Genomic DNA, 57,671 nt, shown 5'->3' on the forward strand with positions numbered 1-57,671 from the left:
GATCTGTCGTAATCTATTCATCTTGATCGGTTTATTGGACATGTATTCGCTGGTTTTGTTTATCTAAAAAGCTAAACAAAAACCTTGTCCACAGAAACCTATCAATACATTACTTTAATCTCTTTTGAGGGGTCACTTTCGTCTGGCGAAGAGGGGTCACTTTGCTTTGGCGAACGTGGTCACTTTCAACTGGCAAAGGGGACCTTTTTGATCTGGCCGGATAGGGTCATTTTGGTGTGTTTTATCCAGTGATGGCTACGATTTTACGTTTTAGGCAACTTGCCTAAAATAAAAACGCAGGTAAGATGGTGCTTTCCCTTTGTTCAAAATATACTTCACCTAAATATTAGGCTACTGGTCTAAGAGTTCCTTGAGCGTTAGACAAATTGCGGGCAGTTAAATAGTGCGATCAGGATTAGTAATCAGATTGCCGCCATCCTTGAAATAGAAAAGAATACGATGAACAACCACCGTAAAAACATGCTGCACAAACGATCTCAAAAAAACATGGTTCAGGTTGTCATTAAAGCGTACAAAAACGGAATGGTAAATTTTAAAAATCTAAACCATGAAAATAAAAAAAGACGAGAAAGCTTCAAGTTACTCAGCGCATTTATTGCTATGTGGATTGATCTTTGCCAGTAGCAGGTATGGATTATAGTTATCACCTTCTGTCAACATGCGGCATTGACATCATCATCATTCCCGAACTTGATTGCCGAATTAATATTATCGACCCCAAAAAAAATGATATAGAAATTCAAAAAGGCGAGCAAATTGTCTTCGCAACGGTTTTAAGCAAAGAATTAGCGTTTCAAGTCGTAGGTAAGACACTTAATGACCCAGAACATATCATCAATGCAATCCGCTGGTATGGTTTCCAAAAGACTTTTGTAAAGCAAGTTGCATAGCGTATGGTTGAAACAAACAGGAGAATTGAACCGTAGAAGTGTAGAAATGCTTGCCCTCAATGCGGATAAAGATGTCCAATACCTATTACTCCTTTATACAATTGTTCAAAAAAACAGCTTCTGATTGTAATAATTAGAGCTGTTTTTAGCTCACCTTCAAACTTATCGGTTAAATAAATCACTCAAAATCTTAACGACAACGATGCGCTCATATCTGCGAAAACTAAGCGGATGGGACATTTTGAAGGTGAGGATAAATAAAACAGCCACACGCACTTTACGACGTGTGGCCTGGATTTTTGTTATTTAATACCCCTATTAAAATAACAGAAATAAATTTAAAGCAGAATAATTAAATTTAAAAGTAACAAATCAATTACAATTAAGGCCCGCTTTCGCAGGCCAAAAATTTATTAAACGGGGGTACTAAAAGCAAATTTGGGGTTATTTCAACGTCTACAAAAATAACGAAAGCATTATAAGAAAATTGCCTTTTTTATGAGCAAATGTCTAAAAATAACTAACTTACACATCAACGGGGTTGCTTCCCGAGTTATAAGTTAATTAAAAATAGAAATGCCGGATTGTTCCGGCATTTCTGTTTTTAAGTCTACGAATGATCTGGCGCATGTCGCCAGTTAAGCGTACTGAGACCTCAGGATTGAATTTAAAATGGGTATGTTTGCCCATTCAAGCAGGCACCTGCCTGCATTGTGATAAGGTTTAGGTACCAAGGTAGGGCGCAAGGCACCGCCTTGGTTAATTGCATTCTGGCAGCGTTTCCTCTAAAGTATCTTCCCTATGTCGCTCGATTTCTAAGTTTTGATCGCCGTATTAGAATATCAATTTTCCCCATCAGCAGATAAGATTACTTCAGATAAGATTTATTAAGTTCCCGAAGCGGTTTCACGTTATTGTTTAATATGTCTTGATCGGATAGTTCAATGGCCAGAAAAATCGATTCAAGTAATACAGGCTTGATAAAGCTGCCGGAAATTTGCTCCAATTGTTTAGTAATGATGCTCCTATGCGCCAATAAGTGAGTAGTTTCAGTGATTTGGATCAGAAAGGTAAGGTTATGTTGTGGATCGGCAAATAGTTCGACATCAAACTGAAAACTCTCATCGTTGAGGGTTCCGTTTAAAAACATGTTATGGGATTTTCCACAAGTTACACATTTAATCGAAATCAGAATAGGCTAATTTAGGGTGAGGAAATTTTTCCGCTTTTGAATAAGAAATGCACGTCAAATACTCCTAACCGGTGCCCTTAAAGCGCAGATTGCTCCGGTATAAGAATTGCAACAGTAATCACATACCCGCTGATCCCTTTGTAGGGGTTGTTGTTAGGGTAATGTGAACAGATGGACAACACTATAACTCAAAAGACAAAATCGATTACATCGAATATCAGAAGCATCAGAGAACATAAAGCCTACCCACAGGATTACCTGGCTGCAAGAATGCAGATCTCACAAAACGCGTATAGTAAAATAGAATTGGGGCATACTCAGCTTACGGTCGAGCGATTGCTTCATATAGCACATATATTTGAGATGCACGCCATGGATATTATTAATTACGAAGCGCATAAGCCAATCGGCAAAGAGACAGAAAAAGGGATTCAATCGTTCGGATGAAGCTAATTATACCTCGAATTGTCAATGTCTTTGAAAGCAAATTCAAATTCTCTTTTTCGGGACGTTAATGAAATAAAAATCTCGTCGTTATGAATAAGGTGAAACATTTCAACCGTCATCGATGTGCGGATTTCGTACCGTATGTATTCGCATTCAGAATATGGATAATTTACGCTTATCAGTTCCGCCTTTGCCTGCATTCTTTTTCTAACATCATAAAGATTGACAATACAGGTATCGTCAGTTGACAGAATCAGCTTTTTGCAGTATATCTGCAATTCAAGAACTAATGGGTTTAAAGGCATTTTAAAGTTAAACTCGATGATTTTCATTTCTGTCAGCGGTTAGAAAAACTACCTAACTAAGTGCAATATAGGCAATTTGGGAAGATCAAGTAAAAAGAGTGACTTAATATCAATTTGGAAAATCAGAGCGATTTCCACGGTGTTTTGTAGCGTTAATGCAATGCTACCATTTTCTATGCCAGTGTAAGTACGTCGCGGGATATTCATGATATCCGCCATATATTCTTCGCTGTATCCTTTTGAGCGGCGGACGGCAGATATGTTTGCGAGTACCCCAGAGACTTTCTGTCGTATTAAAGAGAATTGCATACAATAATTATGTGGGCGAGTATGAACATGTTTCAACATAGGCACTAAACTTGGATTTATTTCAACCCCATCACTTCTTATCGATGAGTTGAAATGAATCATTGTTATCGATATCTTTTTTTTGATCTGTTCAATTTTTGTTTGAGGATGTGGTTTGGAAATGAGGTGCAAAAGCTTTTTGAAGATACTTTTTAAGTGAGATAATTAATTTTGAGTACGTATCCATAAAGGAACTGATAATCATGATAACAGGGTTAACCATTATACGACACTTCTGCGAAGTTAGTTATACGAGATTTAGCTATATTAATACGCGGTTCAATCTCAGTTGTGATAGTTACTTCGTCTTAAGCGTGCGCAAACAATTGTTTAATTTAGTATACTTTTAAACATCTCTACAAAAAATGACTGGTTCTACATTCCTCGAATTGATACAGGGCTATTTATCCGAAGAACTTCCCCCTCCGTACAACAGTTTTATTTCCATCGAAAACACGGATATCGTCATCAGCTTGCCGAGCGACATTAAAGACGTATTCGTAACTTTTGATTACCTACATAGAATTATTAGCGATGGCCTGAGTATCTTCCCAAACCTGAATGTAGCCGTCAACATTATCTTGAAAACACAAAGTGAGAGCCGAAGTTTTCGATTAGGTATATGTTGATAGACGATCAGTCATACCATAGCCGTTTGCGCGAGATTGTCGAATAAAATTATACCTGAAATAAAAATCTCCTCCTCGAGTGTTTAACGATCTTTAGAAGAGAATACTATTAAATTTTGTCGCCTATTTTTATCTTTAACCATGATTTCCGAGATACAATTTGCTTTTCTCCAAGCCCGAACGTTACTGCCGCCGCCATTACAATCAACAAACGATGTGATGGTGATCGCGGCTGGTAATCAACCCGGGTATTGGACTTCCCACCATATTTTCGCACCAGGAAAAACTCATTATTTTATTTTCATTCGGGAACCGCTAAGGAACTGCTGGGTTTGCGCCGATAAGATCTTGCAAGACTGGCTTGATGTTAGCAACGTATTAGCTTTAAGACTGTTAGAAGAAGTCTATTAACGCTATTCTCGCAAAAAAGTCTGTTAAATCACATAGCAATTTAACTAAAAAAAAAACAACACCCAAGAAACTGATCAAACTGTCCTTGTGCGTTGCAAAATGCGCTATAACTTTCAAAGTCGCTATTTTGCCAGCACATCTTTAGTAAATTGTGATGGCGAAAACTTCGCCCGTAATGAGCCATAAAATCGAAGAAATCGCTTAGTGGTAATCTAATTTTAATAGCATTGTATAGGTGATAATACTTTTTAAAAACAGTTCAGATGGGCGAACTTACAAGCACTTGATAACCAACAGATCCTTAGCATGGCAATGTCGCCTTTGGTTCTCTCAATATGCTGAAAGTTGAAAAGGTTACGCCGGAGATTCCGCAAGTTTAGTTGGGTCGTGTTTTTTTCATTGCAGGCAATGTTTTTTTGCGATCCGGCAAAAGCTAATAAGTTCAGAGTCGCCTTTTGTTTTCATGGATTGAAATTTAATTTTACCGCCCTCAAAAAAAAGATATAAAAGAACATAGCAACAATTATAAGTGAGAAACTTGTATAAATATTAACGAAAATGGCTGCAATAGCCAATAAATAACAAGCCGGACCAAACAATGCTATTCTCTTTAAGGATGGTTTTAAAATACTGATTAAATGAGCGTGTTCTTGAGTCTGCAAATTTAGAGCAGTGTATAGAAGACTTATATGAAACGTTGCTGTAAGCAGCAGAAAAGAGTTAAAAGCCACGAGAGTTAATTTTGCAAATGGATCACTTGATAATGAAACAGCGGTAATGGAAACCAATACTAAGCAAACAAAATAAGCCCTGTATTGCCAAGTAATCTGCACATTTATCTCTTTCATTAAAAACATTATCCGGCTCTGTGCAACCCAAAAAGCGGATATGGTAACGAAGCTCACAGCAAATGTCCCCAAATGAGGTGCCAGTTTGGTTAAGTTAATATTTGGATCATAATTGAAGCTGGTAAATTTTGGAATGCTGAAAGTAAAGATTAGGGTAATATAACATAGGGCAATCGCCCTGTCTGAAAAGTTACTTAAAACTTCTTTCTTTTTGATTGATGGATGCATGTAAACTAATTAATGTTTATGAATTAAGTTTTAGACCTTGGAAAATCATGAATAACAGCTGCTAAGCAGTAATAAGGATTGCTATTACATCGTCTACAAAATTCGATAGCCGTTTTCTGGCAATTGCGACAATCAGCAACAAATACCTTAAAGGCTACTTAAACTATTCCATATTAGTAGTTGTTGTCTTTTATCGTCGAGATCGTAGAATTCGAGTTGCCATGCCCCTTCATCAAAACACCAACTTTCAATTGTGTATTAATATTCTGATTTATATTGTTCGCTTTATGCATAAAAGAGTAAACCCATTTATATGCCAGATTGCTATGTTTTCAGAAAAAGCGATTTTAGAGCTCATTAAGGCCGTTTTTATTGAATTTTCTACATAAAGACAATTCCGCATGTCAATCATTATGACATAACATATTTCCAAAATGATAGGGCATGATTGCTCCCTTTTTTGGCATTTCCAAAAAAAATTTTAGGCTACTTGCCCATAGGGTCATAAATTGATAATCATATTGGACCTAATAAAAAAGTAGGATATGCAAATCATTTATTCCAATAAACGTAATGTTACGCCCGCTAAAGCTGTCGAAATTTTGGCCGAACATGGCACAAAAGTTACGCTTGAAGAAGCCAAAATAATTTTGGATTGCATGTATAAATTTGGTAAATTGGCAATAGAAACAGAACTTAATGATCTGGAAATCAAGTTTAAACAAAAATCAAAAACACATTAATGGCTTTTTGAATATTCAAATAAAACTATGAGAATAGCTGATTTATATATTAGGGTAAGCACGGACGAACAGGCAGATAAAGGCTACTCACAACGGCTTCAGGAAGATGTGCTTTTAAAGTATTGTGAGATCAATGCTATTAAGGTAAGGAAAATCATTTTTGAAGATCATTCCGCGAAAACATTTGAACGGCCAGAATGGATAAAGCTACTGGCTGAATTAAAGAAGTATAAAGGCAAATCCGATTTGGTACTTTTTACCAAATGGGATAGGTTTAGCCGTAATGCAAGCGATGCCTACCAAATGATCAGCACACTGCGAAAAGTCGGCGTAGAACCGCAGGCCATCGAGCAGCCGCTGGATATGAATATTCCAGAAAATAAGATGATGCTTGCCGTTTACCTCACCACACCGGAAATAGAAAACGACCGTAGGGCATTGAATGTAAAAACAGGTATGCGCCAGGCTCGAAAGGAAGGCAGGTGGTTAGGTGTTGCGCCTCCCGGCTATATCAATAAGACCAGGGAGAACGGTGCGAAGTATGTTGCCATAGACGAGCCGGAAGCAACACACATGCGATGGTCGTTTGAACAAATAGCAGAGGGCGTGTTTACCACACAGGAGATTTGGAAAATGGCTAAACACCGAGGTTTAAAATGTAGTGCAACAAGCTTCAGGACGGCTTTAAGAAACGTTGGCTATTGCGGCAAGGTTTTAGTACCTGCCTATAAAAATGAAGAAAAGCAGATTGTACAGGGATTGCATGAACCACTTATATCAGAAGTCTTGTTTTATAAGGCACAAGAGATGATGGATGGGAGGGTAAGAGATATTGGTATCCACAGTTCCCATGGCATCTTGGTAGTTGTACCTGACAAGTTACCTTTAAGAGGATTTCTTAAATGCTCTCGCTGCAGCCGTTTACTAACTGGTAGTGCATCTAAAGGTAGAAACGATTATTACCATTACTATCATTGTCAACCATCTTGTGGTTGTCGTTATAAAGCCGAGCATGTTAATATGGCTTTTGTGAGAAAGCTTCGTGAGTTTATTCCTAAACCAGGTATGGCTGAATTATACAAGGAGGTTATACTTGATTTATATAATGGTGGGAGCGATTATTTCCGTACTGAAAGAAAAAACTACATAACCCAGATTACGGAAAATAATAACCGTATAACCAAAGCAAGGGAATTGCTGCTATCCGATGATATTAGCGGCAGTGATTATAAAGCAATCAAAGCAGAGGCCGAAGAAAAAATCATGATATTGGAAGCACGGCTAAATGATTTTATAGCCAATACCGCGGTAACTGTAGATATTGATAATTTAGTTTACAAAGCGGTCGAAAATCTCAAAAAGCTTGACCTGTTGTATTTAAACGCAGATATCGGGCATCAGCGGGATATTATTGGTTCGATCTTTCTCGAAAAATGGAGTTTTGATGGTTTAATACATCGAACCGGAAAGCTGAATACAGCAGTAGAACTTATCTATCTGATTAACAGTACCTCACCAAAAAAACAAAGCCGTGTCAGAACTAAAATTCGTCCTAATCACGGCTTTGTACCCAGAGCCGGAGTCGAACCGGCACGGTTTCCCACAGGTGTTTGAGACCAGCGCGTCTACCAATTCCGCCATCTGGGCATTTTGTAAGTGTATTCCCTTACAAGCGGGCTGCAAATGTAGATAAACTCTCCTTAATTCGCAACAAATATTTTTGTTTGTAGTAAATATTTGCAATTTCTATCCGGCGGCTTTCTTTGGCTGTATCGTCCAGTTCTTCATAGTCGTTAGTGAGGCTTGTCAGCTCTTCATTCATATCCCCTTCAATAGCAAGTGTTTCTGAAGTTATAGAGGCTAATTCCGTTGCGTCATCAACGTCCATCAGGCGTTCGTTAATGTCCATCATCTCCATTAAAAAATCTGCAGGTAATTGTGGTTTTGCCCCTTCAGATACCAGATCATGCAGCTTTAAAATGTATTCCAAACGTTTGTCGGGATCGCCAAGTGCATGGTAAGCCTTGTTATTTATAGTAGATAGCTCCAATATTTCCTGTTGTTTCGCTTCGTCCTCGTTGGCGTAAAAATCGGGGTGGTAAAGCTTGCTCAGTTCGTAAAACTTTTTCTTCAGCAAAGCCTGATCAACCTTAAAAGATTCAGGGATGCCATAAAATTCAAAATAGTTCATAGGGCAAAGATAACTATTAGCAGGTTATCCATGCCGCTATGAACTTCATGCTTAAGTAAGTTATCTGCTATTCGTCCGGTTTTTCCTGGTCGGTTTCGGCTTTTTCTGTGATTTCTGTTTTGGGGTGCTTATCGGCAAACAGTTTCCTGTCTTTAGTTAAAGTGGGCGCCACACCTAATATACCTATCCCGGCAACAGCCAATATCATAAACAATACAAGCCCGAAAAGCCTCATGAGCTTTTTAATTTTTTTCATTTTGTTTCATTAAATAAAACGACAGGCACAGCCCTTACAGGGACTGATATCCGAATAATTAAAATGGGGTAATTACCTTTTTATAATCAAAAAGGAAGGATTATACTACAGATAGGGAACTGTCATCGGTTGAATCTGTACCGAAATCCCTGATGAAAAAAAGATATTTGATCTGTTTGTTTGGCATGAACAGTCTTGCTGTTTGCTTAGCCATAACCTGAGCGTGACGGCTGTGTGAGCAACTTAAAGCCAGCAAACTGCAAGTGCCGGAAATTAAAGCTGAAAGGGTATTTCGGTTGAGTCCCTTTAAAGTAGCACTGTATGAAATTGATTTGGAGATCCTGTTGACATAACCGGCAACTAATGTTGTACGCGGCTTATCGACATTGTTTGGTGTTTGGATAGTAAGCCCCGAAAAGGTAAAAAAGCTAAGCAGCACGATAGCTGTTATTAGCCATTTAGATAATACGCTTTTCCCCGGGATCAATTTCATTAATTAAAGATAACAATATTGATGCACAAAAAAGGCCCCTGCGAAAAATCACAGGAGCCAGCCCATCTATCTGAAAAAAATCTTATTTCATGTAATCTTTATCTAAAAACAGGTATCGTGCACGGTTAACCTCCGGCTTCTCCTCGCTTTTAACGTCAATATTCATAAACTTAACACTATTGTTATCCGTAATGGCCGACCATTTAGGCAGGCCTGCACCATTTGGATTAGCCTTTTTTATAAAATTAGCAAAGTAGTTTTCCATCGTTTCTGATACTTTGAAATCATCGGGTGTCCAGGCGTAGGTTTTGTTGCCTGCAAGGTTGCCCATGGCATATTCAATTTCTGAAGCGTGTGCAGCGCCCACAGCTGGCGGCATTTTAGGAGCTGGTTTTGCAGCATCGCCTTTAACCACACCTCCGGCAAGTCCAGGAGTGGCGTTCCCCATGGAGGCAACCATTGCCGGCCGTACCCGCGAGAATAGGTAACGATAAACCGGCTTTCCTCCTGTTTGTACTTGCAAGTCGGCCCATTTCCAGGTGCTATATACTATAAAACGATCGCTTGACAGGTCGGTTGCTACTTTGATTACTTCATCGTCATTGGCAGCCGGGTATAGTTTCAGTGCTTCCTCTGCGCTGTCGCCATATAACTGTTTGAGTGTTTTGGTGTAATTTTCCAGTGTTGGTGCATCACCCCTCATCATGAACTGAAAAGGTACTTCGGCCGAGTTCCATCCTACCAGCAAAGGCACTTTGGCCTGCTCGCCCGCCATAAATATTTCGGGCAGCGATTTTGGCAACAAGTAATTATCAATAGTGGCCGACATTGGTGGCGTACCAGGTTTAAAGGCATCGTTTAATAATTGCTCGGCAGGTATAGCCCTCAAATCCGCTAAGGTATTGGCTTTCTCGTTAGCGGCGAACTTAACGCCGTTTTGCTCAGCATCAGCCAGTGGTATAGGGAAAAGCGTTGGTTTAATACCTGCACCGCTTTCACCGATAGCACCTGCTATCAGGTCTTTTGATAAAGGCGAGGCCATTTGTACGGACACAGAAATAGATCCAGCCGATTCACCGGCGATGGTAACCCGGTTAGGATCACCCCCGAATGCCGCTATATTTTTTTGCACCCAAAGTAAAGCGAGGTGCTGATCAAGGTATCCGTAGTTACCTGATGAATGATTAGGTGATTCTTTGGTTAATTCAGGGTGAGAAAAGAAGCCGAACACACCAAGTCTGTAATTAACCGTTAATGCCACAATACCTTTTTTGGCCATACTTTCGCCGTCATATCTCGATTCAGATCCATCACCCGCCATTAAGCCACCACCATAAAAATAAACCAGTACGGGGAGTTTTTCTTTGGATGATTTTGCCGGTGTCCATATATTAAGGTACAAACAGTCTTCGCTCATGCCCGATGAGCGGAAACCCATATCGCCAAAAACGGGCTTTTGCATCGGGTTGTGGCCAAAATGATTGGCCTTTAAAGTGCCATCCCAGTTTTTGGCCGGCTGTGGCTCCTTCCAGCGCAAATCGCCAACAGGTGGCTGAGCAAATGGGATGCCTTTAAAGCTTAATACGTTTGATGCTTCGCGTGTGCCTTCAAGTGCACCATTCTCAACAGCGGTTTTGTTTGCAGATAGCTGCGCCATCACTCTTACAGAGGCAATTTGCGCAAGCAGCAGCATTACTAAAATTGGTTTCTTCATTATTGGTTATTTGGTTTGTAGCGTTTGGAATAAAAGAAATAAGGATAGTAGACCTTATTGTAACATAATGATACAATAATAAATTATTTAATCTCACATATCAAATTTTTTTGTTACTTGTGCAATCATTTTTTTTCGAGGATCCATGAATAAGGAGTTTGAGCAACAGGAAAATAATATAAGCGGCGAAGGTTTTTTACCCGGTTTGGCCATTGATACCGTTATTTTCGGCTTTCATGACAATCAGTTAAAGGTATTATTGCTGGCGTACAAAAACTCATCATTATACGCGTTGCCCGGCGGCTTTATTCATGATAATGAAGATGTGAACCAGGCAGCCCGCCGGGTATTGGGAAGCCGCACTGCTTTGACCGATATTTACCTGGAACAGTTTTATGTTTTTGGCGACTACAGCCGTTATGACCCTGCTCCTCTTAAAACAATTATGTTGGCCAGGGGCTACACTCCTCCAAATAACCATTGGCTGTTGAAACGCTTTGTTTCTATCGGCTATTATGCGCTGGTCGATTTTACCAAAGCAGTACCGGCTCCTGATGAGATTTCCGATAGCTGCGATTGGTACGGTCTTGATGAGTTGCCCGATTTAATGCAAGACCATCGGCAGATCATTGACAAAGCCCTTCAAACGCTGCAAAACAACCTCGATCAAAAACTTATTGGCTTCAATCTGCTAACAGATGAGTTTACTATGGGCGATCTGCAATCCCTTTATGAAACCGTCCTGAATAAAAAGCTGCTCAGGGCAGCCTTTCAAAGAAAAATGCTGGGGCTGGGAATTTTAGAGCGAATAGCCAAAAAGTGGACGGGAGGCGCACATAAAGCACCATATCTTTATAAGTTTATATCAAACAAGGCACCGGTAAATAGTATTTAATACCTCTGCGATCTTTTAAGTATTCGCGGCAAATTTACGATGTCGCAATTAACCCCTTAACATGTCTTAATAACACCCTCCCGCGTTGCGTTACAAAAACTAACTTTACTTCATAAAACATAATCAATTATAAATCAAAAACAATCAAGCAACATGTTAGTCGTAAATCCTTATTTAAACTTTAACGGTAATACCGAAGAAGCATTCAACTTTTACAAGTCGGTTTTTGGAGGCGAGTTTGCCGTAGTTATGCGTTTTAAAGATGGCCCTGAAGCATCAAAGCTTGCTGAGAAAGACCTTGACAAACTTATGCACATTGCGCTGCCACTTGGCCCGGGCAATATACTTATGGGCACCGACGCTTTGGGCGCTGAAGAAGGAGGAATGGGCTTGGTGACTATGGGGACTAACTTTTCGCTAACTATCAGTTGCGAATCGAAAGAAGAGGCCGATAAGATCCATGCGGGGTTATCTGAAGGAAAATTAAGTGGTGGCCCAATGCGTGAAGAATTCTGGGGCGACTACTTTGGATGGATCAAAGACAAATTTGGTATCAGCTGGATGATTTCTTTCAATCCTAACCGTCCATAATAATTTAAACATTAACAGGGATGGCAAGAATATGTTATCCCTGTTAAACTATTGTTTTCTCATCTCCATTAAAAGTAACATATCAATTAAACTTATGGTGGTAGAAGTATTCAAAACCAATGTAAATAAACGCAGGCAAGCCAACAGGCTTTTAGATGCCATTCATAATGCATTCGGAAACCATAAAGCCAATTTTGATCTGGATGATTGCGACAGGATTCTACGCGTGCAATGCGACAACGGCACCTTATGCGCAAAATCCCTGATCGGTTTTTTAAATGAATTGGGTTGTCGGGCCGAAGTTTTGACTGACTAAGTTCATTTTTCTCAAAACAAATTATTAAAAAGTAAGGTAATACCATTACTATAAACCAACGGTTATGTTAAAAGACAGCAAAGCGTTCAGCGGATTTTCGGTAGATGATACAGCTAAAGCGAAGGCGTTTTATGCCGATATACTTGGTTTAGATGTAAGTGAAGTGCCCGAAATGCAAGGCCTGCTTAATCTCAATATTACAGGCAGCACCCCTATTTTGATATATACTAAACCCAACCATGCTCCGGCCACCTTTACCATCCTGAATTTTCCTGTGGATGATGTTGAAAAAACGGTTGATGAACTCAGCGCCCGCGGGGTTAAATTTGAAATTTATGATCAGGAAAATTTTAAGACAAACGAAAAAGGAGTATTTCTGAGTGGCGGCCCTAAAATAGCCTGGTTTAAGGACCCTGCCGGCAATTTTTTATCAGTAATAGAAAAGTAGGAGTATAATACCTATAGCCGGGTTTCAACAATCCCGTTTTGGGGAATAACAGCAACCTGCCGTGGGAATAAATTCCTCGGCGAACTATTAACTTTCCGTTAATTTCTAAGTTTTTTTCACAACTATTTTATCAATTCGGCGTATAAAAGCCCATCAAGCCTTTGATTGTGGCTATTTTTCATTTCAGGAATGTTTTTTGTATATAATTACAATGTTAAACAGAAAGCATTAATGATTAGGCTATTTATTTTATACTTAGCTGTTAGTTAAAATGACTCATAAAATCATTTCCTTATCATTAATAATATTTATTAGGTTTATATTTTTCAATATAGTAGATTTTAAGGCAAATAATAACACAAGCAATACATTGATTTATAAATATTTAGTTCTATCTTATAAATAACCCCAATTAATTAAGCATGAAAAGAACACTACTTATAGTTGATGATGACTTGAGCATATTGAAACTGCTCAACTTCATTCTTTCAAAAGAATATGATATCGTAGTTAAAAACAACGGAATTGAAGCATTTAGCTGGCTTGAAGACGGCAACATGCCTGAACTCATCATATCCGACCTTCAAATGCCATATTTTGACGGACAATCATTTGTGAAAAATGTAAAGATCAGCGGCTTTTACCGTGACATACCGGTTATCCTGCTTTCTGCGGCTCATGATCTTGATGCCCAGGTAAGCGCCATGCCTTTTAAAGTTGATGCTTACATACACAAACCCTTTAATCCAACCGCATTAAAAACAGCCATTAATCAAGTTTTACAAGTTTATGAATCATCAAACATCTGATTGGAACGAAAGCTCGGGTTCTAATATCAGGATAGCTTACGCCGGTAGTGAGTTTAAGGAAAAGATTTCTAATGGATTAAATGAGGGCTTCAAAATTGCGTATAGCAACTCTATTGATCAGTTGAATGATTATTTAGGTGAGCAATCTATTTTATCTGTACCTGATATTATTTTGGTTGAAGTTGATGCCGAAGGTAAATGGATCAAAATGGTTGAAGAGGTTAAGAAAAGCTTTCTGCTAAACGGTTTGATCATTGTACTACTTTCATCACACAATGATAAAACGTTAAAGCAAAAAGCCATTAAGCTAAAAGTGCATGACTTTTATGGTGAGCCCTTTTCTATAAGCGACCTACGCGAGAGGCTTAACTTTTTAGTGCGCTTTAAGCTGATAAAACCAAAACTGCTTGAGCTATCAAAAGTAGTTGACACGGCCTATAAGATGCCAGCGGGTAAACGCCTTATCGACCTCGTAATTTCGGGCGGTATGATGCTGGTATTATCACCTGTTATGCTGGTTGTCGCTATTTTAATTAAGCTCGATTCAAAAGGCCCGGTATTTTATAAAAGCAAACGTGTAGGTACAGGTTATAAAGTGTTTGATTTTTATAAATTCAGGTCGATGCGTACTGATGCAGATCAGTTGCTTGCCAAGTTATCGGCTGAAAACAATCAATATGCTTCAGAGGGCACTGATAATAAAGTTGCCTTTGTTAAGATCAAGAACGACCCTCGAATTACTAAGCTGGGTAATTTTCTGCGCAATTCAAGTCTTGATGAGTTACCGCAATTATTCAATATCCTTCGTGGCGATATGTCGGTAGTGGGAAACAGGCCATTGCCGTTGTATGAAGCAGAGATGCTTACTTCAAATGAATGGTCGATGCGTTTCCTTGGCCCTGCGGGTTTAACCGGTTTATGGCAGATCAGCAAACGTGGAAAGGAAGACATGTCTGAACGCGAAAGGAAAAAATTAGATAATTTTTATGCTCAGAAATATTCTGTTTGGTTAGATTTAAAAATTATTGCCGGTACTGTACCAGCTTTATTCCAAAAAGAAAAAGTATAACAACTCCATGCCCGTGAAACTAAAACTCACTTATCTTTTTTTAATTACCCTTTTATTTACCAGCCGCGTACAAGCGCAGCAAAGCTCATTTATAAATGACATTAACTATCCGTATCTTGAAAAACTGATAGCTACTGCAAAAAAGAACTACCCTGAAGTTAAAGCGCGCCAAAGCCAGGTTAACGCAGCTAAAGGCCTTTACAATTCAACTGTATTTTCATGGCTCGATGGTTTAACGGCATCTTACATTTATAGCCCGCAAACATCCATCAATATTTCGCAACCAACTATATTTAAAGGCTACCAATTAGCCCTTTCATTAAATATAGGTCAATTGTTTTCGAGGCCGGGCGCTATTCGCCAGGCAAAAGAAACCTATAAAGTAGCTGAATATCAACAGGCCGAATACATGCTGAGCCTTGAAGCCCAGGTTAAACGTTTTTACTTCGCATATCTTGAGGCCCAAGCCGAATTAAGGCTGAGGGCAAACGCTGTGATAGATGCTGAAAGCGCCGTTAAGCAATTAAAATACGCATTCCAAAAAGGTGAAACAACTTTTCAGATTTATAACGAGCAACTTAACAGTTTATACAACCAAAACTCCTTTAAAGTACAAGCCGAATTATCGACATTTACAGCCAGGACCAATCTTGAAGAATTATTGGGTACTAAATTAGAAGATGTTAAGTAAAAGATGGAGATAGGCAATTTTTTTAATCTACTAAAGAAACACAGAAATACGCTGATCATAATACCGCTTGTAGCGGTTATAGCATCATTTTTTCTTGTGAAAAATTTACCGGATGATTACCAGTCGCATGCAGAAATAGCAACCGGTATCATTGATGCCTCCAGGCACCTTCTTGACAAGGATGCTACTGCCAACGTACAGGAGCAGCAGGTTGACCGCGAGTTCAGCAACCTTATTGCTATCATGAAGCTAAAGAAACTTGTTGACCAGGTTGCTTATTCGCTTATGATCCACGACCTTAGCGAAGGAACCCCCTTTCGCAAGCCAAGTAAGGATTTACTTGAAATGCACCCCTATGAAAAGGACAATGCGTTAGCAGTTTTCAAAAAGAAATTCGCTGCGCTCCAGCCTTTATCTGTTTATGACAAAACCGAGAATTCAATGATAGAGCTGCTTAGATCGATGAAATACGATGAGCGCAACATTATGAAAGAATTGGTAATTACCCGCGATGAAGGCAGTGATTTCATTGCGGTAAGCTTTGATTCCGAAAACCCTCAGCTCTCAGCTTTTGTAGTTAATACCTTGTCTAAACAGTTTATTGACTATTACACCCAGAGTGTAAAGCAAAACGAATCAAACGCGGTAACGTTTTTATCAAACCTTTTGGATGCCAAGCGTAAAGCATTGAGCGAAAAAACAGGCGAGTTACAACAGTATAAAATAGAAAATGGCGTATTGAACCTTGATGAACAGTCGAAAGCAATTTTCGGCCAGATCATGGTTTACAATGATAAAAAATTACAGGCTGATAAGGACGTAATTTCGTACCAGGGCGCAATTGATGCCATAAACCAAAAGTTCTCGCCTGATGAGAGGAAATATGTTGAGGCGGTAACCAACAAGTATAATCAAGCCATTATTTCCACACAGGAACAGCTGCATATTCTCGAAGATCAATATGTACGCAGCGGGTTTAATAATAGATATAAAGAATCGCTTGATTCTTTACAAAGCCAGCTTGCCAATCAGATCAACTTAACATCCGATAAATACATAACTAATCCGCTTATAGCCAAAGATGACCAGATCAAACAAAAGCTCACCCTTGAGGTTTCACGAGACCTGGCTAAGTATAGTGTTAAATCAATCAATGGCGAACTGGCAAATCTCAATTCAAAATTCTCTCGCCTGGTTCCGTTTGACGCTAAGGTAAAAACTTACGACTTTGATATTGATATTGCCGGTAAAGAATATCTTGATGTATTGAACAAATACAACGAAACCAATCTGCGTTCAAATTTCTCCATAAAACTTATCCAGGTTGAAATGGCCCAGCCTGATGTGGCCCAGCCGTCCAAAAAAATGCTGCTTATAATTTTGAGTGGGATAGGCAGTTTGTTTGCCTGTATTTTTTGGCTATTTGTTTTATTCTACATTGATGATACCATTAAAAGCCCTACCGAGCTGGTTAGCAAAACCCAGTTACCGTTATTGGGCTATTTAAATAAGATCAGCGGTGAAAACCTGGACCTGCGTAAACTTTGGGATGTTGAGCACCGGGATAAAATGAAAACCTTCAAAGAGCTGTTACGCTCAATAAGGTTTGAAATTGACCAGGAATTAAGAGGAGAAAAAGTGTTAGCGATAACGAGTATTGAACCTGTTGAGGGTAAAACATTATTGGCCATAAGCCTCGCCTACTCCTACTCTATGATTAATAAAAGGGTGCTGTTAATTGATGGTAACTTCAATAACGCTACCATCAGTAATACAGCCCAACCGCAAGTTTACCTGGAAGATTATTTTAAAAACAGTCAGTTTGGCCAACCGGAACTCAGCAGCTCAAACACCACTGTTTTAGGCAACCGTGGTGGCGATGTAACCTTGCTTGAAATTGGCAGTGAAGCTTTTGTAAAGAGCAAATTTGATGATCTGCGTTCCAAATATGACGTAGTTATCATTGATACAGCCCCGCTTACAGCGCTTAATAAATCAAAAGAGTGGTTATTATTTGCCAATAAAACCATAGCTGTATTTGAAGCTAACAAAAAGATAACCAACATTCAAAAGCAGCATATAAGCTATTTAAAAGGGCTCGAAAACAGGTTTGCCGGTTGGGTTCTCAATAAAACTGATTACAATCAGAAAAAAGAGAAAAACGCTTAATTGAACGGCGCGCAAAGTACCATCTTGATATAAATATCTAATACTACTTAAAATGAGAATTGACCCTCCAAAACCAGAAAAGGATCCGTTTGAAGATTTAAGTCCGCTTCAAAAAAAAACACGTAAAGCGGCTATAGTATTTGCATTCATAGGTGTGTTTGTGTGGGCTGTGAAGATCCTGTTTCTGTAAATTTTATAAAAAGCATTACACTACCTTATGCGAAATGAGAAAACAGGCAATACTGAAATTAAGCAAAGCTTTTGGAAAACCCTTGTGGTTCAAAAGTTTTCGCATCCTTTTGCCCTGCTTTTCCTTTTAATTACTTCACTTGTTATAAGTTTTTTAACCTATAAGCTTGAATTTATAGGCGTGGGTGCTGTGTTGGCTATTACAATAGGTTTGCCCATTGTATTTGCCATTACCGTATATCCCGAATTTGGGATCTGTGCACTGATCATAGCCGCCTTTTTCATTAGTTACGTTTCTGAATTTTTGCCCGACTCAGTACCCATTGGTACGTTAATGGACGTGACCACTTACCTGCTCATTCTTGGCTTTTTCATTAAACAGCGTACCGAACAAAACTGGACATATTTTAAGAATCCCATCAGCTACATGATTTTGGTGTGGCTGGCTTATAATATGCTTGAGTTCGTAAACCCTTCGGCCGAATCAAGGCTGGCCTGGATTTACACCGTACGTACTGTGGGTTTTATTATGCTCATGTACTTTGTTTTTGTTTACCAGATCCGTACGGTAAAGTTTATAAAAACACTGTTAAAGCTTTGGATATTTCTGGATATATTAGCCGGACTTTCTGCCTTTCAGCAAGAAAATATAGGTTTTTTCCCATTTGAGCATAGGTATCTATACGCGGACCCGCTGCGTGTAAGCTTGTTATTCATCAACGGGCACATGCGTAAGTTTGGGATCTTTTCAGACCCGGTTACCTTTTCGTACAACATGGTTATTGGCGCGTTGCTTTGTGTTGTCCTTCTCATGGGCGATATTCCTGTCAAGCGTAAAGTACTGCTGGGTTGTATTGCAGGTTTCTTTTTGTTTGTAATGCTTTACTCGGGAACAAGGGCGGCTTATGTATTGGTACCGGGAGCACTTTCTATGCTGGCTGTTTTAAATTTTAACAGGCGGGTTTTAACTTTTACACTTGTTGCCGGCGCATTGTTAGGTATTTTGATAGTAATGCCAACTTCAAACCCTTTAATTAAGCGGTTCCAAACGGCGTTCAACCCTTCCGACGACCCATCCTATAACGTTCGCGCCGAAAATCAAAAAAAGATAAAACCATTTATCCTTTCCCACCCTATCGGCGGTGGTTTGGGTTCTGTAGGTGTTTGGGGCCGAAAGTTCTCGCCAAATTCCATGCTGGCTAAATTCCCCCCGGATAGCGGTTATGTGCGCGTATCTGTTGAAATGGGGTGGGTTGGTCTGCTCCTTTTTTGCACGCTGTTTTTTGTGGTACTTAAAACAGGTATCAACTTTTATTTCAGTATCAAAGACCCCGAGCTTAAAAATTATTGCCTGGCTATGTTACTGATCCTTTTTGCGTTTAATATAGGCAACTTTCCGCAACAGGCCCTCGTTCAATACCCATCAAATATCCTTTTTTACCTTGCAATATCCATACTTGTGGTATGCAAGCGATTAGATGATCAGGAGCAATTAAAAAAGAATAAAAACACCGGGGCAATACTAATTTAATTAAGCAGATGTCATTTATATCATCCATAAAATCAAACCCTAAATTAAAAAAGTTAGTTCACTGGATGCTGATCCCGCCCGGTCAGTCGAGGCCACGGCTTTGGGTAAGGCTGATACTTAACCGTTTCTTTCATCAACGGGGCAAAGGCAGTGTTGTACGGCATAACGCCCGTATGGATCTTTTTCCGTTCAACAAATTCTCACTCGGTGCAAAAAGTATTGTAGAGGATTTCGCGGTGATCAATAATGGTGTTGGTGATGTTTTTATAGGCGAAGGATCTGGCGTAGGCATTAGCACAGTAATAATTGGCCCTGTTAAAATAGGTAATTTCAGCATGACGGCGCAGCACGTTGTAATATCCGGTCTTAATCACGGTTACCAGGATGTAACTATTCCACCACGCCATCAAAAGGTTACTACCAAACAGATCACTATTGATGATAACGTTTGGATAGGTGCCAACTGTGTAGTGACTGCCGGTGTAACCATAGGCAAACATTCGGTTATAGGTGCAGGCAGTGTGGTGACAAGGGACATCCCTCCTTATTCGGTAGCTGTAGGCAACCCGGCCAAAGTAATAAAACAGTATAATTTCACAACACAAGCGTGGGAGAAAGCGTAAAACAGCATACATGAGTTTATTCAAAAAATTAATTAATAAACACACGCTTTCACTGGCAACTAACGCGGTTTTGCCGGTTTTAGGGATGGTGATATTATCATTACTGGCCCGCCGGTTAAGCAAACCCGATTTTGGCAATTATGTATTCTTCCTGATTGTATTTACGCTGGCAGATACTTTCCGTACGGGTTTCCTTCAAACCTCACTTATTAAATTTTACTCTGGCTCTACGCCCGAGAGAAAAAGAAATATCTCGGGGGCAACCTGGTACCTGGGCTTTATCATCACCGCTGCATTTGCGGTTATAAACCTGCTCATCTATCTTATTTATAGAAATCCGGATGTTGATATCGCCATTACGCTTAAATGGTTCAGCCTCATTTATTTCTGTACGCTACCATCAGCAGTTAGCCTCTGGATCCTCCAAGCCGAAGAGCGCTTTGATAAAATGTTCATTCTTCAATTAATGAATCAGGGAGGTTTCCTGGTATTGGTAGTTGGCTTGGCCATTGCGGGCAAATCGGACTTTGAAACAACTATTTACTCTTACTTTGCGGCCAACCTTTTAAGCAGTATCATTTGCATTATTATAGGCTGGGCAAAATTAAAAACTATCGCCTACAAAAGCTGGGGCACTATAAAAGAAATGGCCCATTTTGGTAAATACAGCGTAGGTACCTCAATAAGCTCTTATCTGCTCAGGAGTTCTGATACATTGATCGTAAAGCCCATGTTCAGCCCCGATTTGCTGGCTGTATACTATATTCCGCAAAGGCTTATGGAGATCTTTGAGATTCCGCTAAGAGCTTTTATCTCAACTGCCCTACCCGCCATGTCGGCAGCGGTACAACGGGGGGATAAAAAGCACGTAACCTATATCATGAAAAAATATGCGGGCATGCTTACCATGGCGCTCACCCCTATTGCCATAATTTGCTTTGCCGCTGCAGATCTTATCATCGGTTTGATATTCGGCGCCAAATACCAGCACTCGGATGCCGGCAATATCTTCAGGATATTCATGTGTTATGTAATGCTGTTACCTATCGACAGATTTTTCGGGATCACGCTCGATATTATTAATAAGCCGCATCTTAACATGATCAAAGTGTTCCTGATGTTAACGGTTAACATAATTGGCGATTTTACCGGTATTTTCATATTCCACAGCCTTTATGCTGTAGCTGTCGCATCTATCTTCACATTTTTTACCGGTGCCATATTTGGTTACTGGGCATTAAAGAAAAACCTGCAATTTAAAATATCCGACATCTTTGTTTTGGGCTACATCGAACTAAAAGAGCTCATAGGTGTTGTGATCAGCAAAATCAAAGGAAAACAATTAACTGAATAAGCAAGCTATATGGAGCTTAAAAACCGGCATATCGTTATATTCTCGCAAATGCAGTTTGATAGCCGCCTCGAATCAACTAACTATACTATGGCCAAACATTTGGCTAAAGATAATTATGTATACTACGTTGACAGGCCCTATACCTGGAAGGATTATATCCAGTTTAAAAACACGCCCGGCTATGATGCCCGCAAGCCGCATTTTTTTTCGCCAACGGATAGCTTTATACAAACGGAGATCCCTAATTTAAAGATCATAATTACGCCTCCTGTACCGTCAATAAATTCGTTACCCGAGGGGCGTGCTTATCGGCTGGCACTTAAAGTAAACGAACGGATAGTAGCAGGCAGGCTTAACAGGGTTATTAAAAACCTCGGAATAACCGACTATATTTTCATCAACTCATACGCATTCTATTATCCAACAATGCACCGGTTGCTGAAATTGAAGCCATTGCTTAAGGTTTATCATTGTGTTGACCCGCTGATTGAAGAATATCAAACCCGCCACGGCCTTATCTCTGAAGATATCCTGGTTAAAGATATGGACATGGTGGTCAGCACAAGCAAAGAGTTGAGCAATTTAAAAGGTAAGCTTAACCCCAACTCCTATTTTGTGCCTAACGCTGCCAATATCGCCCACAGCCAAAAGGCGCTTGACCCGGTTTTGCCAGTAGCAGAAATCCTGTCTGACGTCAAAAAGCCGATCATTGGCTATTTCGGTAATATCGAACGCCGTATTGATTATGCTCTGCTAACCCAATTAGCGGAGCAAAGCCCCGATAAAAACTTTGTGTTTGTGGGGCCGGTTGATATAGATTACGAAAATAATCCTGCCTTTAGTGCGCCCAATATATTCAAAAAAGGTTCGGTGCCATATGAGCTATTACCTGCAGTACTTAAAGGCTTTGATGTTGCCATTATTCCGTTTAAAAAGGATGACGTGAGCAGCTCTATTTTTCCACTCAAATTATTTGAATACCTGGGCTCAGGCCGACCGGTTGTGATCACTGATTTTAATGAGGATCTGGAAGAATTTACGGGCGATACCGTGTACATCTGCAAAAATGCTGATGAATTTACTGCCGCTATTAACCTTGCGTTAAATGATACACCTTTTTTACAGCAAAAAAGATTAAAAGTAGCAGCACAAAATACATGGGAGCACCGTATAACAGAGATCAAGAGCCTACTGGCAACAAATTTGAATAATAAGCAGAAAGGTTAATTTTTAGAGAAATACACCTGTTACTTATAATTAATATAAAACAGGGTTTACCATCAAAAACACATGGAAATCATCAAATTCATTGCATCTGTTATCGCCATTTTGCTGTTTATATACCTTGGGGTATATAGCTTGTACCTGTTTGTGTTCTCTGTACTGGGGAAATTAATTCCCATTAAGCAACCTCCGATAGCAAATGCGCTCAGTAAATTCATAGTTTATATCTGCGCTTACAAGGAAGATGAAATTATTTTAAATTCAGCAGCAGCGGCGTTAACTATCGATTACCCTCAGGATAAGTTCACGGTTTGTGTGATAGCCGACTCCATGAAACCTGAAACTATCGCCAAATTAAAACAGATGCCGTTGCAGGTAGTTGAGGTAGTTTTTGAAACCAGCACCAAATCAAAGGCCCTGAACAAAGCCATCGAAAATACAGCTCCGGGCTATGATGCGGCTGTTGTTTTTGACATTGATAATATCGCTGCTCCCGATTATCTGTACCAGATCAATAATTATTTGCAAGCAGGTCACAAGGTGGTACAAGGGCATCGTGTTGCAAAAAACTCAAATACGCAGGTAGCCATACTTGATGCTGTAAGCGAAGAGGTTAATAATCACATTTTCAGGAAGTCGCAACAGTTGTTTAACTTTTCGGCAGCCATTATCGGCTCGGGAATGGCTTTGGAATACAAACTTTTTGTAAATGTAATGTCGCGGATTGACGCTGTTGGCGGCTTTGATAAAGAAATGGGCCTGCTGCTCACCTGCGATAAGATCCACGTTGCTTATGCCGAAAAGGCATACATCTATGATGAAAAAGTAAGCAACCCGGCAGTATTTGAAAAACAGCGCAAACGCTGGCTTTCGGCTCAGTTTAACTTACTTAAAAAATACGGTGCCACTGCACCTGCTCAATTTTTCCGCGGCAATTTTGATTATGTGAATGAGATTTATCAGATGGCTATTCTGCCCCGCGTGTTGATGCTCGGCCTGATGCCCTTTATGCTTTTGATCTCTTTTTTCACTCCGGGCATCGGCCCGCACTGGCATTTATGGCTTGGCGCAACTGCGGCCTGTTACCTTGGTATTATAGTTGCCATACCAACATCGTTCTACAACGGAAAACTTTTGGAAGCTATGCTTAAACTGCCGCTCATATTTTTCACCATGTTCCTGCTCCTCTTTAAGTTAAAAGGAGCAAACAAAAAGTTTATTCATACGCCGCATGATCACGCTCCTGCTGAATCCGTAAATGACCAGGCAACTGCTGTCAAATAACGGAAACAAGGTTGATAATTAATTGAATCAGGAATAATAGCAATATAAAAATAATTATGGATGCCCCTCTGAATACCGACGTTATAAGCATGTTAAACAATACTGCCGTAGATTATCCGAAAGAAAAGGCACTTATCCATTTAACTGCGGCTGCTGCAAACCAATACCCGGATAAAGTTGCGCTGAAATTTCAAGAGCGTGTTTTTACCTATAAGGCGCTAAACGAAGCTGTAAATAAGCTTGCCGGCTTCCTGATTGATCAGGGGCTTAAAAGAGGCGATGTTGCTGGTGTTGCACTTGACCGCTCTCCTGAAATGGTGATGTCTTTACTGGCTATCATGAAAACCGGTGCAGCTTATGTACCACTTGACCCTGAATATCCGAAAGACCGCATCGAATTTATGTTGGAGGATTCATCGGCTAAGATCCTGATCACTTCAGAAAAATACCACAATCATTTTGCCGCTAACTCAACCGAAGTTTTGATTGAAAATGCGCTGGAGAAGTTTCCATCTTATCCTGTAACTGAACCGGAAACCGGTGTTAATGGCGAAGATCTTGCTTATATACTTTATACATCCGGCTCGACAGGAAAACCCAAGGGCGTTCAAATTCGTCATTTCAGCCTGATCAACTTTTTGGTAAGCTGCCAAACGGTTCCCGGATTAACGCCGGCTGATAAAGTATTAGCTGTAACTACCATATCATTTGATATTGCCGGACTGGACCTGTATTTACCATTAATAACTGGCGCTGAACTTTTATTAGCTGACTCGGTAACAGCAAAAGATGGTCGCGCATTGGTTGACCTGGTTAAAGCCGAAGATGTAACTGTAATGCAGGCCACTCCTTTTACCTGGCGTATGATGCTGGTATCGGGCTGGGATAGCAAATTGCCTTTAAAAGTTTATTGCGGAGGTGAGGCTTTTCCGAAGGACCTGGTTACACAGTTATTGCCTAAATGTGAAGAGATCTGGAACCTGTACGGCCCAACTGAAACTACTATTTACTCAACCATAAAACAGATTACCACCGATGAAGATATTACTATCGGTAAACCTGTTGCCAATACCCAGATCTATATTCTTGATGAGGCACTTAATAGCCTTACTGACGGTTCAATAGGTGAAATTTATATAGGAGGCGATGGTGTTGCCGTTGGTTACCTGAACCGTGCCGAACTGTCGGCCGAGCGTTTTGTGAAAGATATCTTCTCAACTGTTGATGGTGCCCGCATGTACCGTACCGGTGATTTAGGTAAGATCAGGCAGGACGGCGAAATTGTTTGTCTCGGCCGTATTGACCACCAGGTTAAGGTACGAGGTTACCGCATTGAACTGGAAGAAATTGAACAGAACCTGTTAAAGCAGGATAATGTTAAACAGGCTGTAGTTATAGCCCGTGAGGATACTCCGGGAATGCCACGCCTGGTGGCTTATGTAATTTCTCCCGAGGTAAAAGAAGGTATCGAATTGAAAAACCAGTTTGATGCCTGGCAAAAAGGTTTGCTTAGCGTTTTACCTGAATATATGGTTCCTGATGATTTTGTCGTGATGGACGCCATCCCTATTACTCCGAATGGTAAAATAGACCGTAAAGCGCTACCTAAGCCTGATTACAATATTATTTATCGCGAGGGCGAGTTTGTTGCCCCCCGTACCGATAATGAAAAACTGGTTGCTAAAATATGGCAGCAAAACATGGGTATTGAACAGATCAGTATCCTTGATAATTTCTTTGAATTGGGCGGTCGCTCATTAGTTGCGGTGAAAATTATGGCTGCTATTGAACAGGAAACCGGCAAGCGTTTGCCATTGGCAACACTGTTCGAGCATGCTACCATTGAGAAATTGGCGGCAAGACTTGAAGGAAATGAGGCTATTGGGTGGGAATCATTGGTACCCATTAAGCCGGAGGGCAGTAAAATGCCTTTGTACATTGTTCATGGAGCGGGTTTGAACGTATTATTGTTTAACGCACTTGCCATGAACATGGATGCTGAGCAACCTGTTTACGGTCTGCAGGCTCGCGGTTTAAATGGTATAGATGAGCCTCTCGATGTAATGGAAGAGATTGCGGCTAATTATATTGCCGAGATCGTTGCTAAAAATCCTGAAGGCCCGTATGCTTTGGCAGGATACTCCTTAGGCGGTATTATTGCTTATGAAATGGCAAACCAGTTGATAGCAGCCGGTAAAGAAGTAAAAATGGTAGCCATGTTTGATACCTATGCCGAACGTTCAGACGTAAATGATAGCAAGTCTAAAAAGATAGTTGACAAAACAGCGTTACGCGCCAAGCAATTTGCACACAGCTTTGTATTATTGGCCGAAGACCCTAAGCGTACCATTGAATATAAAGGACTGATGCTTAAACGCCAGTTAATAAAGCTTTACTGGAAAGTATTTAAACCCAACAAAAAGCGGGAAGGCTTTTTTGCATATGATAATGAGATTGACGAGGCAAGTGAAAAAGCGCTGCGCAACTACATATTGAAGCCCTTAAACATAACCCTCGATCTGTTCAGGGCAAAAAAACGTACTTTTTACATGGAAGATTTTGAGTTTTTGGGCTGGAAACCATTTGCGCTTAAAGGTGTGAACGTACATGAAATTCCGGGTGAGCACAATACCATATTTGCTCCGCCAAATGACAAGGAATTTGCCGAAGTATTACAAAAGTGTTTGGATAGGGTGGCAAAAAGTTAAACTGTCCGCCACTAACCACTCGCAAAAACAACCGTGTTAAAACTTTAATTACAATGAGCTTTACCGGCGGTGTTACTTATGAATACAACTACCGAACAGAATTTAAGATCAACAGGCAAAGCAAGGGTTTATTTCTCCAACTTAAACGGAGTAAGGGCTCTTGCTGCGCTTATGGTAGTAATATCCCATATCGAACTACATAAGATTGACTATCATGTAGCCAGGATTCCCTATATAACTATATTTAACTTCGGTAAAACAGGGGTTACAATCTTCTTTGCATTAAGCGGTTTTCTTATCACTTATTTGCTGCTTGAAGAAAAACGCAATTTTTCGGCCGTGAATTTCAAGGCATTTTATATCCGGCGTATGCTCCGGATTTGGCCGCTATATTTTTTACTGGTAATTATAGGTTTTTTCATCTATCCCGGCAAGGGTGCCTCAACAGGTCTTTGGTTATCTATATTTTTTATGCCTAACCTGGCATTTTGCCTGCAAATGCTGCCTGAGATTTTTAATCCCATCTGGTCAATTGGCACTGAAGAACAGTTCTATATCTTTCATCCGCATTTTTTCAGGATAAAAAAGCCTAAAAACATCCTCTATGCATTCCTGATTTTTATTGTTTTGATATGGGCGTTACAACTAACTATAAACAACCTGAATCATGCCAATGAAATATGGAAACTTTTTAGCCAGTTTTTTTACTATGCCCGGTTTGATAACATGATGATTGGCGCAGTTGTAGCTGTAATATTTCATAATACAAGGCATCCTACATTTAAATTTAAATTGCAACCACTGTTTGATCTGATGTTTAAGCCTTACATACAGATAATATTATCCGTTATTTTCCTGGGATATGTGTATCTGTATCTCATTCACGATATCCCTCACGGCGATATACCATTGGCTATTATCTCTTCGCTGCTAATTGTTAATCTTTGCCAGGCTGAAACCAGTATTTACACTATAAAAAGTAAAGCACTTGATTACATTGGCCAAATCTCGTACGGTATTTATCTACTGCATAAATATCCGTTGTTTTTGATCCTTTACCTTGTACATCATTATATCCCGACGATGAACATGGCAATGCAGAACGTTATTATATATGTGGCTACCATTGCCTGTGCCACCGGGCTGGCATCGTTATCCTATTTTGGATATGAAAAACCATTCCTGACTATTAAGAAACGCTTTCAGAAAATTACACAGTAATATTTATCGCTGTTTAAGCTCAATTATCGAGGTGAAAGTATTTACCCCGGTTCCGGGTTTATGTTTGTAGTTAAATGCATCGCTGGCGCGTGCAATGATCATCAAACCATAATGTTCATTTAGTCCCATAATGGTTTCCCTGTCAACATATCTTACGTCAAAATCTTCGGTAAAAAACTCCAGCTGATTGCTGTTTTTTACCCGCCCTTTTAATGTGCCAAAGTCATCGCCGTAAATAGCAATTTCATTTTGGGTAAACTTGCTTTGTGTTAGCGGCCAGGTTAACAAGGCCTGCCGGGTATTAATTTGCAGAGGCCTTCCCTTATCCTGTTTACTTATATATAGTTTGTCATTTTTTAGATCGATCCCGATCCGGGTAACATCATCCCCCATATGTTTGAGCGAATTGGTAAGCAGCTCAAGCAGGATAATTTTTATCCTGAACCCCGCGTCGTCATCAACTATATCTTTTGCTATATTTTTTATATAGCTGATGATCTGTACGGTTAAAGGATAAATACCTTCGGTTTCATTATTAAAAACAAACTTTTTCAAGATAGTAATTTGTTTATGCCCTGGTTAAAGCCTCCTGTGTATTTGTATAGATCTTAAACACTTTGTCAAGCCGCACCAATTGAAACAGTGATCGGATATCACTATTTAAGCCAACTACGGCAATATCTCCCCCATTATTTATGGACAGTTTAAGTGCCGATACCAATGCGCCTAAAAAAGAACTATCAATATATATTACCTGCTCAAAATTTACAATAATATATCTATTTCCATTATTAATCAAGATAATCAATTCCGATTTAAACTGATCAGAATTTGCCAAATTAGCCTCTTTAAGTTGTATGTCAGCAATTAATGCACTATCATGCAGATGTGTTTGTAATATCATTTAGCTATTTTTTTTGAATAAATATTAAACTGCAGTCGTCAATTTGGTCTTTTGCCTTTTCGCTTAAGAAGCCATCATTTTTTAAAGTAGCGAATGAATCTGTTTTACCAAGATATTTTGCAACTTCATCAATAAAACCATTCAGGTCTGTTTTCTTTCCTGCCGCTGTCTCCTTGTCAATTAATCCGTCGGTTATCAGCATTAATTGATCACCTGGTTGCATGGTAAACAGATTTTCGTCAAAGCCACCTTCTTTACTAATCCCAAGTAATAATCCGGATGAGCTGATCATGTTGAGCTTCATTTCTGTACGGCTAAAGTATAACAGCGGTAAATCGCCGGCCCCGGTATAACTCAGCGTTTCATTCTCCGAATCAATCATGATAAGTGAAAGTGTCGATAAAACTTCGCTCACAACAGGGTCATGATAAATAACGGAGTTGATCTTCTGCATGATGCTTTTGGTTGATATGTCTCCTTCCGAAACACATAACCTTACAGCAGCTCTTATATAGCTTAGGTAACCAAATGAAAAGAACCAGGCTCCCCATTTTTTCCCCATAACATCGCCCAGGATAATAAAAGTATACCTGTTATTGATCGATATGGCGTCGATAAAATCTCCACCCGGGTAATTCTCAAATGATTTATGCCAGAAATCTATTTCAAAACCATTGATGCGAGGTGTTTCCTGCGGAACGGAATATAAATTCAGCGCCATGGCGGCGCTGCTCAGCTCTCTTATTGTATGTTCGTGCCGTTCACGAATGCTGTTCAGATAATTATTGATCTTTGAAATAATAAAGGCAATGGGCGTATCCTTATCAATGTAATCAATAGCATCCAGGCTGATCCCAGCTATCATATGCGCATGATCAGTAACAGATGTCAAAAACATAAAAGGGATATTTTCATACTCGGGTATAGCCATTAAGCTTTGCCTGAATGCAAAACCGTCTGTACCGGGCATTTGATAATCAGACAAAATAAGATCAGGGATTTCATCTTTGAGCAAGATCATAGCTTCTTCTACATTAGTAGCCCTGCGGGTGGCAAAGCCATCTTTTTCCAAAGCCTGACCTATAACCATCAAAATAAGAGGGCTATCATCAACCAGGAGTATTTTTGGAGGCTTCGGCATAATCTTAATGTTCAGGAATTGATTTTCCGGAGTATGGCGTTTATAAACAAATATACACCTGTTAATACGATTAATACGGATATTACATCCATTAAAGTTATGCCATCATCTTTCGAAAAATAAAAAATGGTGAACATTTCAAAATATGGAGGTGCCGGCATTATAATCATCGCTAAACCAAGAATGATCATGGTAACGGCAATTGCTATCAAAACAACGCGCTTCAACTTTTCGTGAAACAGGTATTTTTTTGATTCCTTGCTGTCAACCGGATGTTGGGCAAGCAAAAACTCAAGGTTATTTACCATGTCCAGGCGATTTTGGTCCTCGTTTAAACCACTAAAGACATCAAATTTCTGCGGAGGAGCATTAAGCTCAATTGCACTATTTATTTTTTGCTGTATGGCCCTAATCTGTTCTTTATCAATATTTCCCTTCTTTAGCAGTTGTATAAGTTCATCGGCTTTTGTATTAAGCAATGACTCATCATTATTTGGTAGGTTATTCTTCAAAGGAATATAGTGATATAATTGGTTAACTTTTACTGATATTAGCCGTAAAAAGCAATATTGATAATAACGCCTTAAATGAAAAAAGTTTCTATTGTTACTGTAAATTTTAATCAGCCCTTTATCACCGAAGAAATGTTATTATCGATTAAAAATACGAGTACTTATAATAATATAGAAATAATTGTTGTTGATAATGCAAGTAAGACAGATCCGGTTCCGGGCTGGAAGGTAAAATATCCTGATATTATATTTGTCCGTTCGGAAATTAATCTCGGTTTTGCGGGCGGTAATAACCTTGGGCTCACAGCTGCAAACGGCGACTATATTTTCATGGTGAACAATGACACCGAATTTACCCCCGGCTTAGTTGAAAAACTGGTTGAAGTAATGGATGGAAATGATGCGGTAGGAATGCTATCGCCCATGATCAAATATTTCAGTGATAAAAACCTGATACAATATGCCGGCTACACCCCCATGAACTACTATACCTGCCGCAATAGCGTAATAGGCTTAAAGCAGAAGGATGAAGGCCAATTTGCTCATATCACCGCCCCTACTGCCTATTGCCACGGCGCCGCAATGATGATCAGAAAAGAAGCCATTGAAAAAGCGGGCATGATGTGCGAAACCTTTTTCTTATACTATGAGGAGGTTGATTGGTGCGAACATATCAAAAGAGCGGGTTTTAAGGCATGGGTCTGTACCGATGCGCTCATTTACCATAAAGAATCCGTTTCGGTAGGTAAAAAAAGTAAGCTCAAAGAATATTTTATGAACCGCAACCGGATCCTTTTTACCCGCCGGAATGCCCCGCTGTTTAAAAAGATCTTCTTTTATTTTTACTTTTTGCTGCTTGTGGTACCCCGCAATCTGATCAACTACATCAAAGAAAAACAGTACGGATTTATCCCCATGCTGTTGAAAGCTGTATGGTGGAATTTCACCCATTCAAAAAACAGCAGCAATTTAGGATACCCCATTAATACCATAGGATGAAAATAGTTTTAGCCATAAGTCTTTTTATTGTTTTTTACACTTTTGCCGGATACGGCATTTTCCTTTACCTGATCATCAGGATCAAAAGGGTTTTTAAAGGCATGAAACCCCTCCCTTCAGAGAACCTGGATGGGCTTCCTTCCTGTACGTTGATCATAGCCGCTTACAACGAAGAATATTTTATTGAACAGAAGATCAGCAACAGCCTGCAGCTTAATTATCCGGAAGGAAAGCTGAAGCTGCTTTTTGTCACCGACGGATCATCAGACAAAACACCTGATATTATTGCCAAATACCCGCAGATACAATTGCTGCACAAGCCAGAACGGGCGGGCAAAATAGCCGCTGTACACCGCGCCATGGAATATGTTGATACCGATGCTGTTGTATTTACCGATGCCAACACCTTTTTAAATAGGGATGCCTTAATAAAGATATGCAGGCATTACAGCGACAAAACCGTTGGCGCTGTTGCCGGCGAAAAGCGCGTACATATTGATGAAAGTGCGGACGCGAGTGCGGCCGGTGAGGGCTTTTACTGGAAATATGAATCGGCGTTGAAAAAATGGGACTCAGAATTGTACTCCGTTGTAGGAGCAGCGGGTGAACTGTTTAGTGTACGCCGTTCATTGTATCAGCCAGTAGAGCCGGACACAGTTTTGGATGATTTCATGATTTCTATGTTAATAGCAGCTAAAGGTTACCGCATCATTTATGAGCCTGAAGCATACGCTACCGAAACAGCGTCCGAAAATGTTTCGGAAGAATTGAAACGAAAAGTGAGGATAGCTGCTGGGGGCATTCAGTCTATTTTACGATTAAAAAAATTATTTAACCCGTTCCCCTACCCGGTTTTATCATTTCAATATATCAGCCACCGGGTTTTGAGGTGGACCATCACCCCATTTCTGCTTATATTATCGTTTATCTTAAATATAGTCTTGGCGTTTAAGTCAGGCGAAACATCTATGCAATACTTGTTATTGGCACAGGTATTGTTTTATATACTTGCCTTGCTTGGCTTAATGATGGAAAAGCGGCAATTGCGCATAAAAGTTCTTTTTATTCCCTATTATTTCTGTGTTATGAACTATGCTGTGCTGGCCGGCATCATCCGGTATTTTAGCACCAAGCAAAGCGCAGTTTGGGAAAAGGTACAACGAAAGCAGTAAAACATTGATTATAAGTTAAAAGGAAAATTATTTTATAGTTTAATATATTGAATGAGTGAAAATATATCATAAAATAATCAGTGGTAAAAGAAGATAAGATTAAAAAAATTATCTTCAGTTGCTTTTTTGAATTACCTGCCAACTAATTAAAAAGTATATTTCGGCTGCTAACCACAGTCATACCTTATTGATCCTGATGAATATTGAGCCGGGGATTATTTTAAAAAACGGGGAATCTATTGCCCCTAATGTATACGACCTATTTGAACAACAGCGGATAAAATTACCCGATGCCATTGCTGTTGTTCATAATAGTGATACGCTTACGTATCATCAGCTTTATCAAAAGGCTGATGATCTGGCTTCGGCCATTTTAAATCATTATCCCGATCCAGAAATAATTGGTGTAAGCGCAAGCCGGAGTATCCAAACTATAATTGGTGTATTAGCTATATTAAAAGCCGGCAAAGGTTACCTGCCACTTGATCCTGACTACCCTAAAGACAGGCTTGAAACAATTATTAAAGATTCGGGGATTACAGTATGTATCACAGCTTCGGATAAAGAGCATTTGTTTGAAGGCTTGCCTGTCAGTATCCTGCTTTCAGATGTAGTTCAAGAAGTCGCTGCTAAATCATTGCAGCGACCTGATGTGGTAGATACCGCTTATGTTTTATATACTTCAGGTTCAACCGGCACCCCCAAGGGGGTAGCTATGGGTAATGCCGCCCTGGTAAACCTGCTTTTATGGCAACAGGAAAATTCCATTTCTGCAGAGGGAATTAATACGTTACAGTTTGCACCCTTAACGTTTGATGTATCCTTCCAGGAAATCTTTGCTACGCTGGGCACCGGAGGCACTTTGTTTTTGGTTGACGAGGAATTAAGGATCGACCCGGTTAAACTGCTACAGTTTATTGACCAGCATGCTGTTAACCGCATCTTTTTACCGTTTGTAGTATTGCAGTACCTTACCGAGGCTGCTATTGCGAATAATTATATTCCGGTATCGTTAAAAGAAGTAATGACGGCCGGGGAGCAGTTGAAGATCACCCCGCAGATAGTAAGCTTTTTTAATGCCTTGCCGCAATGTGTGCTTTATAACCAGTATGGCCCAACTGAAACGCACGTAGTTACTCAGCTAAAATTGGATGGAGATACCTCATTATGGGCCGCGCTCCCTTCTATTGGTTCGGCTATCAGTAATACAGAGATCATATTACTTGATGAAAATCTAAGTCGCGTTGCTGATGGTGAAACAGGTGAATTATGCGTTTCGGGCATAAGCCTTGCAAACGGCTATCTCAACAAACCTGAACTTACAGCCGAAAAGTTTATAGACTGGACAAAGGACAATAAAACGATCCGAATTTATCGTACCGGCGATCTGGCTCGTTTTATGGGCGATGGAAGCATCGAATACCTTGGCCGTCGTGATACGCAGGTTAAAATACGCGGCAACCGTGTAGAAATAGGAGAAATTGAAGTACTGATAAGCCAACTTGATAATATAAAACAAGCAGTGGTAACTGCCCCGGCCGATGCAGCCGGACAAAAAAGATTGATAGCTTACCTCGTATCATCAGGCGATAGAGAAGATACGGAGGCAGTGCGCAAATCTCTCGAAGGGCAGCTTCCTGATTTTATGCTGCCATCTGCCTATGTATGGTTGAAGGAACTACCTAAAACCACCAGCGGTAAGGTCGACAGGAAAGCACTACCTAAGCCGGATATTAAACGGCCCGAACTTGACGTACTTTACAAAGCGCCATCAAATCCAACAGAAAAAAACATAGCAGTTGTTTTAATTGAGTTACTGCAGTTTGATAAGATAGGCGTTGATGATAACTTTTTCCAGTTGGGAGGCAATTCATTACTTGCTTTAAAAACGGTAGCACTATTAAAACAACGTTTCAATTACGAAGTACCGATCACCAAATTATATCAATATCCAACCATTGCAGGTATAGAAAAGCTGATTAACGGAATAAACAAACAACCCACTCCCCTTTCAAAACACCAAGCAAAAACAACCGGTGGCAACAACGACATTGCTATAATTGGTATGTCCGGTCGTTTCCCGGGAGCTGATACCGTTGACGAATTTTGGCAAATGCTGGCCGAAGGACGTGAAGGCACAAGCTTTTTTACCGAAGAGGAGTTGGACAAATACGTTCCCCTTTATGAAAAAAACAACCCGGCATATGTAAAAGCGAGGGGCATCCTTAACGGTGCCGACGAGTTTGACGCCGGATTTTTTGGGTTTAACCCTCGTGCCGCCGAACTGATGGATCCGCAGCAACGGATCTTTTTAGAGCTCGCCTGGGAAGTATTGGAAAAAACAGGCCATTTACCTCAAAAGTATGATGGGCTTACCGGTGTATTTGCAGGCTGCGGATATAACACCTATTACAATAATAATGTATTAACCAACCCCGAAATTGTTGAAACAGTTGGCCATTTCCAGGTACGTACCCTAAACGAAAAAGATTATATAGCCACCCGGACAGCCTATCAGCTAAATCTGAAAGGTCCGGCTGTTGCGGTGTATTCGGCATGTTCAACTTCATTGTTAGCTATCACGCAGGCGGTGAGCAGTATCCGTAGCGGCCAGTGCCAGGTAGCTATTGCAGGCGCGGCATCTATTACTTCGCCTATAAAAAGCGGTCATATTTACGAAGAAGGTTCTATTATGAGCATTGATGGTCATTGCAGGCCATTTGATGCCGAAGCTTCGGGTACTGTTTTCAGCGATGGCGCCGGCGTAGTATTGCTAAAAAGTCTTGAAGATGCACAGCGCGATGGAGATAACATTTATGCTGTTATTAAGGGCGTTGGCGTAAATAACGATGGTGCCGAAAAAGGCAGTTTTGGCGGGCCAAATGCTTTTGGCCAGGCTGGTGCCATAGCCATGGCCATAGCCGATGCCAGGATAGATGCCTCAACCATAAGTTATGTTGAAGCACATGGCACAGCCACCCCACTGGGCGACCCGATAGAAATTGAAGGCCTTAACCTTGCCTTCGGCCAGCAGGATCAAAATCAGTTTTGTGCTATAGGCTCTGTAAAAAGCAACTTTGGTCACTTAACGGCAGCCTCCGGTGTTGCCGGACTAATTAAAACAGTGCTCGCTATGCGGCATGGGCAAATCCCGCCTTCGCTGTTTTTCAAAAATATCAATCCCAATATCGACATTGAGAACACGCCATTTTTTGTCAATGCGGAACTTAAACCGTGGAATGCGGAACTTAAACGCGCCGGTATCAGTTCTTTCGGCGTGGGCGGAACCAATGTACATGTTGTATTGGAGGAATATAAAAAGCCAGGGCCTGTTGAGCCGGGTATTGATAAGCCTCTAAAACTCATCAGTTGGTCGGCCAAAAACGAGAATAGTTTAGCTAAGTATGCAGGTAAACTGGCAATTTTCATCAATAGTAATAAAAGCATTGATCTTAATGATGTAGCCTTCACCCTGCAAACCACTCGGGCTGATTTTACCTACCGCCGTTTCGTGATAGCGGCCGATACCGATGACTTGCTGGTAACGCTAAATGCTGCCAATACAGATCCATCATCTACAAAAAAACTCAGTACTATCCCTGCGGAAGTAGTTTTCATGTTCCCTGGGCAAGGTTCGCAATATGTAAACATGGGTCACGACCTGTATCAAAACGAACCTGTTTTTAAAGATGCGGTAGACGAGTGTATCAGCCTGTTGCAAGACACTATTCACAGCAGCCTGCTTGATGTGATCTTCGCTGATCCGGTAGATCAGCAATCGGCTTCAAGGATTAAAAACACCCTTTACACTCAACCGGCGCTGTTCATTTTAGAATATGCAACGGCAAAGTTATGGATGAGCAAAGGGATCCAACCCGCTATACTGATGGGGCACAGCATTGGCGAATTTGTGGCGGCGCACCTTGCCGGTGTGTTCAGCCTGAAAGATGCTTTAACACTGATCTCTGAACGGGCACGTTTGGTAAGCAGTGCTCCGCATGGTCAGATGCTGTCGGTACGTATAGAAGAAGAACAGCTAAAGACTATATTGCCGGCCGGGCTCTCCATCGCAGCCGTAAATAGCAAAAAACTCTGCGTAGTAGCCGGCCCTGAAGATGCTATAACTAAATTTACTGAAGAGCTCTCCGGAAAAGGGATTCCTGCAAGATTGCTTTTAACCAGTCATGCCTTTCATTCATTAATGATGGATGATATTGTGGAACCGTTTAAACAGGTAGTAAAATCTGTAACATTAAACAAGCCGGTTAAGCCCGTTGTATCAACAGTGACAGGTACCTGGTTAAGTGAAGCCCAGGCAACCGATCCTGAATACTGGGCGCAACACTTGCGCAGCACAGTTCGCTTTGCAGCCGCTTTGGATACAGTGACAGAAGATGATAGCCGCTTACTGCTTGAAAGCGGCCCGGGAAATATCCTCGCTACCCTTGCACGTCAGCATACTGCGGGTAAAAACATTTCTATTATTTCCGGCTTCGAGCAAAATGATACTTTAACTGAAGATCACAGCCTGTTAAAAGCATTGGGCCAGCTATGGCTAAATGGTATTGAACCAAACTGGGAGGCAACTTATTTGGGCCAAAACCGTAAAAGGATTGATATCCCAACCTACGCTTTTGACCATAAACGGTATTGGCTTGAGCCTACTGTAACAATAAATATTGTTCCGGAAACCTTAACACAACAACAAACAAATACAAAACCCACGCAACCTGTACTGATGAGGAAGGATATTTTAATTGATAAACTAAAAGAGATTTTTGAAGACGCTGCCGGTATTGAGATAGATATGGCTGCCACCGGCATGAGCTTTATTGAAATAGGCTTTGATTCTCTTTCGCTTACGCAAATAGCTACCAATCTTAAAAAGGTCTTCAACGTACCCGTTACCTTCAGGAAATTGTTTGAAGAATATAATAGTCTCGAACTGCTTGCTATTTACCTGGATAACAACTTACCTGCCGATGCATTTCAGCCACAGGTAGCCCCAGCTGTTAACCCGGCATTTCAACACGGTGAAACTAACGGAACTGCACAACATGCAATCCAGCACCATGCGCAGGTTATTCCTTCGGGTAATAACGTAACTCCCGGGTACCCTGCGGCAGGCCAGGGAAGCAATGATATAGCCATCAGCTTAATATCTCAACAGCTGCAATTATTAGCCAGCCAGCTAACACTTATCCAGGGTAATACACCCGCTGCTGTGCAGGCTCATCCTGCGCAAACGTATAACTCACCTGCTCCTGTTGTGGTGCCAGCTAAGTCCCTGTTATCACTTACTGCTGATTTTACGCAAGAAGAACAAGCTGAACTGAAAAAACCTTTCGGCGCAACTGCCAGGATCGAAAAACAAGTGCAGGGCCTGAACGATAAACAGCAGGCATTTTTAAAAGATCTTACAGAAAAATATAACGCCAAAACAAAAGGCAGTAAGGCGCAAACCCAAAAAGACAGGTCATATATGGCCGATCCGCGTGTTGTTAGCGGTTTCCGCCCTTTAACTAAAGAGATTGTTTATCCATTAGTGGTTAACCGATCAAAAGGTAGCCGGGTTTGGGACATCGATGGTAATGAATATATAGATGCACTGAACGGTTTTGGCTCAAATTTCCTTGGCTATCAAACTGACGTATTAAAACAAGCTGTTTTAGATCAGGTTGAAAAAGGTTATGAAATAGGCCCGCAGCATGAGCTTGCCGGCGAGGTTTGTAAACTGATATGTGAGTTTACCAATTTTGATAGGTCTGCTTTATGCAACACAGGCTCTGAGGCTGTTTTGGGAGCAATGCGTATTGCGCGTACGGTAACAGGCCGGTCACTTATTGTGGCATTTAATGGCTCATATCATGGTATTAATGACGAGGTTATTGTTCGCGGCACCAAAAAGTTAAAAACCGTACCTGCTGCTCCCGGCATTATGCCCGAGGTAGTACAGAACATGCTTATCCTTGATTATGGTACTGAAGAATCACTGAAAATAATAGCTGAACGTGCTCATGAGCTGGCAGCCGTTTTGGTTGAACCAGCCCAAAGCCGCAGGCCGGATTTTCGCCCTATCGAGTTTTTGAAACGGGTTAGGGAAATCACCCGCCAGTCGGAAACTGTTTTGATTTTTGATGAGGTGATCACCGGTTTCAGGATGCACCCGGGCGGTGCGCAGGCGATGTTCGGCATCAAGGCCGATCTTGGCACCTACGGTAAAGTAATTGGCGGTGGGATGCCTATCGGCGCCATTGCCGGGATCAGCAAATATATGGATGCTCTTGACGGCGGTAACTGGCAGTTTGGTGATGATTCATCGCCCGAAGCCGGTGTAACTTATTTTGCGGGCACATTTGTACGCCATCCGTTGGCTTTGGCTACGGCAAAAGCATCGTTAAACTACATGAAGGAAAAAGGCCCTGCCTTACAGGAAGGACTTAACGCCTTAACTAAACGCCTTGCTGATGCACTGAATGCCATTTGCGAAAAAGAAGGCCTGCCATTACATATCCCTTCATTCGGCTCATTATGGAAAATCAAATTTGATTATGAGCTGGCTTATGGTGAACTGTTATTTACGCTGATGCGCCTTAAAGGCATCCATATCTGGGACCTTTTCCCTTGCTTTATTACGGCTGCCCACACTGATGAAGACATAGACCAGATCATCAGTAAATTCAACGAAAGTATATTTGAACTAATTGAGGCTGGCTTTATGCCAACTAATAAACCCGAGCCGGTAAAAGCCGAGCCTGCAAAAAATGGTTTGCCAGCCGAGCCTCCTGTACCAGGTGCAAAACTGGGCCGCGATAAAGATGGTAACCCCGGATGGTTTGTAACTGACACAAATAATCCAGGAAAATATTTACAGGTAAAGATCAGCAATAACTAATTTTGACTACTACTACCCTATACGATACTATCCCGGTTGAATTTGATCCTTTTGCAGGGCCGGAACTTGTTGCTATTGCCCCTTCAACCGAACCCCAGTTAGAGATCTGGGCATCGTGTATCATTGGCGGCGATGAAGCCAATTGTGCATATAACGAGTCCTTTTCGCTCCAGCTCTCCGGCCAGCTTGACCAGGAGGCGATGTTTGAAGCATTGCAGGAGATCACCAACATGCACCAGGCCTTGCGTTCGGCTTTTAGTGCTGATGGTAAATCTATCTGCATTTACAAATATCTGCCGCTTGACTTTAAGTTCGCCGACATGTCTGAAAGAAGCATTGCCGAGCAACAGTCATTCATCACGGAACAAAATAATCAAAACGCGTTTACACCTTTTAATCTGGTTACAGGCCCTCTGTTTAAAGTACAACTGATCAAACTGGGCGAAACCGGACACCGGCTGACGTTTATTGCGCATCACATTATCTGCGATGGCTGGTCTATCGGTATTATGATGCAGGATTTAAGCAAGCTTTATTCCGCTTATACTAAAGGTGAATATATCCAATTACCGGAGGCCCCATCATTTAGTGACTATTCAACTGAGCAGGCATTATTAACTGGAAGTCAGGAATATAAAGATACTGAGCAGTACTGGCTAAACGAGTTTAAAGGAAGCAACTATTTGTTCGATCTGCCCGCTGATTTGCCCCGGCCTGCCGTACGGACATATAAAAGCAACCGTCTTGATTTTGACCTTGATAAAAGTCTTGCTTCAGCATTAAAGCAATTAGGCAAAACAAACGGGAGCAGTTTTGTAACCACACTCTTAACTGCATTCGAGGTCTTTTTACAAAGAGTTACCGGGCAGGATGAGATCATATTAGGCTTACCTGCCGCCGGCCAGTCGGCAACCGGTAATTATCGCTTAGTGGGCCATTGTGTTAATTTGCTTGCGTTAAGGAGTTATCCTCAAAATGATCAGTCGTTCCGCAGCTATCTTAAACAACGCAATTCAACTATTTTAGATGCTTATGATCACCAGCAGTATACATTTGGTGAGCTGCTGAAAAAACTCAGCATCCCGCGCGATGCTTCGCGTGTGCCTTTAGTCCCCGTAATGTTTAACATTGATATGGGAATGGATGACGATGTTGATTTTCATGGATTAAAACATCATTTAACCAGTAATCCACGTGAGTACGAAAGCTTCGAGATCTTTGTAAATATATCCGGGCGCGATGAAGCCTTAGTACTGGAATGGTCATATAACACTCAGCTATTCAGCGAAAAAGCTATCCGTCATATGATGGATGAATTTAGCTTTCTACTCACTGAACTGGTAAAGGCTCCTGATAACCAATTAGGCGAAATCCCTGCTTCCAACAGGGCCGAATTGATTGAAAAACTGAAGTTGTGGAATAGCACAGAGGTAGCCTATCCTAAAGATAAAGCCTTACACCAGCTCATTAACTGGCACAGTAATTCAATTGCATTAAAATTTAAAGATCAGACACTTACATATCAACAATTAAACAAAATTAGTAATATGCTAACTGCTTTACTGATTGATAAAGGTGTGAAAAAAGGTGACAAAGTTGCCTTTGCAGTTGATCGTTCGGCCGAAATGCTGGTGGTTATATTAGCCATCATGAAAGCCGGCGGGATCTATGTGCCGCTCGATCCGCAGTTTCCGCTTGAGCGGATCAATTATATGCTCAGCGACTCGAAAGCGGTTGTACTGTTAAGCTCTGAAAAATACAAAGGCCATTACCAGTCAAACGCTACTGAGCTTACCTTAGAAACTGAATGGCCTAATCTTTCAAAGTATAGTGCAGATACGCCGAATGTTAGCGTTACGGGCGATGACCTTGCTTATATCCTGTACACTTCGGGCTCAACAGGGATGCCTAAAGGCGTCCAGATCAGCCAGCATAGTCTGGTTAATTTCCTGTACAGCATGCAAAAAACGCCTGGCATGACTGCAACAGATAAGTTGCTTGCTGTAACAACCATAAGTTTTGATATTGCCGGGCTTGAATTGTTTTTACCGCTGTTAAGCGGTGCACAAGTAATTATTGCCGATATGGCTACTGCAAAGGACGGTCGTGCCCTGCTTGATATTATCCGTGAAGAAAAGGTGACCACCATGCAGGCCACCCCATATACCTGGCGTATTATGCTGGAGGCAGGTTGGGACGAAACCACGCTTATAAAGGTGATTTGCGGCGGCGAAGCCTTACCTAAAGAACTGGCCGAAAAGATCCTTGGAAAAGCCTCATCGCTATGGAATGTTTACGGCCCAACCGAAACTACCATTTGGTCGACCATTAAAGAAATCAGGGCCGATGATCCGGCGATCACCATTGGCCGCCCTATCGACAATACTTCAATTTATATTTTAGATAAAAATCTTAACCCGCTGGATAACGGCACTGTAGGTGAAATTTTTATTGGAGGAGATGGTTTGGCAGCAGGCTATTTAAACCAGCCCGAACTTACTGCCGAAAAATTCATCGCCGATCCGTTTTCAGATCATGTAGGTGCTAAAATGTATCGCACAGGCGATTTGGGCAGGTTTATGGACAATGGCGAAATCGAATGCCTTGGCCGTGCAGATGCACAGATCAAGATCCGTGGTTATCGTATCGAAACCGGCGAGATAGAATATCACCTCATTAATAAACCTAATGTAAAACAGGCCGTAGTAGTTGCCCAGCCTGATAAAAACGGCATCAATAAACTGGTTGCCTATATTGTTATAAACGACAATTATATTGCCGAAGATGAGGTAACACAGGTAAAAAACTGGCGGATATCATTAAAAAGCTCCCTGCCCGATTACATGATACCCGACGATTTTATTGTAATATCGTCTATCCCGCTCACACCAAACGGCAAGGTTGATAAAAAAACGCTTATCCAAAGCCATATCGCCCCTCTTGCCGAAAGTATCCACGTGTATATAGCACCAAGAACTGATGTAGAGCAATTGGTTGCCGACACCTGGAGCGAGTTTTTAGAGATCGAAAAAATTGGTGTCTACGATAATTTTTTTGAGCTGGGAGGCCATTCGCTTATTGCTGTACAGGTAATGACCCGGATTGAAAAACTTACCGGAAAACGCCTGCCGTTAGCTGCATTATTTGAAAACTCTACCGTAGAGAAGCTGTCCCTTATGCTGGAGATGGATGGTAAATCAATTGTATGGGATTCACTTGTGCCTATAAAGCCTACCGGCAGTAAAATGCCGCTGTATATTGTGCATGGCGCAGGCCTCAATGTGTTACTATTTAACGCACTGGCTATCAACATGCACCCCAACCAGCCGGTTTACGGGCTACAAGCCAAAGGACTTAACGGAATAGATGAACCGCTAACCGACATCAAGGAGATAGCAGCACATTATATCTCAGCCATACAAGCTCAAAACCCTGACGGACCGTACGCATTGGCAGGTTATTCATTTGGTGGCATCATTGCTTTCGAAATGGCAAAGCAACTGGAAGCACAGGGTAAAAAGGTTAAAATGCTGGCTATGTTTGATACCTACGCCTACCGGTCGCCGTTTTTTGATCCATGGCTTACCATGCAAACCAAGCGTACTAAATTCTTTTTACGCAAGCTAAAATACAATCTCCTTACGGGCGAAGGACTTTCGCAAAACATTGCAGGTAAAACAAAAAATATTAAACGACATGCAACCAGGCTTTTATGGCGTTTAAAGAAAGATGAGCAGCAGGAAGGATTTTTTGGCTATTCAAACAAGATAGACGAAACAAACCAACGCGCCGAACGAAACTATCAACTAAAGCCTTACAACATTTCAATTGAATTGTTCAAAGCCAACAGCCATACTTTTTATATGGACGATTTTGAATACCTTGGCTGGAGGCCTTATGCTTTAAAAGGTATCAATGTGCATCCTATCCCTGGCGAACATAACTCTATATTTAAAGCACCTAACGACAAGATCTTTGCAAAAATTTTGCAAAATTGCCTCGATGAAGCTGCTAAAAAATAGTTTATGGAGGTAGTAAAAGTTGAAATCCGGTATCTTGATGCTGTTGAATGGCAGCAGGATACCACCCGCAACTTTACTATAGGCGATGAAATAGATGTATGGCGGGTTAAAACAGCCGATCATCTCGCGCTCATCACACAACTGATAAAATTATTAATGCCTGATGAAATAAAGCGGGCTGAGCGGTATTACCAGGAAAAAGACAGGCAACGTTTCATAGTAAGCCGTGCCGCTTTAAGGATTATTTTAGGCAGATACCTTTGCATACCACCCGAAGAGATCCGCTTTGAAATTGGGCTCAATAAAAAGCCTTTTGTAAAAACCACCGGGTTGGCCGTTAATTACAATGTATCCCATTCGGACGAGTGGATAACTATGTCTGTATCAAAAACAAAGGTTGGTATTGATACAGAAAAGATCGACCGCTCATTCGCCTATAAAGAGATCCTTGCTGATAATTTCAGTGAAGAAGAGATCCGGTTCATCAACCAAAACAATCCGGAAGAAAAATTCATCCTTCTTTGGACGCGCAAGGAAGCCATAACAAAACTTACAAGCCAGGGATTGGACGAACGGCTTAAAGATATCCCGTCTGTAGATGGTAACCATCTGACCAACAACAATATCATTAATTCATCTAAAGCAATAAAGCTTGTAAGTTTCAGGCTCGATAACAATAATTTGGCTACGTTGGCTTATGAAAGTGAGACTTCTATGGCTATTCAATTCAGCGATATAGATCTTACTTCGCTTTAAATAAACCGTATTTAAGGATACAGTAAATAGCCCTTACGCCATCCTTCCATCCTATCTTTTTACCCTCTTCATAGGTACGGCCATAGTATGAAATACCCACCTCATAGATCCTGATGCGGGGTACGCGTGCGATTTTCTGGGTAACCTCAGGCTCAAAACCAAACCGTTTTTCGGTAAGCTGCATCGATTGGATCAATTTAGTATTAAACAATTTATAACATGTTTCCATGTCGGTGAGGTTAAGATTGGAAAACCAGTTTGAAGCAAAGGTTAGCCACCTGTTGCCAATGGTATGCCAAAAAAACAGGATGCGGTGCGGGTTGCTCCCCATAAACCTTGAACCGTAAACTACGTCGGCAAAACCGGCTACTACCGGCTTTAACAGGTCGTTGTACTCTGTGGGATCATATTCAAGGTCGGCATCCTGGATAATAAGGTAATCGCCGGTAGCTTTGGAGATACCCGTATGCAGGGCTGCTCCCTTCCCCTTGTTTACTTCATGTTTAAAGTACTGGATGTTAGCATCCGGATTGCCAAGCTTGTATTTATAAATGGCAGCTTCAGTATCATCCTTTGAACAATCATTTACAATGATCACTTCTTTTTCGATATCATTTACAAGGCTTACCTCCTTAATTTTATCCAAAATCAGATGTATGGTATTACCTTCGTTATAAGCCGGGATAATAATTGATAATTTTTGTATTGTCATTTATTGTATTATTGCCTGGTAGATTTTTTCCACAATTATAGTTGTATAAACCTGAACTGGCTTAATATTTTTATATTTAATAATGCAATTTGTGCTAAAACGAGCAAAAAGTTATTTAAAAAAGCCAAAAGTAATAGTCTCACTTTTCTTTTTGTTTGTTTTAACCCTCATATTCTGGTTTTGTTTGCCCAAACCCTTATTTAATAGCCCAACATCTTACGTAATCGACGATGATCAGGGACAGCTTCTTGGTGCGTCCATAGCAAACGACGGGCAATGGCGCTTTCCTTATAATGCCGATGTGCCCGAAAAATTCAAACAATGTATTATTACTTTTGAGGATAAACGCTTTGAGCACCATCCCGGCTTTGACATTGTTGCCTTTGGCCGCGCTATCAAACAAAACCTGAGTTCAAAAAAAGTAAGCAGCGGAGGCAGTACCATTACTATGCAGGTGATCAGGCTGGCTACTAAACACAAACGCAACATTTGGAACAAACTCAAAGAGATTTTTATGGCCATGCGCCTTGAAGTTACTTACAGCAAAAGTGAGGTATTAGCTTTATACGCTAGCAAAGCTCCTTTTGGTACCAATGTTATTGGTTTGGATGCTGCCTCCTGGCGTTATTTTGGCCGCAGCCCGGATAAACTTTCCTGGGGCGAAATGGCAGCTATGGCCGTATTACCTAACTCCCCCTCGCTGGTGCACCCCGGCAGGAACAGGGCAATCCTGCTCCGCAAACGAAATTCATTATTGGATAAACTGCATAAAGCAGGTATTATTGACAGCACAACCGCAGCCCTTGCCCGGCTTGAGCCTGTGCCCGACAGACCGATGCCCCTGCCACAGCTTGCCCCACACCTGTTACAGCGTTTTAAAGCCGATCACCAGGCAAAACCCGATTGCGATACCCGCATCACCAGCAGCATTAAATCATCGCTTCAGAAGCAAGTAAATGATATTTTGGAGCAGCACCACAGTTTATTAAAGGCTAATGACATCAATAATATAGCTGCCATTGTACTTGATGTAGAAACAGGTGCAACCCTTGCCTATGCCGGTAACATTTCCCATCGCGAAGACCCGCAAATGGAAAGCGATGTGGATGTGATTGATGCTCCTCGAAGCCCCGGAAGCACGTTGAAACCGCTGCTTTACGCGGCAATGCTGCACGATGGATTGATATTGCCCAACAGCCTGATGCCCGATGTACCTACCATGATAGCAGGCTATCATCCCGAAAACTTTGATCTGGGTTATGACGGGGCCGTACCGGCATCGCGGGCCTTGTCCCGTTCGCTGAATGTACCTGCAGTTAAAATGCTTCAGCAATACAAGTACGAGCGCTTTTATGACTTTTTGCATAAAGCGGGCATCACAACATTAACCAAACCAGCCGATCATTACGGTTTATCGCTCATATTGGGCGGAGGTGAAAATACCCTTTGGGAGTTGAGTGGAGCCTATGCCGATATGGCGCGTGTGCTTAATCATTACAATAAAAATAACGGCAAGTACAATCCTGCTGATTTTCATAATCCTGTTTATGAAAAAAAGACTGTTACCAAACCCGAACTTGAAAAATCAGGACTGCTGGATGCTGCTTCTATCTATTACACATTCCAGGCGATGGAGGAGGTGATGCGACCGGGCGAGGAAATGCTTTGGCAGCAATTTAGTTCGAGCCAGCGGGTGGCCTGGAAAACCGGGACAAGCTTTGGCTTTCGCGATGGCTGGGCTATTGGCGTTACGCCAAAATACGTGGTTGGCGTTTGGGTTGGGAATACTGATGGCGAAGGCCGCCCCGGATTAACGGGGATCAATACAGCAGCCCCTGCCCTGTTCGAAATCTTCAGGTTGCTGCCCGTGTCGCGCGACTGGTTTGAGATGCCCATGGGCGAAATGGTAAAAATAAATGTATGCAGACAAAGCGGTTACCGGGCAGGGCAATATTGCCAGGATGTTGATGAGCAGTATGTACCCAAAAGCGGCTTAAAAGCACCCGTTTGTCCGTATCACCAGTTGGTGCATTTATCGGCCGATGCCAAATGGCAGGTAAACGGCAATTGTGAGTCGCCGGGTAACATCCTCAATAAAAGCTGGTTTATACTGCCGCCATCTATGGAATATTATTACAAAGCCAGGAACTATCAATACCATGTATTGCCGCCTTTTCGCCCGGATTGTACCCAGGCCGAAAACGGAAACGCCATGGAAGTGATCTATCCTAAAAATGGTGCTAAAATATATGTACCCCTTGAGGCCGACGGTACCCGTGGCCGGATGATCTGCAACGCTGCCCATCGCCAGCCCGGCATGAAGATCTTTTGGCATTTGGATGACCAGTATATGGGCGAAACCAAAGACTTTCACCAGATGGCTTTAAACCCGCCTCCGGGCAAACATATCCTTACTTTGGTTGATGGCAACGGCAATACCATCAGTATAGGGTTTGAGGTATTGAAAAAATAATTAATAAAAATATTGGCCCTACCCAACGTTTGCCCCGATTGATGCGATGATGTAATAAAATCATAAATCAATCAAAATGAAAAAACTAACCTATTTCATTGTAACCTTCTTACTGACTTTTTTTATCGTTACCGGATGTACTAAAAAAAATGATGTTATCAGCGACACGAAAATCGCAGCCAGCAAAAATCCATTAAAAGCATCTGGCGACACTGTTGTACAAACACCTCCCGATACGGCACAACTTGTTGCCTTAACCGGCGATAAGATCACCTTATCGCCCGGGTACTATCAAAACGCAGCAGGCGATAGCGTAGGCATTTCGTTCAATGCCATAACAACTAACCGGTATTGCTCAAACGGGTTGCTGAAGTTCCATAACCCCCTGGATGCAAACAACAACTTCTTTATTGATTTCCTTAATGTGCAGGAGCCTTTGGTTTGCCACGGAACCGGCGATATCCCGATGGCTGCGGCAATACGCTTTCAAAGAAGTTATCTTACAAATGGTAGTCATTCATTAAAAGTAACGCTTAACGGCACAACCTATACCGGTAATATTGTTATATCGGCAAGCAACATCACCTTCGACTGGAGCTATTTGTCGGGCGTAGTCATTTCACCTAAAACCTTATCACGTTAACTCAATTCAATTAAAATCAATCGTATCGGCTTGTTGCAGCAGGCTGATATGATTGATTTTCCTCATTATTATTAAAGTCGAAAACAATTTGAAAAAAAATCTACATTTTACCCAACGTTTAATGGATTGGATCCGAAGAGGTAATTACAATCATTTAAACGTGATTTTTTTGAATGAACCTAAGCAAGAAGCAAACAGAGAGGCTGGTAAAAGGGTGTATCAATAACGACCGAACGGCGCAGGAAACCTTGTACAAATTATTTTATGCCGAAATGCTTCGCGTATGTTATAGTTATGTCTCTGATAAAGAACTGGCTAAGGAGGCTTTTAACAGCGGTTTCCTGAAAGTTTTTCAATCCATAAACAACTTCGATATAGAAAGAGGCGAATTAGGCGGATGGATCAGGAAAATCATGATCTATACTTCAATAGATCTGTGCAGGAAGGAATTAAAATTCAACACAGTAAGTTTCGATGTACAGGAGCACGATGATTATTTTATATCTCCATCGGCCCTCGAAAAACTTTATTTTGAAGATATCCTGCAAAGCATCCGCACCTTGCCCCTTGCTACACAAACAGTTTTCAACCTATCAGTACTTGATGGGTTTACACACAAAGAAATAGGCGAGCAATTAAATATAAGCGAAGGCACATCCCGCTGGCATCTGGCCGAAGCAAAGAAAAAATTAAGGGAGTTGCTGGAACAAAGTAACATTGAGGCAAAAGAAAGGAGCGAAATAAAACGATGAAAGATTTATTTAAAGACCCCGATCTTTGGCGGCAAAAACGTGCTGAGCTACCGGTTGATTCTGAACCGCAAAGCGGATGGCAGGAAATGCAATCAATCCTTGACAAGCATTTGCCTGTTTTGCCTTTAACGGCAGCTCCTCATGTTTCGAAATTAGCAAAAATTATAAAAGCTGTTAAGGCGATGAAAGCCACATCGGTATTAATAGCTTCTTTAACTGTGGCTACTGTTACAGGCACAGCGATATATTTAATTAATAACGAACAGCATAAAAACGCATCACATCATCAGTATAAAAAACACAGCCCGGTTATGGGTAAAGACAGTTTGGTTGATTCATTAACCGCAAATTCATCGAACCTAAACAACAGCCTTGATATTGCGCGCGATAGCTTAAATGGTTTAAAAGATCAAAAGAATGAGCAATCGCTATCTGTAAACAAAAATGACAGCATTATTAATTCCGCAAAAACGAACCCGGCAGCTAACAGCAGCAAGAGCAAAACCAATGGACTATTTCCTGTTTCAACTGTAAATAACCAACAGATTATTTCATCCCAACAAAAGGGCAACAGTAATATTATAAAGGGCAGTTTGACCGGTAGCAATGGCCATAACAACGGGAGTCATGCACTTCCGGGCAAATATCAAAACACCCAACAGTTTGACCCTACCGGAAACCAAACCGCACAGCAGGTTTTAACTAATGTCATTGATGCGACAAACAAAAACAAGCTCGCCGATGATCAGGCCGTGCAAGGCGGCAATCCTGCCAGCAGTACGTTAACCCCTTCTACCAATGCTAATATCCAATCATGGCAATTAACAGGGATAAATAACAACACGTTCATCCGGCCTCAGGCGTTTGCTAATCAACCTCTATCAAAATTTGTAATTGGAAATTATTATTACAACAGGCTCCGCCTCTTGTCTAATGACAAGATCTTAAATAGTAAAAACAAAACGGGCAAAAACCGATCAGCAACAGGCAACAAAACCAAACGTCCCAATTCCCTGGGCAGGTCATTATCTACCGCTTTTGCAAACACCGACTGGGGTATACTGCTCGGTGCTAATTCTTCCGGAAGTTTTACACCAAGTACTCAAAACAGCAATTTCTACGGCAGTTTCCCGGTTGATATTTATGTTGGCTTATTCGGCACCTATAATTTAAACAACAAATGGGCTTTCAATGCCCAGGTAAGGCTTTTAACGCCGCTCAATTTAAGCGGATCATACACCAACGAAAACACCGGAGTTGACTCTGCAAAGCTTGTTGAAGTGACAGATTCGCGGAAGGCATATTTTGTAAGTATTCCAGTACATGCGGTATATAAGATCACCAATAACATCAGCGTAAAAGGAGGCCCGGTTATTAATATTCCAGTTAAACAGATCAACGGGGTCACTAACGTGCGGCGACTGACAGACAATATAGATACCATTTTTTTAGCCAATGCGGCTAATCAATTGAAAGCAACCCGGTATGATCAAAAGATAAACCTTGGTGTATCGGGTGGTGTCAGCTTTCAATTTAAGCGGCTTAGCCTCGAGGCCTTGTATCAAAAAAGCCTTGGCGGTTATAATATAACATCTGGCTTTGGAAACTATAAAACCAGCCCGGGAACGGTTCAAATCAGCTTAGGTTTTAAGCTTAACGGTTCAAAACATCATTAAATTACCATTTTTACAATTTACCGTGCCCATGAACGAGGGGCACAAAGTAAAATTGAAAACTATCAGTATCTTGCTTTCAAATTTTTACAATGCTTGAACAGTACGATCTGCATAACATACTGATAATTGATATTGAAACGGTACCGCAATACAGCGGGCATGACCAACTGCCCGAAAACCTGCAGGTTTTATGGGATATCAAAACCCAGTACCAACGCAAAGATGAAACCGCCGAAACGTATTACGAACGTGCAGGCATCTGGGCCGAGTTTGGTAAAATAGTTTGTATTTCGGCAGGGATCTTTACCGCTGGGAAAGATATCGGGTTGCGGGTAAAGTCGTTCGCATCACATGATGAAAAGGAATTGCTCACCAAATTCTCCAACCTGTTATTCAGTCAACCGGCCAACCTTGTTTTGTGCGCCCATAACGGTAAAGAATTTGATTTCCCTTACATCTGCAGGAGGTTATTGGTAAATGGTATGCCTTTTCCGCCACAACTGCAGATAGCCGGTAAAAAACCATGGGAGATTGTTCACTTAGACACCATGGAGCTTTGGAAATTTGGCGATCACAAACACTACACTTCTTTAAGCCTGCTCACAGCTATTTTTAATATCCCTACCCCCAAAGACGATATCGACGGTAGTGATGTTGGTCGCGTTTACTGGCATGAAAACCAGTTGGAGCGGATTTGTGCTTACTGCCAAAAAGATGTAGTAGCCACAGCACAACTATTGAGGCGTTACCGCGGCGAAGAACTGATCCCTGATGAATTTATAACCTTAGTAGGCCAATAATGCTTAAAGTAAACGATTTGTCGGTTAGTTTTAAGAATGGCAAAGACCAGGTTACAGCCGTAAAGGGAATTTCCTTTACACTTGATAAAGGCGAAACCATTGGTATCGTTGGCGAATCGGGTTCGGGCAAATCTGTAACTTCACTGGCGTTAATGCGTTTGTTGAATGAAGATCAGGCTGTAATACAAGGCTCGGTGCTCTTAAATGGGGTATGTCTGTGTAAATTATCGGAAGATGAAATGCGGCATGTGCGTGGCAACCAAATGGCCATGATCTTCCAGGAGCCCATGACTTCGCTTAACCCGGTACTTACCTGCGGTTTCCAGCTCACCGAGGCTATCAGGTTGCATTTAGGGTTAAATAAAGTCGAAGCCAAACAGAAAACCATCGACCTGTTTAAAGAGGTGCAGTTACCCCGGCCGGAGGCGATATTTGAGAGCTATCCTCACCAGATTTCGGGCGGGCAAAAACAGCGGGTAATGATAGCTATGGCCTTAGCTTGCAACCCGGAGATTTTGATTGCTGATGAGCCAACCACTGCGCTTGACGTTACGGTACAAAAAACGATTATTGAATTACTGCACAAGCTCAAGGCGGAGAGGCACATGAGCCTGATCTTTATCTCACATGATTTGGGAGTTATCAAAGAAATTGCCGACCGGGTTTTGGTGATGTACAAAGGCGAAATAGTAGAAGAAGCCACTGTAGGCGAACTTTTTGCCAATCCTAAACATCCCTACACCAAGGGCTTACTGGCATGCCGCCCCTCGCCGCAACAACATTTAAAAAAACTACCAGTTGTAGCCGATTTCCTGGATGAAGATAAACCGGCAGTAACCATCGAAAGTATCAGGGAATTATACCATTATCCCGATAATGAAATAGCCGAAAGAAAACGCAGGTTATATCAGCAACAACCATTACTAAAAGCTGAAAAGCTAAATACCTGGTTCCCTACAGATACGGGCCTTTTTAAACGGAAAGATCATGTTGTAAAAGCGGTAAACAATGTAAGCTTTGAAGTATATCCCGGCGAAACATTAGGCCTTGTAGGCGAATCGGGCTGTGGCAAAACCACTTTAGGACGAAGTATCTTAAGGTTGATTGAACCTACGTCGGGCAGGGTTTCTTTTGAGGGTACCGATCTTCGCGGGCTTAAAAAGGATGAATTGCGGCAGATCAGGAAGGATATCCAAATCATTTTTCAGGATCCTTATTCATCATTAAACCCTAAGCTTACTGTTGGGCAATCACTAATGGAGCCTTTACAGGTGCATAAGTTTTACAAGAACGATGATACCCGTAAGCGTAAAGTACTCGAACTGCTTGAACGGGTAAACCTGCAGCCCACGCACTTTAACCGTTATCCTCACGAGTTTTCGGGGGGGCAACGGCAACGGATAGTAATAGCCCGGGCCCTGGCACTTCAGCCTAAATTTATTATTTGCGATGAATCTGTTTCGGCGCTTGATGTATCGGTACAGGCACAGGTACTAAACCTGATCCGCGAACTGCAGGACGAGCTTAAGCTTACCTATATTTTTATTTCTCATGATTTGGCCGTGATCAAACATATCTCCGACCGGATGATGGTAATGAACAAAGGCGAGATAGTAGAAACAGGCTATCCTGATGATATTTATTACCGGCCAAAAGAGGAATATACTAAAAGGCTGATAGCTTCGATACCGGGTTGATAGTTTACTATTTTCGCGCAAACCCCTTAATTTATTTAAATAATTGACTACCAAATATATATAAAAAAAAACATTCAAATTTCTGTTAATCCTGTTAACCCTTGTCATTGCTTTCTACGGTTGGTGCGATTAAACTATTATACATCTCTACACCGCTGCGTTGTGACGGTACATTGAACAAATCCCCCGATTAACAACCACCCCAAAATTCAGTATCTTTGATGCAAATACTATTCTATGTCTAAACACAAGAAAAACAACTCTTCTATACACCAGGTACTTACCCAAATGGTACTTGATATATTTGAACAAAACGGCAATACGCCACTCAACTATAAACAGGTTTCTGCTAAACTAAACGTACGCGACCCAGAATCGCGTGAGATCATCTACGAGATTTTAAAAGACGAGGTTAAGAAATCAGTACTTAAAGAAATTACTCCCGGCAAATTCCAGCTTCTTGAACTTAAAACCTTTATTGAAGGTGTGGTTGATCTTACCAATGATGGTTCGGCCTTTATCGTTACCGATGATGAGTTTGAAAGCGATATTTTCATCGCTCCCCGTAAACTTCGTACCGCCCTTAACGGCGACCGTGTAAAGGTTTACGTATACGCCAAAAGCAAAGGCAAGCACAAAGAGGGCGAGGTTATCGAAATTTTACAGCGCGCCAAAATGGAGTTTACAGGTATTGTTAAACTCTCTGAGCGTTACGCGTTCTTCATTCCTGACGACCGCAAAATGATGCATGATATTTTTATCCCGATAAGCGAACTTAACGGGGCGAAAAACGGGATCAAGGCCATAGCCGAAATTACCGACTGGCCAACCGAAGCTAAAAATCCTATCGGCCGCATCAAACATATCTTAGGTACCCAGGGCGAGAACGATACAGAGATGAACGCCATCCTGGCTGAGTATGGTTTTCCCTTATCATTCCCTGCCGAGGTTGAACATGATGCCGAAGAAATTCCGGATGTGATCACTCCCGAAGAAATTGCCAAACGCCGCGATTTCCGTAACATCACCACGTTTACTATCGACCCTTTTGATGCCAAGGATTTTGATGACGCCCTATCCTACCAGGTTCTGGAAAACGGCAATTATGAAGTAGGTGTTCACATTGCCGATGTATCACATTATATCATCCCCGATTCGGCTTTGGATAAAGAAGCTTTGGAAAGGGCAACTTCAGTTTACCTTGTTGACAGGGTAATCCCGATGCTTCCTGAAAGGTTATCAAATGGCCTTTGTTCTCTTCGCCCTAAAGAAGAAAAACTTTGCTTTTCGGCAGTATTTGAAATGGATGAGAATGCCAATATCATTACCGAATGGTATGGTAAAACCATCATTTACTCCGACAGACGCTTTACCTATGAGGAAGTGCAGGAAGTAATTGAAAGTGGTGAAGGTGATTTTAAAGAAGAGATATTTAAACTCAACGCACTGGCTTATAAACTTCGCGACCGTAAATTTAAAAACGGCGCCATAAGCTTTGAAACCACCGAGGTTAAGTTTAAACTCGATGAAACCGGCAAACCAACCGGTGTTTATGTAAAAGAGCGTAAGGATGCCCACAAACTGATTGAAGATTTCATGCTGTTGGCTAACCGTAAAGTAGCCGAGCGAGTAAGCAAAATGGGCAAAGGAAAACACAGATATACGTTTGTTTACCGTGTACATGATTCGCCCAAGCCTGATGCGCTGGCCAATTTTGCTCAATTCGCAGCAAGGTTTGGTTATAAAATCAATACCAAGTCTGACAAGGAAACAGCCAAATCGCTTAATTACCTGATGGAGGATGTGGAAGGCAAAAAAGAGCAGAACGTGTTAACGCACCTTGCTATCCGTTCTATGGCTAAAGCTATTTATACCACCAAAAGCAGTAGCCACTATGGTTTAGCTTTTGATCATTATACGCACTTTACTTCTCCAATTCGTCGTTACCCGGATGTAATGGTACATAGGTTATTGTTCCATTATTTGAATGGCGGTCAATCGGCCAATGCCGAGTTTTATGAAAAACTATGTTCGCACAGCTCTTTAATGGAGAAAAAAGCTGCAGATGCGGAGCGTTCTTCAGTAAAATATAAACAGGCTGAGTATCTTCGCGACCAGGTTGGAAATAACTTTATGGGCATCATTTCGGGTGTTACCGAATGGGGCATGTATGTGGAGATCATCGAAAACAAATGTGAAGGCATGATCCGTCTGCGCGATATCTCCGATGATTTTTATACTTTGGACGAGAAAAACTATGCCATCATAGGCCAGCGTAAAAAGAAAATTTACCAACTGGGCGATGAAGTAAAGATCAAAGTAAAACACGTTGACCTAACCAAAAAGCAGATAGATTTTTCACTGGTACAAGATTGATAATTGGTGAATGGTTGATTTGGTGAGTAGTTGATTGAGTTAAACGCTAAAACCACTCACTTAATCAACCTAATGAACCACTCACTAAATAAATGAAACAACTTACAGAGTTACAATTACTAATAAACGATGCAGTTGGCAAACTAAGCTATCCCGCTTATCCTGCCGATCTGTATGAACCGATAAGCTATATTTTATCTATTGGCGGCAAGCGGATGCGCCCTGCCTTGCTCCTGCTGGCCTGCGACCTTTTTGGCGGCGATGTAAACAAGGCTATTGAGCCCGCGTTGGCTATAGAAGTGTTCCATAACTTCACGCTGATGCATGATGATATCATGGATAAAGCTCCGCTACGCCGAGGCAAAGCAACTGTGCACGAAAAGTGGAACTCCAATGTTGCCATCCTCTCGGGCGATGCCATGATGGTAGAGGCTAACCGCATGATGATGATGGTTGATGATAGCATTTTACGCAGGGTGTTGGATGTTTTCAATGATACAGCAACCGGCGTATGCGAAGGCCAGCAGATTGACATGAGCTTTGAGCAGCGTAACGATGTAAGTATTGATGAGTACATCAACATGATCCGCCTTAAAACGGCTGTTTTGCTGGGCGGTACGTTAAAGATCGGTTCTATCATAGGTGGTGCAGCTTTAACCGATGCTGATCTGATAGATTCATTTGGGGTAAATCTTGGTATCGCGTTCCAGCTTCAGGATGATATCCTGGATGTTTATGGCGATCCAGAAAAGTTTGGCAAACAAGTGGGCGGAGATATCATCTCCAATAAAAAGACCTTTTTACTTATCCGCGCCCTTGAACTCGCTAAAGGCAGCCAGGCTCAAACACTGAACCAATGGCTGAATGCACCTGAGTTTGACAGCATAGAAAAGGTTAAAGTTATTACCGGTATATACAACGACCTTGGTATCAGGCAACACGCTGAAGAAGCAATGCAGACTTATGCTGATAAGGCATTTGCTGCTCTTGATGCTATTAATTTACCTGAAGACCATAAACAATACCTGCGCGATTTTGCCGACGGCTTGCTGGTGAGGGAGAATTGATTTATATTTAAGGATGAAGAAACTTTTACCCATCCTTATCATTTTACTGGTTTCATTAAGTGCTAAGGCTCAAAAACTTGCGCCGCCCCATTTTCGTGGCGGTGATAAGGCTTTTCATGAATTTTTAAACAAAAATTTGAAATGGCCAAAAGATGTAAGCGGTGGAGAAGGCATTGTTACCATAAGCTTTTTTGTTGAAAACGATGGCCGTTTAACCGATATAAAAGTTGTTAAAGGCATGAGCGAACCGTTTAATAAAGAGGCATTACGGGTAATTAATTTATCGAACAGGTGGATTCCGGCTACTCGCGACGGCAAGTTTATCAAGTCGAAATATTCTGTTCCCATACAGTTTTATACTGTACAGGCCGTGCAGGTTTTAGATAGCACAAAAGTTAATTGATCAATTATCATAAATTTCACTAAGGAGCAAATGTAAATGAAGAGAATCCTGTTCGCTGCAATATTCATAATGGGAACCCTGGCCGCAAAAGCTCAAACAACTGATACAACAAAAACTAAAGATCCCATATTTACATCAGTTGAAAAAGTACCTGAATTTCCGGGCGGGCTTGAAAAGCTTTTAATGTTTTTTAATGAAAACTTTAAATATCCCAAAGGAGAAACAATTGAAGGTAGGGTATATGTTGTATTTGTAGTAGAAAAAGATGGAAGCCTTACCGATATAAAAATTGCCAAAAGCTTATCTGAGGCCACGGATACGGAAGCATTACGACTTATAAAAATGTCTCCCCCTTGGAAACCCGGTATGCAGGGAGGCCAGCCTGTAAGGGTTAAATATGCTTTACCCATTAACTTTAAACGTAGTCATTAATATTCTATGAAAAAAGCCATATTAATTTCGACTATCCTTTTTTTTGCGGGATATGTTCATGCCCAAACCTTAACCTCAGGCGGAAAGCTTAAACCTGAGCAGGCCATAATGGATGTGCGCCATTATGCCATCTCGCTTGTGGTCGACCCCGTGCAGAAAACCATTGACGGTTTTACTACCATTGATGTGATCATGGCAAAGCCAACCAAAGTTTTGCTTTTTGATCTGTTGGATTCATTAAGCATCAGCAAGATATTAGTGAATGGCAAACAGGAACCATTTGATTACAAAAACAACCTCATTAGCATTAACACAACCAAAGAGTTACCTGCTGGTAAAACAAGTGTAAAAGTGATCTACGGCGGCAAGCCTCACGTTGCCCGCCGTCCGCCATGGGATGA

General features: G+C 41.3%; 48 protein-coding genes and 1 tRNA gene (1 of these 49 running past the window's edge). 36 read left to right on the forward strand and 13 right to left on the reverse strand.

What is annotated here, in order from left to right; genetic code table 11:
- The first annotated feature begins 635 nt into the window (after nucleotides 1-635).
- On the forward strand, nucleotides 636-911 hold the full coding sequence (locus AC1DUD_RS11255) for a hypothetical protein (RefSeq protein ID WP_477374639.1): 276 nt from the start codon (nucleotides 636-638) through the stop codon (nucleotides 909-911).
- Nucleotides 912-1,779: 868 nt separating this feature from the next.
- Here AC1DUD_RS11255 and AC1DUD_RS11260 read toward each other — a convergent pair.
- Nucleotides 1,780-2,061: a hypothetical protein gene (locus tag AC1DUD_RS11260; RefSeq protein WP_477374641.1), complete on the reverse strand. Its 282-nt coding sequence runs from the start codon at nucleotides 2,059-2,061 to the stop codon at nucleotides 1,780-1,782.
- 213 nt (nucleotides 2,062-2,274) lie between these two features.
- Between AC1DUD_RS11260 and AC1DUD_RS11265 the strand changes: the two genes are divergently transcribed.
- Complete coding sequence (locus AC1DUD_RS11265; RefSeq protein ID WP_477374643.1) at nucleotides 2,275-2,550, forward strand: helix-turn-helix domain-containing protein; 276 nt, start codon at nucleotides 2,275-2,277, stop codon at nucleotides 2,548-2,550.
- A gap of 353 nt (nucleotides 2,551-2,903) precedes the next feature.
- On the opposite strand, the gene AC1DUD_RS11270 is transcribed toward AC1DUD_RS11265, so the two are convergent.
- The gene (locus AC1DUD_RS11270; RefSeq protein ID WP_477374645.1) at nucleotides 2,904-3,266 is read right to left on the reverse strand and encodes a helix-turn-helix transcriptional regulator; all 363 of its coding nucleotides are present in this window, start codon (nucleotides 3,264-3,266) and stop codon (nucleotides 2,904-2,906) included.
- A 1,438-nt stretch (nucleotides 3,267-4,704) separates the two neighbouring features.
- On the reverse strand, nucleotides 4,705-5,319 hold the full coding sequence (locus AC1DUD_RS11275) for a TMEM175 family protein (protein WP_477374647.1): 615 nt from the start codon (nucleotides 5,317-5,319) through the stop codon (nucleotides 4,705-4,707).
- Nucleotides 5,320-5,864: 545 nt separating this feature from the next.
- Here AC1DUD_RS11275 and AC1DUD_RS11280 point away from each other — a divergent pair.
- Together AC1DUD_RS11280 and AC1DUD_RS11285 are read left to right on the forward strand one after the other, a co-directional pair.
- Nucleotides 5,865-6,062, forward strand: coding sequence for a hypothetical protein (locus AC1DUD_RS11280; RefSeq protein WP_477374649.1), 198 nt, complete (start codon nucleotides 5,865-5,867; stop codon nucleotides 6,060-6,062).
- A gap of 27 nt (nucleotides 6,063-6,089) precedes the next feature.
- On the forward strand, nucleotides 6,090-7,676 hold the full coding sequence (locus AC1DUD_RS11285; protein ID WP_477375109.1) for a recombinase family protein: 1,587 nt from the start codon (nucleotides 6,090-6,092) through the stop codon (nucleotides 7,674-7,676).
- On the opposite strand, the gene AC1DUD_RS11290 is transcribed toward AC1DUD_RS11285, so the two are convergent.
- From AC1DUD_RS11290 to AC1DUD_RS11310, 5 genes are all read right to left on the reverse strand, one after another.
- Nucleotides 7,630-7,709: transfer RNA gene (locus tag AC1DUD_RS11290), tRNA-Leu, on the reverse strand. The two genes, AC1DUD_RS11285 and AC1DUD_RS11290, sit on opposite strands and share 47 nt — an antisense overlap.
- Before the next feature lie 19 nt (nucleotides 7,710-7,728).
- A complete protein-coding gene (gene hscB / locus AC1DUD_RS11295; RefSeq protein ID WP_477374651.1) occupies nucleotides 7,729-8,253 on the reverse strand; it encodes a Fe-S protein assembly co-chaperone HscB in 525 nt (174 codons plus the stop codon).
- 67 nt (nucleotides 8,254-8,320) lie between these two features.
- Nucleotides 8,321-8,509, reverse strand: a complete 189-nt coding sequence (locus AC1DUD_RS11300; protein WP_477374653.1) for a hypothetical protein — start codon at nucleotides 8,507-8,509, stop codon at nucleotides 8,321-8,323.
- Between the two features lie 100 nt (nucleotides 8,510-8,609).
- A complete protein-coding gene (locus tag AC1DUD_RS11305) occupies nucleotides 8,610-9,002 on the reverse strand; it encodes a hypothetical protein (RefSeq protein ID WP_477374655.1) in 393 nt (130 codons plus the stop codon).
- Between the two features lie 82 nt (nucleotides 9,003-9,084).
- On the reverse strand, nucleotides 9,085-10,716 hold the full coding sequence (locus AC1DUD_RS11310; RefSeq protein WP_477374657.1) for a carboxylesterase/lipase family protein: 1,632 nt from the start codon (nucleotides 10,714-10,716) through the stop codon (nucleotides 9,085-9,087).
- Nucleotides 10,717-10,861: 145 nt separating this feature from the next.
- On the opposite strand from AC1DUD_RS11310, the gene AC1DUD_RS11315 reads away from it, so the two are divergent.
- The 16 genes from AC1DUD_RS11315 to AC1DUD_RS11390 all read left to right on the forward strand — a co-directional run bounded on the left by AC1DUD_RS11315 (nucleotide 10,862) and on the right by AC1DUD_RS11390 (nucleotide 27,838).
- Nucleotides 10,862-11,611, forward strand: a complete 750-nt coding sequence (locus tag AC1DUD_RS11315) for an NUDIX hydrolase (RefSeq protein WP_477374659.1) — start codon at nucleotides 10,862-10,864, stop codon at nucleotides 11,609-11,611.
- A 153-nt stretch (nucleotides 11,612-11,764) separates the two neighbouring features.
- Nucleotides 11,765-12,202, forward strand: a complete 438-nt coding sequence (locus AC1DUD_RS11320; protein ID WP_477374661.1) for a VOC family protein — start codon at nucleotides 11,765-11,767, stop codon at nucleotides 12,200-12,202.
- A 94-nt stretch (nucleotides 12,203-12,296) separates the two neighbouring features.
- The gene (locus AC1DUD_RS11325; RefSeq protein WP_477374663.1) at nucleotides 12,297-12,518 is read left to right on the forward strand and encodes a hypothetical protein; all 222 of its coding nucleotides are present in this window, start codon (nucleotides 12,297-12,299) and stop codon (nucleotides 12,516-12,518) included.
- A 64-nt stretch (nucleotides 12,519-12,582) separates the two neighbouring features.
- A complete protein-coding gene (locus tag AC1DUD_RS11330) occupies nucleotides 12,583-12,966 on the forward strand; it encodes a VOC family protein (protein ID WP_477374665.1) in 384 nt (127 codons plus the stop codon).
- Nucleotides 12,967-13,388: 422 nt separating this feature from the next.
- Nucleotides 13,389-13,775: a response regulator gene (locus AC1DUD_RS11335; RefSeq protein WP_121225542.1), complete on the forward strand. Its 387-nt coding sequence runs from the start codon at nucleotides 13,389-13,391 to the stop codon at nucleotides 13,773-13,775.
- Nucleotides 13,756-14,844 carry a sugar transferase gene (locus AC1DUD_RS11340; RefSeq protein ID WP_477374668.1) on the forward strand — a complete coding sequence of 363 codons (1,089 nt, stop codon included), beginning with the start codon at nucleotides 13,756-13,758 and terminating at the stop codon, nucleotides 14,842-14,844. The genes AC1DUD_RS11335 and AC1DUD_RS11340 overlap by 20 nt, the downstream gene beginning before the upstream one ends.
- A 13-nt stretch (nucleotides 14,845-14,857) precedes the next feature.
- Nucleotides 14,858-15,535 carry a TolC family protein gene (locus tag AC1DUD_RS11345; RefSeq protein WP_477374670.1) on the forward strand — a complete coding sequence of 226 codons (678 nt, stop codon included), beginning with the start codon at nucleotides 14,858-14,860 and terminating at the stop codon, nucleotides 15,533-15,535.
- A gap of 96 nt (nucleotides 15,536-15,631) precedes the next feature.
- Complete coding sequence (locus AC1DUD_RS11350) at nucleotides 15,632-17,704, forward strand: exopolysaccharide transport family protein (protein ID WP_477374672.1); 2,073 nt, start codon at nucleotides 15,632-15,634, stop codon at nucleotides 17,702-17,704.
- A gap of 52 nt (nucleotides 17,705-17,756) precedes the next feature.
- Nucleotides 17,757-17,894, forward strand: coding sequence for a hypothetical protein (locus AC1DUD_RS11355; protein ID WP_167667979.1), 138 nt, complete (start codon nucleotides 17,757-17,759; stop codon nucleotides 17,892-17,894).
- A 27-nt stretch (nucleotides 17,895-17,921) separates the two neighbouring features.
- The gene (locus tag AC1DUD_RS11360) at nucleotides 17,922-19,424 is read left to right on the forward strand and encodes an O-antigen ligase family protein (protein ID WP_477374674.1); all 1,503 of its coding nucleotides are present in this window, start codon (nucleotides 17,922-17,924) and stop codon (nucleotides 19,422-19,424) included.
- 8 nt (nucleotides 19,425-19,432) lie between these two features.
- Entirely contained in the window at nucleotides 19,433-20,047 is a 615-nt protein-coding gene (locus AC1DUD_RS11365) for an acyltransferase (RefSeq protein WP_477374676.1), read from the forward strand.
- A 10-nt stretch (nucleotides 20,048-20,057) separates the two neighbouring features.
- Nucleotides 20,058-21,401: a lipopolysaccharide biosynthesis protein gene (locus AC1DUD_RS11370; RefSeq protein WP_477374678.1), complete on the forward strand. Its 1,344-nt coding sequence runs from the start codon at nucleotides 20,058-20,060 to the stop codon at nucleotides 21,399-21,401.
- A 9-nt stretch (nucleotides 21,402-21,410) separates the two neighbouring features.
- A complete protein-coding gene (locus AC1DUD_RS11375) occupies nucleotides 21,411-22,628 on the forward strand; it encodes a glycosyltransferase family protein (RefSeq protein ID WP_477374680.1) in 1,218 nt (405 codons plus the stop codon).
- Nucleotides 22,629-22,691: 63 nt separating this feature from the next.
- Nucleotides 22,692-23,909, forward strand: coding sequence for a glycosyltransferase family 2 protein (locus AC1DUD_RS11380; protein ID WP_477374682.1), 1,218 nt, complete (start codon nucleotides 22,692-22,694; stop codon nucleotides 23,907-23,909).
- A 56-nt stretch (nucleotides 23,910-23,965) separates the two neighbouring features.
- Entirely contained in the window at nucleotides 23,966-26,617 is a 2,652-nt protein-coding gene (locus AC1DUD_RS11385; RefSeq protein ID WP_477374684.1) for a non-ribosomal peptide synthetase, read from the forward strand.
- A 78-nt stretch (nucleotides 26,618-26,695) separates the two neighbouring features.
- Nucleotides 26,696-27,838, forward strand: a complete 1,143-nt coding sequence (locus tag AC1DUD_RS11390) for an acyltransferase family protein (RefSeq protein WP_477374686.1) — start codon at nucleotides 26,696-26,698, stop codon at nucleotides 27,836-27,838.
- A gap of 3 nt (nucleotides 27,839-27,841) precedes the next feature.
- Here the strand turns inward: AC1DUD_RS11390 and AC1DUD_RS11395 are convergent, their stop codons facing one another.
- From AC1DUD_RS11395 to AC1DUD_RS11410, 4 genes are read right to left on the reverse strand one after another with little or no spacing between them, the layout of a single operon-like run.
- Nucleotides 27,842-28,393 carry a hypothetical protein gene (locus AC1DUD_RS11395; protein WP_477374688.1) on the reverse strand — a complete coding sequence of 184 codons (552 nt, stop codon included), beginning with the start codon at nucleotides 28,391-28,393 and terminating at the stop codon, nucleotides 27,842-27,844.
- A 13-nt stretch (nucleotides 28,394-28,406) separates the two neighbouring features.
- Nucleotides 28,407-28,742, reverse strand: coding sequence for an STAS domain-containing protein (locus tag AC1DUD_RS11400; RefSeq protein ID WP_477374690.1), 336 nt, complete (start codon nucleotides 28,740-28,742; stop codon nucleotides 28,407-28,409).
- 4 nt (nucleotides 28,743-28,746) lie between these two features.
- A complete protein-coding gene (locus AC1DUD_RS11405; protein WP_477374692.1) occupies nucleotides 28,747-29,883 on the reverse strand; it encodes a PP2C family protein-serine/threonine phosphatase in 1,137 nt (378 codons plus the stop codon).
- A gap of 11 nt (nucleotides 29,884-29,894) precedes the next feature.
- Nucleotides 29,895-30,395, reverse strand: a complete 501-nt coding sequence (locus tag AC1DUD_RS11410; protein WP_477374694.1) for a hypothetical protein — start codon at nucleotides 30,393-30,395, stop codon at nucleotides 29,895-29,897.
- A gap of 75 nt (nucleotides 30,396-30,470) precedes the next feature.
- On the opposite strand from AC1DUD_RS11410, the gene AC1DUD_RS11415 reads away from it, so the two are divergent.
- From AC1DUD_RS11415 to AC1DUD_RS11435, 5 genes are all read left to right on the forward strand, one after another.
- Nucleotides 30,471-31,394: a glycosyltransferase family 2 protein gene (locus AC1DUD_RS11415; protein WP_477374696.1), complete on the forward strand. Its 924-nt coding sequence runs from the start codon at nucleotides 30,471-30,473 to the stop codon at nucleotides 31,392-31,394.
- Nucleotides 31,391-32,566: a glycosyltransferase family 2 protein gene (locus AC1DUD_RS11420; protein ID WP_477374698.1), complete on the forward strand. Its 1,176-nt coding sequence runs from the start codon at nucleotides 31,391-31,393 to the stop codon at nucleotides 32,564-32,566. The genes AC1DUD_RS11415 and AC1DUD_RS11420 overlap by 4 nt, the downstream gene beginning before the upstream one ends.
- A 196-nt stretch (nucleotides 32,567-32,762) precedes the next feature.
- Nucleotides 32,763-39,461: an amino acid adenylation domain-containing protein gene (locus AC1DUD_RS11425; protein ID WP_477374700.1), complete on the forward strand. Its 6,699-nt coding sequence runs from the start codon at nucleotides 32,763-32,765 to the stop codon at nucleotides 39,459-39,461.
- A gap of 2 nt (nucleotides 39,462-39,463) precedes the next feature.
- The gene (locus tag AC1DUD_RS11430) at nucleotides 39,464-43,483 is read left to right on the forward strand and encodes a non-ribosomal peptide synthetase (protein WP_477374702.1); all 4,020 of its coding nucleotides are present in this window, start codon (nucleotides 39,464-39,466) and stop codon (nucleotides 43,481-43,483) included.
- 3 nt (nucleotides 43,484-43,486) lie between these two features.
- Complete coding sequence (locus tag AC1DUD_RS11435) at nucleotides 43,487-44,239, forward strand: 4'-phosphopantetheinyl transferase family protein (RefSeq protein ID WP_477374704.1); 753 nt, start codon at nucleotides 43,487-43,489, stop codon at nucleotides 44,237-44,239.
- Here AC1DUD_RS11435 and AC1DUD_RS11440 read toward each other — a convergent pair.
- A complete protein-coding gene (locus tag AC1DUD_RS11440; protein WP_477374706.1) occupies nucleotides 44,226-44,951 on the reverse strand; it encodes a glycosyltransferase family 2 protein in 726 nt (241 codons plus the stop codon). The two genes, AC1DUD_RS11435 and AC1DUD_RS11440, sit on opposite strands and share 14 nt — an antisense overlap.
- A 184-nt stretch (nucleotides 44,952-45,135) precedes the next feature.
- On the opposite strand from AC1DUD_RS11440, the gene pbpC reads away from it, so the two are divergent.
- The 11 genes from pbpC to AC1DUD_RS11495 all read left to right on the forward strand — a co-directional run.
- Entirely contained in the window at nucleotides 45,136-47,424 is a 2,289-nt protein-coding gene (gene pbpC, locus AC1DUD_RS11445; RefSeq protein WP_477374708.1) for a penicillin-binding protein 1C, read from the forward strand.
- Between the two features lie 76 nt (nucleotides 47,425-47,500).
- Entirely contained in the window at nucleotides 47,501-48,067 is a 567-nt protein-coding gene (locus AC1DUD_RS11450) for a hypothetical protein (protein WP_477374710.1), read from the forward strand.
- A 173-nt stretch (nucleotides 48,068-48,240) separates the two neighbouring features.
- Nucleotides 48,241-48,819, forward strand: coding sequence for an RNA polymerase sigma factor (locus AC1DUD_RS11455; protein WP_477374712.1), 579 nt, complete (start codon nucleotides 48,241-48,243; stop codon nucleotides 48,817-48,819).
- On the forward strand, nucleotides 48,816-50,495 hold the full coding sequence (locus tag AC1DUD_RS11460) for an outer membrane beta-barrel protein (RefSeq protein WP_477374714.1): 1,680 nt from the start codon (nucleotides 48,816-48,818) through the stop codon (nucleotides 50,493-50,495). Before AC1DUD_RS11455 ends, AC1DUD_RS11460 begins: the two co-directional genes overlap by 4 nt.
- 89 nt (nucleotides 50,496-50,584) lie before the next feature.
- The gene (locus tag AC1DUD_RS11465) at nucleotides 50,585-51,295 is read left to right on the forward strand and encodes a 3'-5' exonuclease (protein WP_477374716.1); all 711 of its coding nucleotides are present in this window, start codon (nucleotides 50,585-50,587) and stop codon (nucleotides 51,293-51,295) included.
- Nucleotides 51,295-52,992, forward strand: a complete 1,698-nt coding sequence (locus AC1DUD_RS11470; RefSeq protein WP_477374718.1) for an ABC transporter ATP-binding protein — start codon at nucleotides 51,295-51,297, stop codon at nucleotides 52,990-52,992. The genes AC1DUD_RS11465 and AC1DUD_RS11470 overlap by 1 nt, the downstream gene beginning before the upstream one ends.
- Before the next feature lie 237 nt (nucleotides 52,993-53,229).
- Nucleotides 53,230-55,368 (forward strand): ribonuclease R, encoded by a 2,139-nt coding sequence (gene rnr, locus AC1DUD_RS11475; protein ID WP_477374720.1) that lies wholly within the window; start codon nucleotides 53,230-53,232, stop codon nucleotides 55,366-55,368.
- Nucleotides 55,369-55,460: 92 nt separating this feature from the next.
- Entirely contained in the window at nucleotides 55,461-56,435 is a 975-nt protein-coding gene (locus AC1DUD_RS11480; protein ID WP_477374722.1) for a polyprenyl synthetase family protein, read from the forward strand.
- A gap of 13 nt (nucleotides 56,436-56,448) precedes the next feature.
- The gene (locus tag AC1DUD_RS11485; RefSeq protein WP_477374724.1) at nucleotides 56,449-56,838 is read left to right on the forward strand and encodes a TonB family protein; all 390 of its coding nucleotides are present in this window, start codon (nucleotides 56,449-56,451) and stop codon (nucleotides 56,836-56,838) included.
- A 36-nt stretch (nucleotides 56,839-56,874) separates the two neighbouring features.
- Nucleotides 56,875-57,270, forward strand: a complete 396-nt coding sequence (locus AC1DUD_RS11490; RefSeq protein WP_477374726.1) for an energy transducer TonB — start codon at nucleotides 56,875-56,877, stop codon at nucleotides 57,268-57,270.
- Between the two features lie 6 nt (nucleotides 57,271-57,276).
- Nucleotides 57,277-57,671 carry the 5' end (the start) of a M1 family metallopeptidase gene (locus tag AC1DUD_RS11495; RefSeq protein ID WP_477374728.1) on the forward strand. It continues 1,198 nt past the right edge of the window, so the window shows 395 of its 1,593 coding nt (coding positions 1-395); its start codon is at nucleotides 57,277-57,279; the stop codon falls past the right edge of the window.

It is taken from the genome of Mucilaginibacter sp. P4_A11, assembly GCF_056402535.1.

Bases quoted from the DNA above. Each gene is read 5' to 3' on its own strand.
- AC1DUD_RS11260 (WP_477374641.1), bottom strand. From the start codon at position 2,061: ATGTTTTTAAACGGAACCCTCAACGATGAGAGTTTTCAGTTTGATGTC.
- AC1DUD_RS11265 (WP_477374643.1), top strand. From the start codon at position 2,275: ATGGACAACACTATAACTCAAAAGACAAAATCGATTACATCGAATATC.
- AC1DUD_RS11270 (WP_477374645.1), bottom strand. From the start codon at position 3,266: ATGATTCATTTCAACTCATCGATAAGAAGTGATGGGGTTGAAATAAAT.
- AC1DUD_RS11275 (WP_477374647.1), bottom strand. From the start codon at position 5,319: ATGCATCCATCAATCAAAAAGAAAGAAGTTTTAAGTAACTTTTCAGAC.
- AC1DUD_RS11280 (WP_477374649.1), top strand. From the start codon at position 5,865: ATGCAAATCATTTATTCCAATAAACGTAATGTTACGCCCGCTAAAGCT.
- AC1DUD_RS11285 (WP_477375109.1), top strand. From the start codon at position 6,090: ATGAGAATAGCTGATTTATATATTAGGGTAAGCACGGACGAACAGGCA.
- hscB (WP_477374651.1), bottom strand. From the start codon at position 8,253: ATGAACTATTTTGAATTTTATGGCATCCCTGAATCTTTTAAGGTTGAT.
- AC1DUD_RS11300 (WP_477374653.1), bottom strand. From the start codon at position 8,509: ATGAAAAAAATTAAAAAGCTCATGAGGCTTTTCGGGCTTGTATTGTTT.
- AC1DUD_RS11305 (WP_477374655.1), bottom strand. From the start codon at position 9,002: ATGAAATTGATCCCGGGGAAAAGCGTATTATCTAAATGGCTAATAACA.
- AC1DUD_RS11310 (WP_477374657.1), bottom strand. From the start codon at position 10,716: ATGAAGAAACCAATTTTAGTAATGCTGCTGCTTGCGCAAATTGCCTCT.
- AC1DUD_RS11315 (WP_477374659.1), top strand. From the start codon at position 10,862: ATGAATAAGGAGTTTGAGCAACAGGAAAATAATATAAGCGGCGAAGGT.
- AC1DUD_RS11320 (WP_477374661.1), top strand. From the start codon at position 11,765: ATGTTAGTCGTAAATCCTTATTTAAACTTTAACGGTAATACCGAAGAA.
- AC1DUD_RS11325 (WP_477374663.1), top strand. From the start codon at position 12,297: ATGGTGGTAGAAGTATTCAAAACCAATGTAAATAAACGCAGGCAAGCC.
- AC1DUD_RS11330 (WP_477374665.1), top strand. From the start codon at position 12,583: ATGTTAAAAGACAGCAAAGCGTTCAGCGGATTTTCGGTAGATGATACA.
- AC1DUD_RS11335 (WP_121225542.1), top strand. From the start codon at position 13,389: ATGAAAAGAACACTACTTATAGTTGATGATGACTTGAGCATATTGAAA.
- AC1DUD_RS11340 (WP_477374668.1), top strand. From the start codon at position 13,756: ATGAATCATCAAACATCTGATTGGAACGAAAGCTCGGGTTCTAATATC.
- AC1DUD_RS11355 (WP_167667979.1), top strand. From the start codon at position 17,757: ATGAGAATTGACCCTCCAAAACCAGAAAAGGATCCGTTTGAAGATTTA.
- AC1DUD_RS11360 (WP_477374674.1), top strand. From the start codon at position 17,922: ATGCGAAATGAGAAAACAGGCAATACTGAAATTAAGCAAAGCTTTTGG.
- AC1DUD_RS11365 (WP_477374676.1), top strand. From the start codon at position 19,433: ATGTCATTTATATCATCCATAAAATCAAACCCTAAATTAAAAAAGTTA.
- AC1DUD_RS11370 (WP_477374678.1), top strand. From the start codon at position 20,058: ATGAGTTTATTCAAAAAATTAATTAATAAACACACGCTTTCACTGGCA.
- AC1DUD_RS11375 (WP_477374680.1), top strand. From the start codon at position 21,411: ATGGAGCTTAAAAACCGGCATATCGTTATATTCTCGCAAATGCAGTTT.
- AC1DUD_RS11380 (WP_477374682.1), top strand. From the start codon at position 22,692: ATGGAAATCATCAAATTCATTGCATCTGTTATCGCCATTTTGCTGTTT.
- AC1DUD_RS11385 (WP_477374684.1), top strand. From the start codon at position 23,966: ATGGATGCCCCTCTGAATACCGACGTTATAAGCATGTTAAACAATACT.
- AC1DUD_RS11390 (WP_477374686.1), top strand. From the start codon at position 26,696: ATGAATACAACTACCGAACAGAATTTAAGATCAACAGGCAAAGCAAGG.
- AC1DUD_RS11400 (WP_477374690.1), bottom strand. From the start codon at position 28,742: ATGATATTACAAACACATCTGCATGATAGTGCATTAATTGCTGACATA.
- AC1DUD_RS11405 (WP_477374692.1), bottom strand. From the start codon at position 29,883: ATGCCGAAGCCTCCAAAAATACTCCTGGTTGATGATAGCCCTCTTATT.
- AC1DUD_RS11415 (WP_477374696.1), top strand. From the start codon at position 30,471: ATGAAAAAAGTTTCTATTGTTACTGTAAATTTTAATCAGCCCTTTATC.
- AC1DUD_RS11420 (WP_477374698.1), top strand. From the start codon at position 31,391: ATGAAAATAGTTTTAGCCATAAGTCTTTTTATTGTTTTTTACACTTTT.
- AC1DUD_RS11425 (WP_477374700.1), top strand. From the start codon at position 32,763: ATGAATATTGAGCCGGGGATTATTTTAAAAAACGGGGAATCTATTGCC.
- AC1DUD_RS11435 (WP_477374704.1), top strand. From the start codon at position 43,487: ATGGAGGTAGTAAAAGTTGAAATCCGGTATCTTGATGCTGTTGAATGG.
- AC1DUD_RS11440 (WP_477374706.1), bottom strand. From the start codon at position 44,951: ATGACAATACAAAAATTATCAATTATTATCCCGGCTTATAACGAAGGT.
- AC1DUD_RS11450 (WP_477374710.1), top strand. From the start codon at position 47,501: ATGAAAAAACTAACCTATTTCATTGTAACCTTCTTACTGACTTTTTTT.
- AC1DUD_RS11455 (WP_477374712.1), top strand. From the start codon at position 48,241: ATGAACCTAAGCAAGAAGCAAACAGAGAGGCTGGTAAAAGGGTGTATC.
- AC1DUD_RS11460 (WP_477374714.1), top strand. From the start codon at position 48,816: ATGAAAGATTTATTTAAAGACCCCGATCTTTGGCGGCAAAAACGTGCT.
- AC1DUD_RS11465 (WP_477374716.1), top strand. From the start codon at position 50,585: ATGCTTGAACAGTACGATCTGCATAACATACTGATAATTGATATTGAA.
- AC1DUD_RS11470 (WP_477374718.1), top strand. From the start codon at position 51,295: ATGCTTAAAGTAAACGATTTGTCGGTTAGTTTTAAGAATGGCAAAGAC.
- rnr (WP_477374720.1), top strand. From the start codon at position 53,230: ATGTCTAAACACAAGAAAAACAACTCTTCTATACACCAGGTACTTACC.
- AC1DUD_RS11480 (WP_477374722.1), top strand. From the start codon at position 55,461: ATGAAACAACTTACAGAGTTACAATTACTAATAAACGATGCAGTTGGC.
- AC1DUD_RS11485 (WP_477374724.1), top strand. From the start codon at position 56,449: ATGAAGAAACTTTTACCCATCCTTATCATTTTACTGGTTTCATTAAGT.
- AC1DUD_RS11490 (WP_477374726.1), top strand. From the start codon at position 56,875: ATGAAGAGAATCCTGTTCGCTGCAATATTCATAATGGGAACCCTGGCC.